We start from the raw sequence: 56,359 nt of genomic DNA, 5'->3' as shown, positions 1-56,359 counted from the left end.
GATATTTCTTGATCGCCTTGGTGGCGTCCTGGCCGAACTCCTCGAGCTGACGCGGGTCGATGTCGAATTCGCGCACCTCGCCCTTGGCGTCGCGCTTGAGGCTCTGGTGGAAGGCGAGGTCCCAGCGGTTGCCGAGGCGAAGCACTTTCAGCACGCCACCCTCGGACAGGTCGCCGCAGATCTGCTGGGCCATGCGGATGCGGACATGCTCGACGATCTGCTCGGTGCGGCGCACATGCGGCGCGATCTCGGCGATCGCCTCGATGATCAGGTGCAGATTGCGGATCGAGACGCGCTCGGCCAGCAGCAGCTTCAACACCGCCTGCAGGCCGGGATAGGAGATGTGCGTGGTGCAGATCTCGTCGGCGAGCTTGCGGTATTCCTGGTCCTGGCGTTCGAGCAGCGCCTTCATGTCCTTGTAGGATAGAAGCTGCGGCAGGTTGTTGCGGATGACCTCGGAGAGGTGGGTGAGCAGCACCGACATGTTGTCGGCGAAGGTGTAGTTCTCGCGCTTCAAATCCTCGGCGAAGGCTTCGACGACGGAATAGGCGCGCATGCCGAAGGCCGGCTCGCGGATTTCCTCGCCTGGTATCTCGGGTATGTCGCGGTTGCCGAGCAGCACCATGATCTCGCCGACGCGCATCTGGTACTCGGCCACCACGGTGCCGTGCACCTTGATCTGGTAGCTCTTCGGCGGGATGGCGAAATCGTCGGCGACGCGCACTTCCGGCACGACGAAGCCGTACTGGGTGGCGAATTTCTTGCGCATCTTGCCCATGCGGAAAACCAGTTCCTGATGCGACGTCAGCAGCCTTGTCGACAGCTGCTTGCCGATCAAAAGCTCGATCTCGGCGGTGGCGAGCGAAGCCTTGACCGAGTTCTTCTCCTCTTCGACCTTGGTCGCCTTTTCCTGATCCTTGATCGCCTCGGCTTCGGCGACGGCGCGGTTGGCGCGCATCGGGATGACGTAGCCGAGACCGGCCATGCCGGCGGCCAGCGCAAAGAACGGGAACAGCGGCAGGCCGGGCATCAGGCCGAGCAGGACCAGCAGCGATGCCGCGACATAGAGGGCGCGCGGGTGGGCACCGAGCTGGCCGAACACCGCCTGGTTGGTCGAGCCGCGGGTGCCGCCCTTGGAGACGAGCAGGCCGGCGGCGAGCGACACGATCAGTGCCGGGATCTGGGTGACGAGGCCGTCGCCGACCGACAGCTTGATGAACACGTCGGCGGCTTCGCCCATGCCCATACCGTGCCTGATGTAGCCGATGGCAATGCCGCCGACGATGTTGATGGCGGTGATGATGAGGCCGGCGATGGCGTCGCCGCGCACGAACTTCGAGGCGCCGTCCATCGAGCCGAAGAAAGAAGATTCTTCTTCCAGTTCGCGGCGGCGCAGCTGCGCGGTCTTGTCGTCGATCATGCCGGCCGACAGGTCGGCGTCGATCGACATCTGCTTGCCGGGGATGGCGTCGAGGGTGAAGCGCGCGCCGACTTCGGCGATACGCGTGGCGCCCTTGGTGATGACGATGAAGTTCACCACGATCAGGATCATGAAGACGATCAGGCCGATGACGAAGTCGCTGGCCATCACCAACTTGGAGAAGCCGGCGATGACATAGCCGGCGGCATGCGTGCCCTCATTGCCGTGCGACAGGATCATGCGCGTGGTGGCGATGTTGAGCGACAGCCTGAGCATGGTGGCGATGAGCAGCACGGTCGGGAAGGACGAGAAATCGAGCGGGCGCTGGATCCACAGCGCCACCATCAGGATCAGCACCGAAAGCGCGATCGAGAAGGCGAGGCCGACGTCGATGAGAAAGGCCGGAATCGGCAGAAACAGCACGGCCAGGATGATGACGATGCCGATGGCGAAGAAGACGTCGCGGCCGTTCTTGGCCACCGCGCCGGGCTGAATGCTTTCGCTGATCGCCATACCGTCCTCAAACCCCATAGACTGCCGAGCGCGCGACAGCCCTGTGAGGGTAGCCCGCCAAGCTTGCGCGAGGGTGGGAGACTGGCTAGTTCCAACGATCATGCGCAGGTCGCCGTGTCGGCCGGCCTCCTGAAGAAGGCAAACCCCATGCTTCTGATCATCGGCACCATCCGCTTGCCGCCAAACAAATTTGAGGAAGCTAAGCCCGCTATGGAACGCATGGTTTCCGGCAGCCGCGCCGAGCCCGGCTGTCTCGAATATTCCTATGCGCAGGATGTTTTCGATGCCGGGCTCATCCGGGTCATGGAAGTCTGGAGCGACAGGACGGCGCTCGAGGCGCATTTCCGCTCGCCGCACATTGCGGACTGACGTGCGAGCTGGCCGGCGCTAGGCATAGGCGAGCGCAACCTCGTGCTCTATGAAGCCGGCGAGCCCATGCCGACCTGAACGGTCCGTCAGCCGATCGATATCGCGCCCGCTGTCGCCAATGTGGTGTCTGTCGGCATTGTGGTTGCCATGCCGTGCCGCCGGGCGTATCAGGCTGGCTTTCCACTGCCTTTTGATATCGGCGAGCCGCCCCGGTGCTTTCCAGAAACCACAGCGAAGTCTACGCCCGCCGGCTGCGCGCGGTGCTGATCAGGTCGTTGCCTCTGCTCGAGGCACGCGGCATCGTGGTGGTCATCCTCGCAAGTGACGTAGGCGTGATGGCGGGCATATTGGTCACGGCGATGAGCCAGATCGTGCAGGACCTGCACGGGCTGCTGTTCGGCGTTCAGCCAGGCGGCCGGCTTTCCGGCATGTTCTCGCTCGCCAATCCGATGCAGGCGCTGATACCGGCGATCGGCGGTATGCTGCTGGGGCTGACGGTGGTCTGGCTCAGGATACGGAAATTCCGCACGCCGATCGACCCGATCGAAGCCAATGCGCTCTATGGCGGGCGCATGTCGCTGACCGACACCTTCATCATCGCCGGCCAGACGATGATCTCCAGCGGTTTTGGCGCCTCGGTCGGGCTGGAAGCCGGCTATACGCAGGTTGGCTCCGGGCTGGCATCGCGGCTGGCGGGCATCTTCAGGCTGCGCCGCAACGATGTCCGCATCCTGGTCGGCTGTGGTGCGGCCGGCGCCATCGCCGCCGCCTTCGATGCACCGCTGACCGGCGCCTTCTACGGCTTCGAACTGGTCATCGGCATCTACTCGGTTGCCAATGTCGCGCCAGTCTTGACAGCCGCGATCTGCGCCTCGCTGACGGCCGAGATGTTCGGCGGCGTGCCGTTTCCGCTCGAGCTTTCGGGTCTGCCGGCGCTCACCGCCAGCCAGTATGTGCCGTTCCTGCTGCTCGGCCTGCTCGGCGGTGCCGCCTCGATCGCCATCATGCATCTGGTGACGCTGATCGAGCGCGGTTTCGCCAGGCTGTCGATCGATGCGGCGCTGCGCCCCGTCATCGGCGGCGTCATCGTTGGCTTGTTGGGGCTGATCACGCCGCAGGTCCTGTCCAGCGGCCATGGCGCGCTGCATCGCGAATTCTCGATGAATTACGGGCTGGCCGTGGTGGCCAGCGTCTTCGTGCTCAAGCTGGCGGCGTCGGCGGTCTCGCTGGGGTCGGGTTTTCGCGGCGGATTGTTCTTCGCCTCGCTGTTCCTCGGCGCGCTGCTCGGCAAGGCGTTCGCGGATGTGATGATTGTCGTCTCGCCGGCAACCGGCATCGACCCTGCCGTCGCCGCCGTCGTCGGCATGACGTCGCTCGCAGTCGGTGTCGTCGGCGGTCCGCTGACGATGACCTTCCTGGCGCTGGAATCGACCCGCGACCTGACGCTGACCGGCGTTGTGCTGGCCGCCTCGATCATGTCGGCGATCCTGGTGCGCGAGACCTTCGGCTACTCGTTCTCGACATGGCGCTTCCATCTGCGCGGCGAGACCATCCGCAGCGCCCACGATGTTGGCTGGATGCGCAGCCTCACAGTCGGCTCGATGATGCGCAAGGACATCAAGACCATCTATGCCTCGACGACGCTGGCAGCCTTCCGCAAGCAAGTGCCGCTCGGCTCTGCCCAGCGGGTCATCGCCGTCGACGCGGGCGACCACTATGTCGGCGTGCTGATCGTGGCCGAACTGCACAGCGATCCTTCCGATGGCGAGGTGCCGGTGCGCGATCTTGCCAAATACAAGGACGCGGTGCTGGTGCCGAGCATGAACGTGCAGGCCGCCGCGGAAACATTCCAGCGGGCGGGCGCCGAAGAACTCGCTGTCGTCGAGGATTTCACCGACCACATCGTCTTGGGGCTTTTGACCGAAGGCCATCTGATGCGGCGCTATGCCGAGGAACTCGACAAGGCGCGCCGGGACCTGTCGGGCGAGGGGTGACGGGAGGGCCAAGCGGGGTGCCTGCGGCAGGGGCGCGATTGCGGAGCCCTAATGCTCGATAGGTCCCTTGGCCATCACAAGCGCCGTGCCGGCGGTGGTCGGGCGTTCGATCATGCGCCGCACGCGTGGCGGTTCGTCGCCGCTGTGCAGCGCCCGCACGCGTTCGCCGATGACGGCGTCGGCATGGGTTATGCGTCCATTGTGCCTGATATATTCGATCCAGGTCGGCGTGTGATAATGCTCGATCCATACGGTGGGATTCTCGAGATCGCGCGCCAGCGTCCAGTTGCGGGCGCCGTCACGACGGCGGATGCGGCCGCGTTCGGCCATGATGGCGAGGAACTCCGGTTCATCCTCGTGCCGGATCACATACTCGATCATGATGGCGATGGGACCACTGCGCGGCTTCAGGTCAAGCGCCAAATGCGGTTCCTTGAAGCGATTGAGCGGATCGAGGTTGAGCAGCTGCTGTTGCGGCAGCGGGAGCAAAAGACCGATGGCGCCGCCGGCCAGCATGGCGACGCTGGCTGCGATCAGCGCGGCTTCGGCGCCGTGCGCATCGGCGACGACACCCCAGATCCAGCTGCCGAGCGCGATGCCGCCGAAGGTCGCGGTCTGGTAGACCGACAGCACCCGGCCGACCACCCAGCGCGGCGTCGCCATCTGCACCGTGACGTTGAAATGCGAAAGCGCGATCACCCAGCAGGCGCCGCCGACAAGCAGGCCGAGCGACGTCTGCCAGGCATGCTGGCTGACGGCGGCATTGAATGCGCAGACAGCGAAGCCGGCAAAAGCACAGCGCACCATCGTCTCGCTGGACAGCAACTGCCGCAGCCTGACGCTGATCAAGGCGCCGCCGACCGCGCCGATGCCGAAGGCGCCGAGCATGATGCCATAGGTCAGCGCATCGCCCTTGACGACATCGCGCGCCACCAGAGGCAGCAACGCAAGCACAGCGCCTGCACTGAAGCCGAACGCAGCCCCCCTGACCAGCACCTTGCCGATGTTGGGCGACATGGCGACATAGCGCAGGCCGGCGCCCATGGCGGCCCCCAGCGACTCGCGCGGCAAGGTCGATACCGGCACGTCCGGCTTCCAGCGCGCCAGCACGACGATCAGGCCGATATAGCTCACCGCGTTCGCCGCGAAGGCGGCCGCGGCACCGGCCGCGGCGACGATGATGCCGCCGATCGCCGGACCGACGCTGCGTGTCAGGTTAAAGCCCATCGAATTGAGGGCGACGGCCGCCGGCACCTTGTTGCGGGGGACGATGTCGCCGACGGAGGCTTGCCATGACGGGCTGTTGAGCGCGGTGCCGCTGTCGATCAGGAAGGTGAAGGCGAGCAGCGTCCACGGCGTGATCAGGCCTGAATAGGTGAACAGGGTCAGAAGCACCGACACCACCAGCATGAAGGTCTGGGCGACAAGCATCACCTTGCGCCGGTCGAAACTGTCGGCGATGGCGCCGGCTACGAGTGCAAACAGCATGATCGGCAAGGTGGTCGAAGCCTGGACCAGGGCCACCTGATAGGGCGAGGTGGCGATCGTGGTCATCATCCAGGCGGCGCCGACACCCTGGATCAAGCCACCGAAATTCGAGACGAGGCTTGCGCCCCACACGGCGCGGAAAATGCCATGCCGGAAGGGCGCCAGCGCCGAGACGCTCTCGCTGTCCGGCTTTTCGTCAATCATTTGGGGTTCCTGCCATGTCGTGCCTGCTCGTCAGACAATCCGTTTGCGCAGACCGTTTGCCGAAAGTAGGGCATGGCGCCGCAAAGGGCAAAAAAGCGCATGGTCCAACAATGGGATAGAGGCGGTCCAGGCCTTGTCCGCCGTGGGTCCGGAGGTGCCGCGGGGATCGGCGGCGTCTGTCCTCAGACAATTGCGAACGGCATGCCACGGCACACCATCCTGGAACAGGCTCAGAAGCCGTTCTGGATGCGCTCGAAGATGACGTTGGTGAAGGCCGATATCTGGCTGCCGATGAAGGGGCCGGTCAACGCCACCACCAGCATGATCGCGACGATCTTCGGCACGAAGGTCAAGGTGATCTCCTGTACCTGCGTCAGCGCCTGGATGAGGGCGATGCCGATGCCGACCGCCATGGCGACCAGCACCACCGGAGCGGACGCGACGAGCACCGTCCACACCGCGTACTGGACGATGTCGAGAGCGTCGGCCTCATTCATGGGACTGGCTCTCTGTCGAAAGCGTCAGCTTGCTGCCTTGACCGAGACTCCCGGACCGACGGCGACTTCGGTGCCGTTCTGCAGCACGGCGATGAGACCGTTGCTGGCGAGGCGCACCGAAGCCACGGTGCCCGTGGTCAGGCCGTCGGCGGAGGTGATCGAGCGCCCGATCAGTGCGTCGGCCTGCGACAGCGCCGAGGACTGCATGATCTGATTGAGCTTGGTGTTGGTCTGCACCGACTGCTCGACCTGAGAGAAGGTGGCGAGCTGGGCGACATATTGCGTCGAATCCATCGGCTTGGTCGGATCCTGGTTCTTCATCTCGGCGATCAGAAGCTTCAGGAAGGACTGGTAGTCGACCGCTGTCTTCGAGGTCGAGGCCGTGGCCTGATTGGCGCCGGTCGGAATCGTCGTCGTCATGTCCACGTTCATCAGTATCGTGCTCCCACGGCCAGCGGGCGCTCGGCACCCGAAACATCGTCATTGCCACCCAGCGCGCGGCGTTCGAGCGGATAAAGCGCGCGGATCGCCTTCAGCGCCTCGTAGATATGATCCTCGCCGACCATGCGGTCGATCTGTTTCAGCGCGCTGCAGATCTGGGTGTCCTCGAAGCTTGCCAGAAGCAGCGGCAGCGAACGGCGGAACATGTCGCGCGCGGCGGCGGCGCCGGCCGGGTTCATCAGCATGACCTGCAGGATGAAATAAAGCTGCTTGAGCGGCGTCGAGGCATCGTCGGCCTGGATCACGTGGCTTTCGAGCAGGAACTGGACGTCGTTCATCAATTCGACAGTGACCTTGCGGTCGACCCGGATGACGGCGCCGTTGATGTAGATCTTTTCGTTCGGCTTCAGCGATATCTTCAGCGTGTTGGTCATTGAATGCCGTCCCTGATGATCTGGGACACCTCGATCAACCCTTCGAAATTGTTGGTGCGGCCCTGACGGATGTCCTCCGCCTCGCGCAGCAGCCACAGGCCGATGGAAATGAGGTTGGCGCGCAGTTCCTTGGGCAGGGCGTTGTCGCTGGAGCCAAGATCCTCGACGAAGGCGGTCCAGACGCGGTTGGTGAAGTGAAGCGCCTCGATCGCTTCCATGGAATCGTGGCCGGCCGCTGCTGCCGCCGCCAGCATGTCGATCGAGCGGGTCAGAAGCTCCCGCTCGCGGTCCTTCGCGTCGGCAACGGAGTTGCTCTGGATGTCGGCGTAGGAGAATTGGTACATCGTTGGGGCTCTACCGTTCCGTTAAGCGTTGTCAGGTCAGGTAATTCAACAGGCTGAGCTGCTGCAGGCGTGCGGTCAACGCGAAAGACGTTTCGATGTGCTGTGTCAGGTCCGCGACCCGTGTTGCGGCTGCCGCCGGATCGACGGCTTCCAGATCGAGAATGTGCCGTTCGAAAAGGTCGACCTGCGTTTTCATCCGATCGTTGGCATCGGAAACCCGCTTCTGGACGATGCCGGTCTCGGATTGAAGCTGGCCAATGCCGCTCAGCGCTTCGCCAACCAGTGTGGTGGAGCGGCTGACAACCGTATTCTTCGCCGCCTGGCTGATGTTGCTGGACATCAGGCTGCTGACCATGGCTGCGGCCATGGCGAGTTTCTGAATGCCATCGCTGTTGGCGCTGGTCGAAGTCGGTGTGGTTTCGTTGAGTGCGATGCGGCTGACGATCTGCTGGTCGGTGGCGTTCGACCAGTCGCCCTGCCAACCCGCGCCCGTGAACAGCGGCGCGACATCGTTGGTGATGAAATCGTCCATCTGGGCGGCCGTGATGTTGGCCGCTGCCGGGTCGTCCTGGGTGAAACCGAAATTGGTGAGGAAAGCGGTATCGAATGCAGCCTTGGCGGGAGAGCCGGCAGCCGTGAAATCGTTGATCGGCTTGACGTCGGTGTTGGTGCCGGCAAACAGATATTCACCATTGACGCTGGTGTTGAGGATCGAGGTCAGCTGCTGGATGGTCGCCTTGCCGGAGTCCCGGGTGAGGCTGTTGGACGAGTCGCTTGAGGAAGCGGTGGTCAGGGCGGACAGGAAGGTCTGAGCGGCGCCGGAGAGCTGGCCAAGCGAGGTCTGTGTCGAAGAAAGCCTGGCGCCGACCAGGCCGTTGGAATCGATAATGACGTTGAGCCGGTCGAGATCGCGCGAGAAGGTGACGGACTGGGCGGTGCGCCCTCCGAGAGCCAGCCCGACATCGGCGACCCTGCCGGTCGACGCTTCCTTCGTGGCTTTGACGAGTTCGGCCTGCATGCGCATCTGCTGGGAGCGCATGGCATTGGAGATTGCGGCCGAGGAGACTGAAGTCATGGAATTATCCCACCGCGTTAAGCAAGGCCGTCAGCATGTCGTCGACGGTTTTCATCATCCGGGCCGATGCCTGGTAGGTGTGTTCGAGGTCGAGCAGCAACGACATTTCCTGGTCGACATTGACCCCGGTCGCGTTGGACAGCGCCTCTGCGCTGCGCGATGCCAGTGCTTCCTTGGCATCGGAGGCGGTCGAAGCCTGCTGGCGCACGCCCTCGAACCAGCCGATCGAACTGGCGGCGTAGTCGGATACGCTGGAGGTTGCCGAAACGCCGGCGGCGGGGTCGAAAGTCATCGGCTGGTCGAGCCGGTCGCCATAGGCGACCAGAAGGGTGGAATAGGACGCGCCGCCGCCCGTGTTGGCGACATAGGCCGCACCATTGGCGCCGCCGTCGCGCAGCAGCGTCGGGTTGCCGCCGGTGCTCGGGTCCATCGCTGCATTGACGCTGATGGACGCGGCAAGGCCGGTGACCAGCGTGCCGGCGGCCGGCACGGCCGGCGCTCCCGACCAGGTGAACAGGCCGGCGGCATTGGCCATCGAGGGTGCGGTCTCGGCAAAAGCGGTGATCAGGCCACGCGCGGTCTCGTCGAGCTGGCTCTGCATGGTCGAGGCGACGCCGTCGCGCAATTGCAGCAGGCCGGCAAGCGTGCCGCTGGCGCTGGTGTTGCCGCCGGCTCCCGCCGAGATCGGCACGTTGTCGATGTAAACGGCATTGCCGGCGGCACCCGCGGTATAGCCTGCCGACGCCGCGAAGGTGACCGTGCGCGGTATCGTCTCGAACAAAGTCGTGCCGTCGCCGGTGGTGATGACCATGTCATTGTCGCCTCGTGTGAAGGTCGACACTGGGACATAGTTCGAAATCTTCTTCAAAAGCGCGTCGCGCTGGTCGAGCGCATCGGAAACGTCGGTGCCGGAACGGGTTCCGGACATGACCGCCGTGTTGGCATCCTGGAACTGGCTGAGCAGCGAGTTCAGGTCATCGACGGCGGTGGCGATCTGGCCGTCGGTCTGGGTGCGGAAATCCTGGACTGCCTTGGAGCCCTCGTTGAGCGAGCGCACGACCTGTTTGGCGGCGTCGATGACCGAGGCGCCGAGGTTCTGGTTCGACGGCGAGGTGGCGTAGAGCTGCAGCGCCTGCTGCAGGTTGGCGATCGCGGTCGAGGGCGAGGACGCATTGTCGACGCCATTGACCGCGACGCCCAGCTGATCCATGCCGCTGTAGAGCGCGTTCTGCCCGCTCCAAGCCGATAGCGCGCCGAGATTCTGGCGAAACAAAAGCTCGTTGGCTGCGCGCTGGATATCGACCGAACGCGCGCCCGGCGCCGTGCTGGTGACGACGGCCTGGCGCCGCGAATAGTCCGGGTTGGAGGCGTCGGCGACGTTGCGCGAGACAACGCTTGTCTGTCGCGCGGTGTTCATAAGCGCCGACTGGGCGATACTCAATGCGGTAGACAGTGACATGCGGGTCTTTCGCGGGCGACGCCCGTCTTATCTCTTCAGGTTGACAAGGACGTCCATCAGATCGGAACCGGTCTGGAAGACTTTCGAATTGGCGGTGTAGCTGCGCTGCGCCGCGATCATGTTGGTCAGTTCTTCGGCGATGTCGACGTTGGAATTCTCGAGCGCGCCGGAGATGATGGAGCCGAGTTTGCCTTCATTGGCAAAGCCGACACGAACCGCGCCGGACTCGGTGCCCTGCGAATAGACGTTGCCGGGCAGCGCGGTGAGCTGGTCCGGGCTCTGCACGTCGGCCAGCGGAATCTTGTAGAGCGGCTTGGTCGAACCGTCCTTGTACTGTGCGTAGATGGTGCCGTCCTTGCTGATCTGGACCTTGTCGATGGTGCTCGGCGCGTTGCCGTTGACCTGGGCATCGGAAACCGTGAAGCCGGCGCCAAGCTGGGTCAGCGCAGACAGATCGAGATTGAGGGTGGCGCCGTTCGGCACGGTAAATGAAACGCCGGTGGGCGTGCCGGTGAGCTTGCCGGTGGTGGTGTCGAAGGTCAGGTTGGCCGAGCCCAGCAAGCCGCCAGCGGTGTAGGGGAACGATGTTCCAGCGGTGGCCTTCGACTGATCGAAGACCGCCACCTGCCAGGTGCCGGCGCCGGTGTTGGTGAAATAGACGTCGAGCAGCTTTTTGTTGCCGAGATTGTCGTAGGCGACCATCGAGGATTTCGACGTGTATTGCGCGGTCGCAGCGTTGGCGGCGGGCAGGTTGGCGGTCGCGACCGGTGTCGCGCCGGCCGGCAGGTTGCCGGCATAGCTGCCCTCGGTGCTCGGCGTTGCGGTCATTCCCTGGTCGGAGATGACAACCGGGACCAACCCCTCGAAGCCATTGACCGTCGCTGCCGGTACGCCGTTGTCGTAGCTGTACGCCATCAGCTGGAAGCCGGCCGAGTTGACAAGTCTGCCTTGACCGTCGGGAACGAAAGCGCCGGCCCGGGTCAGGTAGGGGGTGCCGCTCGGATCCTGGACGACAAAGAAGCCATCGCCGCTGACGGCAAGGTCGGAAACCGAGGTCGTGTACTGAAGCACACCCGGATCGCTGACCGCCTGGCGGATCGTCGTGGTGACGCCGCCGGAATTGTAGGCACCGCCGGTCGACGGCATGACCAGCGTCGAGAATTCGGCGGAGGAGCGCTTGTAGCCGGTGGTGTCGGAATTGGCGATGTTGTCGGCGACCGTCGATAGGCGGTTTGCCTGGGCGTTCATGCCGGAAACGCCGGTCCGCATCATTCCGTAGAGGCTCATCGAAACGTCTCCGCTGTGTCCATGCTGCTGGCTACGAGGCTACGCATGTTTTCTTGCGCGAGGCTGGCGCGGCGCTGCATCAGAAGACGAGCCGGTAGCCGAGGAAACGCTTGGAATCGATCGGGTCGGTGCCCAGCTTCTCGCGCAGCTTCTTGCGCAGTTTGCTGATGTGGCTTTCCACCACGTTCTCCTCGACCTCTTCGTCGAAGATGCCGTAGATGGCGTTGAAAACCTGGGTCTTGGTGACACGGCGCCCGCGATTGCTCGCCAGATATTCGAGGATGCGGCGTTCACGGCGCGGCAGGGGGAGGGGCTGACCGTCGATCTCTGGGTCGCGGCCATCCATGAAGATGCGCATGGCGCCGATCTCGGTGTAGGCGACGTCTTCCTGGGCGCGGCGGCGGATGGCGGTGATGCGGGCCAGGATCTCGCGGATATGGACGGGCTTGCGAATGACGTCGTCGACGCCGCTCTCGAACAACCGGAGCGTGTTCTCCAGCGAATGCTGTTCGCTAAGCGCAATCACCGGGGCGCCGGTGCGGTCGCGGATCTGGCGCGGAGAGATGGAACCCTCGCGGCAGTCGCCGATGAGGAAGGCCCTGACCGAGCGCAGATCGGTGTCTGCGGCAGAGTTCACCCACTCACCGAATTCGCCGGACGCAAAGCCTGCACAGGCGATGCCCTCACGATCGAAAAGTGAATTGTATCCCTCTGTTACGAGCTCGCGCTCGTCAACGATCACAATCATCGGCCCCGCCTTCCGAATCAAATCATTTGCCCCGTGAAGAGAGGCGTATCCGCTGGCGGGAATCCTGAACAACCGTCATTTCTTGTAGCTAGTTTCTTGGGAGTCTGGAATCGTTTCGGTTGCATTAGCGGGCGGCCAGATGTGCTTTCGGCGGCAAGTTCTGACCAAGTCAAACCAACAATTCGGGTTGTACGGTTTGTCTATTAGTAACGGGAAATGCGCTTACGGGTTGCAGAAGCCGCGGGCGTTCGCGGTCCATTTTCCAAAGCCGGTGGCGACCATGTTGGCAATGACGCGGCAGACATAGATCTTCTGCGCCGGGTCGTTGTCGGGACCGGCATGATAGCGGGCCACGGCCATGGACCAGGTCTCGTGACGGGCATGAAGGCTGGCCAGGAAGCGCGCCGCATAGTCGACGTTCTGGCGTGGGTCGAGCATGTCCTCGACGCTGCGAAAATGCGATGCGTGGTAGTGGTGATTGATCTGCATGCAGCCCAGATCGATCAGGGTCTTGCCCTCGCGCCGGGCATTGGCGAAGGCGGCAAGGGCCTCGGTCCGGCTCCTCGGAAAGACTGCTTTTCCTTCTATATTCAAGGCATTGGGTTGAAGGCTGCCCTTGTTTCCGGTCTCCGTCAGGCCAACGGCATAGAGGATGCCGGCGGGTACGCCATAACGATCGGCGGCGCGCAGGATTTCCGGCTCGCAGGGGTTGGCCGCGGCTGCGGCGGCGTTTGCTGCGCTAGATAAAGATATCGCCGCCAGCGCGCTCGCGAGCAGGCGAAGTGCCGCGGCCGTAGTCTTGCGCGTCATCGTTGCGTTTCCCTGAGGATTGCTGGCCCGGTTGCTGGCCGCCGGCTCCACCATTGCCGCTGCCCGAATTCCCCGGTTGAAAGGATGCTGGATCGCGGCCTGTCGCCGCCGCCATAGGAGCGGTTGCATCCGTCCGGGTTGTAGCGGGAACTGCTACCGAAGGTTGCAGTATCGTGACCTTGTCAACCTCGAAGCCGAGCCCCCGCAGCGACTTGACGATGGCCTCGCTGTCGGCCGACAGCCGACGATAAGCGTCGTGTGTTTCAGGCTTCAGCTCAATCGAAAGTTGTTCCCCGGAGAGGCGAAGATTGGCCGTCACCATGCCGAGTTCGGCGGGGTGGAGTTCGATCTTCAACACATGTGTCGGAACGGCAACAGAGCTGGGCAGATGGGTGGATGTGGGTGAGGCTGAAAGCGCCTTTTGCGGCCCGGCGTCGGCGGCTATGGCGTTGATCACATTGAGGGCTGCCTGGCTGATGGGACTCTGCGGCGGTGCGGGGAAGCTCCGTTCCGACACCACGTCGATGCGCGCAGTGGGCAGGGACTGTTTTCCCGCTTCTGGACGCATCGAGGACTGGACATCCTCGATGCTCTTCATCGCATTCGCGGTGTGCTTCGACCGCACGCCGGGCACATCGGCAGCCGGCGCGTCCGGCAGCTTCTGGGCCGCCGCCGCGGCGTCACGTTTTGGCGCGCTGGAGGCAGCGCTCAGTGACTGACCGTCAAGCGCCGTCAAAGGTCCGTCGACGATCGACGCCTGCTCCGGCTTCGACATGGTTTCGAGTGCTTCGCGTCCGCCCGCGGATTTTGGCCGGTAGGTCTTTGGCAGTGAAGCCTGCCCGTCGAGCGCCGGGTCCGACGGATTCTCGCCGGTGGTCGTATTGCCTCCGGCTGCCTTGGCCGTTGTCGAGAAATGCCGCAGGTCATGAAACGCGATCAGCAGCGGCAGGTCGTGCTGAAGCGGCTCGGCGTCCGGCGCCGTCTCTTCAGCGTCGGCCTTCGCGTTTGCTTCCAAATCGTCCTTGCCGGTTTTCACGTTTGCCACTTTGGCCGAGATGGTCCTTGCGGGCTCGGCCGATGCTGGTTCGGCCTTGGCGTCATGCCCGGCAAGGCCGGCCGCGAGCTTGCTCCAGCGCTGGTCGCGCGATCCCGCCTCTGTCGACGGCTGCCGTTCCGGGCGGGCAGCACCGGCATCGTCGCGCAGCATCTTGCCGAAGCCGGCGTCATCGTTCCTGCCGTTCGCGGCCGGCTGCTCCGACGTCGCGCGCGTGGAGGCAAATCCTGGCAAGGCCGAGCCGAGGCTGGTGGTCATTTGGGGGCGGCTCCAAGCATCTGGTCGATCAGGTCGAGCTGTCGACGTGTTCTGGTCATGGCGGCGTCGGTCGGATCGGCGGGCTCTGGACCGGCTGCGGGTGACGGTGCCGACGCCGGCATGACAGTCGCAGGGTCGGGGGATGCCGCTGCTGCCGTGTCCGGCGCATTGGCGGCTGGTCCGCCGGAGGCCGCGGTGACGGCGGGTTGCTCCGAGATGGCGCCTTCGACCGGTGGCAGGCCACTGTCATCGGCGCCTTGCGCCGTGGCGATCTCGGGCACCGGCTGCGCGGCGGCGGCAGGAACTGGGGCAGGCTTTTCCGCCGGAAGGGCGGTGGGCGGCGCGACGACCTCGCCGGCAATGGCCTGCGCGGCGTCGAGCAAAGCGCGGTCGCCCTCCGACAGCCGGCTGCGGTCGATCTTGCCGAGCTTGGCACGAACGTCCTCGATTGTCCCCGAGGTGACGGTGGAAAGGCTGGCATAGAGCAGGGCGCGTGGATCGTCCTGATTGGTGTTGCCGTCGCGGCCCTGTTCCGCCCGCGCCGAAGCGAAGGCCGACAAGTCGTTCAGGCCGTCTATCGCGGCCCGGCGGGCGATGCGCAGATAGATCACCTTCTCGCGCTCGGGATCCATCATCGAGGTGATGTCGCCCAGCTTGTCCTGGCTGATCGACATGTGCAGCGCGATGACGCCGGAGACGAAGGAGTCGGCGAACTGGCTGGCATAGGGCGAATAGAGGTAGCGCTCGACATATTGGGTGGAAGCAAGGGCGAAGCGTGCCGCGTCGCCTTGCGCGACTGCAAGGCCGACCGAACGGCGAAGTGCCGCTTCCTCGACCAGCGTGCCGGGGCTGAGCAATCTTGCCTCGTCGAGCAGACGGAGTGCGGTCGCCGGCTGATCACCGGCAAGCAGTGAGCCTTTGACCAAAGCGAGGAAGGCGCCGAGATCCGGAGGCAGCGCCATGGGATCGATCGGCCTCAAGGCTTCGATAGCCTCGCCGGGCCGGCCGTTGAGGTAATCAATCACGCCTTTGGCGATGGCAAGGCTTTGCGGATCCGTCGTAGCGCGCGACGTGGCCGCTTCGACGGTCACCGGGTTGCCGCCGCTCATGCCGTAGACAAGCAGGGCTCGAAAGTTCTTGGGATCCTTGTAGTCCTCGGCATTCGCCGCCCGCAGGCGCGCATCCGCCATCTCCAGCAGCTTGGCTTGCATCGGCAAGGCGGCATGATCGCCGGCGGCTATGCGGTCCTGGATGAGTTGCAGCGAGCGCACCAGCTGATACGGCTGCAGCGCGTCCTGGGCGAAACCGGCCGACGGGTGTCCGCCGGCCAGCAGCAACAAACCAATCAACCGGCGGGTGACGGCCGCTCGCTTCATCCGCCGGTCGCCATCAGGATCTCGATGCGACGGTTCGCGGCCGCCAATGGATCGGCTGCTACCTTCGGCTGGCGGTCGGCGAAGCCGGCGACCTCGGTGATGCGGCGTTCGTCGACGCCGCCGCGCACGAGCATGTAGTAGGCGGAATGCGCGCGCGCCGTCGACAGCCGCCAATTGTCGTAGCTGTCGCCGCGGAACGGCCGGGCATCGGTGTGGCCGTTGATGCTGATGGTGCCCTTCTGGCTGTTGATGATGCGGCCGATCTTCTCCATCGCCAGCACCAGTTCGCGTCTCGGCAATGCCGAGCCGACCTCGAACATGCCGAAGTCGAGCTGATCGGTGATCGAGATGACGATCCCCTTGTCGGTGGCTTCGACCGAGACGCCGTCGTGCAGCTTGTCGCCGGGCTTGAAGGCATCGGCCAGCTGCCGCTTGACGTCGGCAGCTGCCTTGACGGCAGCCGCGGTTGGCGCCTTCTCGCCGATGTCGGGCTTGGCGGCCTTTTGCGCCTCAGGCTCTGCCTTGGCTGCGTCGGCGACCGTGGTGCCGTCCGGTTTGGTCTCGCCGGCCATTGCCGTGGCAGGGTTCGCGGCCTGCTTGCCGGTCGCGTCCTTGGCCAGCGGCTCAAGCGGTGCGGCCGCGACAGGCGGCACGGCTTTGACTTTGAGCACTTTCGTTTCGGCGGTCTTGTCGCCGGGCTTGGCCGGATCGCCCTCGATCTTCGTGCGCTCGGCGCTGGCTTCGGCGCCGGGCGCCGCTACCTGCTGCGACCAGAAATCCGGCTCGAAGGGATCGCGGTAGGAGGCGCCACCGGAGGCGCCGGTAGCCGGGCCGGCAGCCTGCACGCCGCCGTCGCCTTTCTGGCTGACATTCTGCATGACGCCGGTATCCGCGGCGATTTCCGAAAGCACCGCGTAGGGGTCGGCGAAGAGATGGTCGTCGGAGCGTTCCGCCTGCTGCGGCTCCTGCTTGTCCTGCTTGCGGTCCGACGCGCCCGCGCCGGCATTGCCGTTCTGTCCGGCTTTGCTGGTCGCCTCTTGCGGATCGTCTGCCGTCAGCCCCATGGCGCGCGGTCCGTCGCCGAGATCCTCCAGGCCCTTGCGGCTCGAATTGCGGTCGACCAGCTTGACCGGGTTGAAGTAGCTGGCGACGGCTGCCTTGGTCTGCTCGTTGGCGGCGTTGATCAGCCACATGACCAGGAAGAAGCACATCATGGCCGTCATGAAGTCGGCGAAGGCGATCTTCCAGACGCCGCCATGGTGGGCCTCGTCATGGTCGTCATGGCTGCGCCGCACGATGATGATCTCGTGGCGGCCGTGGTCGGCGTCTGCGACGCTCATGCCAGGACCTCCGAGAGGACCGTCGACCATTCGGCCATGCGCGTCTCGAACACCGCCTCGTCGATGGCGACGGTCAGGTCGAAGCCTGGCGCCTCGACAAAATCGAGATTGGCGGCGCGGGGTCCGAGCGACGCCTTCAGTGTTTCGAACATCGAGAGCGGGCCGCGCACGACGATGCGCACCGCTTCGGCATCGCCGACCGCTTCGCGGATGGCGCCGGCCAATGCCTCGATCGAACGTTTCTGCAGATCGTCGCTGACGATGCCGCCGATGATGCGGGCGACCGTGGCGGCGACAAGTCCGGTGACGCGCGCCTCCATGGCATCGATGCGCAACGAGACCGCCTTGCCGACATCGTCGCCGAGGCTTTCGAGAAATATCCTTGCTTCCTCGGCATTGGCCTGGCGTTCGGCTTCGAGCGCGGCGTCATGCGCAGCCGACAGGCGGACCTCCAGCGCTGCCTCCGCCTGGGCAACCGCCTCGGCGATCAGCGTGCCGATATCGGCCTGCGGCGCCGGCGTCTCGGGCTTGTGTTCGGGATCGATTGCTGCCCGGGACTGGCCGGCACGTTGCGCGCGCGTCCCGAAATCAGGCAAAAGGTCGAAGAGGGCTACGGAAGGCATGGTTTACACCGCCACTTCCTGGGCAGCCCATTTGCGCAGGATCTGCGCGGTGCGCTCCTCGTTGAGGTCGACCATCCTTGCAAGCCTGTCCTGCGGCGCCGGCCGGATCTTCTGGCGAAGATCGTCGAGCGGCGTGGGGCCTGGGCGTGTGCCTGGCAAGGTCCCAATCGCGGCACTGTCGGTAGCCGCCATTGCCTCCGGCGTCGGCAGCGAGCGCTGGACGTCGTCGAAGCTGGGACCTGCCAGGGCCGGAGTAGCCTTTGCCGTCAGCGCCGCGGCCATCGGCCTCAGGCCGAAGAAGGCGACCAGGAACACCACGACGATGAAGGCACCGGCATTGATCATCGTGCCGGCATGCTGGCCGATCGAATCGAGCATTCCCGCCTGCGGGATCGCCTCGCCATCCAGGCCGTCGATGAACTCGACCGCCGAGACGTCGATGATGTCGCCGCGCTTTTCGTCAAGGCCGGTAGCGGACGTGACCATCTTCTGGATCTCGGCGACGCGCTTGGCGATCTGCTCCGGCGTGGCGTCCTTGCCGAGGATGGCCGTCAGCCGTTGCTGATTGACGACCACGGCAATCGACATCTTGGTGACGGTGTAGCCGTTTGAGACCGTGGCGATCTTCTTGGAATTGATCTCGTAGTTGGTGATCTCTTCCCTGCGGTCGTTCTGCGAGGAGGATTGCGGACCATCGGTGGCGGTTGCCTGGGTCTCGGGCAGGTTCTGCTCGACGCTGGCCGGAGTGGAAGCCTGCTTCTGGTTGTTGTTCTCGTTGGCCCGCACCGACTGCACCGAGCGTTCGACGCGGGAATTCGGATCGAAGATGGTCTCTTCCGTCTGGCGGGTGTCGGTGTTGACCTCGGCCTTGACGCTGGCGCGGAAATTGTCGGGGCCGAGATAGGCCGTCAGCGCACGGCGGATGTTGTCTCCGATCTGCGCCTCGACGGTCTGCTCGACGCCGAGCGTGCGGGCGGCGCTGGTGTTGGAAGGATCGTCGCCCGCGGCCAGCAGATTGCCGCTGGAATCGAGAACAGTCACCTTGTCTGCCGACAGGCCGGGAACGGCGGCGGCGACGAGATGGCGGATCGACATGGCGCTCTTCTCGGCGTCGATGCCGGCGTAGCGGATGACCACGGAGGCCGAGGGCTGCTGCTCGTCGCGGCGGAAATTGGCCCGTTCGGACATGACGATGTGGACCCGCGCAGCCTTGATGCCCGATATGGACTGGATGGTGCGGGCGATCTCGCCTTCCAGCGCCCGCACGCGGGTGATCTGCTGCATGAAGGAGGTGAGGCCGAGCGAGCCGACATTGTCGAACAATTCGTAGCCGGCATTGGCGCTGGTCGGCAGGCCCTTTTCGGCAAGCAGCATGCGGGCCTGAGCGGTGGTGCCGGCCGGCACCAGAACCGAGGTTCCATCGGCGCCGACATCGAAGCCGATGCCGGCTTCGCCCAGCACCAGGCCGATCTGGTTCACGTCGGCGCGGTCGAGTCCCACATAGAGCGTGTCATAGGCGGGGCGGTTGAGATAGACCGAGGCGATGCCGATGACGCCCATCACCAGAACGGCGATGCCCGCCAGCATGGCGAGGCGCTTCACGCCAAACCCGCGGAGATTCGAGATGATGCTCTGGATCTGTTCCGGCACGGTTCAACGACTCCCAGCATGATTGTCCGCCGGAACTCTAGTCTTCGAAGCTTGTGCGAAAATGAAATCGGGCCGCGCTGGCGGCGCGGCCCGATTATCTGATGGAAAGGACGGCGCCGGTGGCGCCCGTGATCAGCTCTTGAACAGAGACAGGATCGACTGCGAGGCGCTGTTGGCGATCGACAGCGCTTGAACGCCGAGCTGCTGCTGAACCTGCAGTGCCTGGAGCCGGGTCGATTCCTTGTTCATGTCGGCATCGACAAGCTGGCCGACGCCGCGGTCGATGGAGTCCATCAAACTCTGGGTGAAGGTCTTCTGCAGGTCGATGCTGCTCTTGGCGGAACCGAGGATGGTGGCGGAGTCGGTCAGCTGGGCCATGACGTTATCGATCCTGTTCACCATCTGCGTGATGATGTCGTCGGTAATGCCTGGTGCCGTGATATCGAGGTTGTAGGCGGAGATATTGTCGACCTTGGCGACCGCTCCCGCCGCCGTCTGGCCGGCGGTGTTCGCGGCGATGTCCGTTCCTCCGCCCGCGATCACGCCCGCATAGGCGTTGTCGTACAGGGTCTGGGCGGCGCCCGTGGAATAGATGGACGTCTGGCGATCGAGGGTTCCGTAATTCTTGACCTCGGCGGCGAGGCCGTAGTCGAAAAGCTTGGTGCTCTCGACATCGATATCGATCGTCCCGATCGAGATGGCGCCGGATGAGGAACGATTGAATGAGGACACGATCTGGGAGTCGGGCTGGACGCCGTCATTGGCGGCCGCAACCTGCTTTGAGGTCACCGCTAGGAAGTTCGAGCCTGAAAAGGTGGCCGCATCGGCGAACGACTTCATCTGCGCCTGAAGCGCTTTGATCTCGGTCTGCGTCTTTGCCTTGGCTGCGTCCGTCTGGCCGACGGTCGAAAGCAGCTTGGTCTTGATCTGGCCGATCGTTGTCAGCACATTGTTCATGCCGGTGTAGGCGGTGTCGACTTTCGAGGCGCCGAGGCCGAGTGCATCCTGCACCGTCGACAGGGCCTGGTTGTCGGAGCGCATCGTGGTGGCGATCGACCAGTAGGCCGCGTTGTCCGAAGCTTGCGAGACACGGTAGCCCGTCGATATGCGGGCCTGTGTCTGCTCGAGTGACTTGTTGGTGGCGCTGAGGCTTTGAAGCGCGGTTAACGCCGCGGCGTTGGTCATGATACTCGCCAAGAAAGTCGCTCCTTCTCAAAGGCCGGCATGCTCAGACATGCCGGATAGGCCTGCTTCAACCGTGGTATCGTGCCAGTAGGGCCGATTCGCCAACCGTTGTAAGCTATTGGTTAACCATAATTAGCGGGACATGGTTAACAGCCTGTTAAACGCGGCCTTTCGAGAGTTAACGACAGAGCGTTGCGCGCGGTCCGAGCAAACGAAATCGGGCCGCGCTTTTGGCGCGGCCCGATTTTAGTGCAAGTTGGCGGATGCGATTAGCCGCGGAAGAGCGACAGGATCGACTGCGACGAACCGTTGGCGATCGACAGCGCCTGGATGCCGAGCTGCTGCTGGACCTGCAGGGCCTGGAGGCGGGTCGATTCCTTGTTCATGTCGGCATCGACGAGCTGGCCGACACCGCGATCGATGGAGTCCATCAGGTTCGAGGTGAAGGTCTTCTGCAGGTCGATACTGCTCTTGGCGGCGCCGAGCGTGGTGGCGGCGTTGGTCATGGCCTTGAGCGCGGCATCGACGACGTTCATCTGCTGCGCGATCTGGCTATCGCTGGCGGCCGTGCCACCCGAGAAGATAGTCAGCGAGGCAACCGAATAGGTGTCGGTAACCGCTGCGGCAGCGCCCAACGTCGGTGCCGAGGCCGTGGCAACAGCAGCGCCCGTGGTGCCGAGGCGGGCCGTGTCGAGAATACCCTTGGCGGTTGGTGCCGCGCCGGCATCGTACAGCTTGATGCTTTCCACATTGACATCGATCGTCGAGATCGAAGCCGCGCCGGTCGCGTCGCGGTTGAAGGCCGAAACAATCTTCACGTCGGCCGCGGTGCCTGTCGCAGTGGACACCGAAAGCATGTTGGTGCCGGAGAAGGTGGCGCCATCGGCGTAGGCCTTCAACTGGTTCTGAAGGGCGGCGATTTCGACCTGGGTCTTTTCTTTGGAGGCGTCCGTCTGGCCGTAGGACGCGACCAGCTTGGTCTTGATCTGGTTGATCGTATCGATCGCGCTACTCATGCCGGTATAGGCTGTGTCGACCTTAGAGGCGCCGAGGCCGAGAGCGTCCGAAACGGTGGACATTGCCTGGTTGTCGGAGCGCATCGTGGTGGCGATCGACCAGTAAGCGGCGTTGTCCGAAGCCTGCGAGACCTTGTAGCCGGTCGAGATGCGGGCCTGGGTGTCGGTGAGGGATTTGCTGGTGGCGTTGAGGCTCTGCAGGGCCGTCAATGCGGCGCTGTTCGTCATGATGCTGGACATGGTACTCGGACCTTGATTTTACAGGTATTTTTTACATACCGGCTCTACCGGTATGACGGTGCGGCATCATGCCCATGATCTCTCAAAATCGATCACCCGCCATCTGCGAGCGAATATGCGGGCAAGTCCCTACCAAAGGGCTAAACCGGACGGTTAATCGAAAATATATTGCTGGGATTTCGAGCCGGCGCCGCAGGGTCAGTTGAAGGAGCGCACCAGGCTGCCGACAAGCAGGTTCCAGCCGTCGATCAGGACGAAGAACAGGATCTTGAACGGCAGCGACACCACTGTCGGCGGCAGCATCATCATGCCCATCGCCATGGTGATGGTGGCCACGATCAGGTCAATGACGAGGAATGGCAGCACGATCAGGAAGCCGATCTCGAAACCGCGCCGGATCTCCGAGATCATGAAGGCCGGCACCAGGATGCGCAGGTCGACGGTGTCACGCGAAACGGTCTGTCCGCGCTCGCGGGCAAGGTCGGCGAAGAGGTCGAAATCCTTGTCACGCACATTGTGCAGCATGAAGGTGCGGAACGGGTCCGAAATCTTGTCGAAGGCTTCGGTCTGCGTGATCTGGTTATCCATCAGCGGCTTGACGCCGGTGTTCCAGGCCTGATCGAAGGTCGGCGCCATGACGTAGAACGTCATGAACAGCGATAGCGAAATCAGGATGAGGTTCGCCGGTGTCGACTGCAGGCCGATGCCGGCGCGCAGGATCGAGAAGGCGATGACGAAACGGGTGAAGCTGGTCACCATGATCAGCAGGCCTGGCGCCACCGACAGAACGGTCAGCAGGCCGAACATCTGGATGATGTAGCCTACGGTGGTGCCGTCAGCCTTGCCGATGCCGCCGAGATCGAGCTGCTGGGCCGTCGCGATGGAGGTGGCGGCCGCGATCATGGCCGTGGCGAGAAGGAACTTTCTCATTCGAGCAGCAATGTCCTGATGAGTACCTGTTTGGCGTGACCCTGGCTGCGGATCGCGGCGCGTTCTTCGAGGTCGGCCTTCAGGTGCTGGTAGCCGCTGGCCCCCTCGATCTGATGCATCTTCAGCGTGCGCACCAGGGCCAGAAGGTCCTGGTGGATGTCATCAGACATTGCCTGTGGCTGCGGCGCGTCATAGACGACGGACACCTCCATCCTGATCCATGTGCCGGCAGGCGAGGCGATGTTGGTGGTGATCGGCGCCAGCACGACAAGCATCGGGCCCAGGCCTGGCTGCTCGGCCGCGGTGGGCTGCATGATCTTGCCTTCGTTCTCAGGCGCGACCGGTACCGACGCCGGTGCGCCGACGCCTTTGAGACAACCGCCGGACATCCAGCCCATGCCAATGGCGGCCGCCGTCACAAGCAGCAGCAGGCCGGCCTGGATGGCAGGGGAGGGACCCTTGCGTGGCTGAACCTGTTCGATATTTGCCACGGCGCCCTGCTCCGATCCTAGAACGGAAGAACCTGGTCGAGAATCTGCTGGCCGTAGGCAGGCTGCTGGACCTCGGTGATGCGACCGCGTCCGCCGTAGGAGATGCGGGCCTCGGCGATACGTTCGTAGGGGATGGTGTTTTCGGCGCCGATATCGGCCGGCCGCACGATGCCGGCGAGCGTCAGCACCCTGAGCTCGGCGTTGACGCGCACTTCCTGCGATCCGGTGATCATCAGATTGCCGTTGGGAAGCACATCGGTGACGATCGCCGCGACATTGAGCTCAAGCGTCTCCGAGCGCTTGATCTCGCCGTCGGCAGTCGTGTCCGTGGTGGAGCTGAGAGCCCCAGCGCCCTTGCCGGCGGTGCTCCACTTGTCCCACTGCGCGCTGAGGTCGTAACCGAGCTTGCGACTGGCGGTGCGGCTCCTGTCGTTCTGGTTCTTGAAGTTGGCCCGATCGTTGATCTTGATCTTGACCGTCAGGATGTCGCCCTGGGACAGCGCCCGCGGGTCGGTGAACAGCCGGCTCTGGCGGTCGTCCCACAACGAGAATTTCTTGACTGGCGCGGGCGGCGTTTGCGGGTAGCGATAGAGGGAGCCGGTGCTGCCGCCATCGATGCCGGAGCCGACCGGGGACAGAGCCGGCTCCCTGCCGACCTCCTTGAGGTTGGTTCCGCAACCCGAGAGCATGGTGACCGCGCACAGGACAAGCATTTTCCGGATCATGACGGATCTACCCTTCGGGCTGCGCTGGCCATAATGCCGGTGAGCGTCGCCGCCGCCTTCTGGTCCATTTCGTTGAGGATGACGCTCGCCTTGCGTGTATCGAGCTTCATCAATATGGCCGCAGCCAGATCGGCGTTGACGATGGCCAGCCGCTCGGCGGCGGCGTCGGGCTTCATGCCGGCGTAGATCTGGACGACGCCGTCTTCTGCCCGGGCCAGGAAAACCTCGCGCCGCTTCAGCCAGGTCTCGTATTCAGCTTTCTTTGCATCGAGAGCTTTCATGCGCTCGTCAATGCCGGCCTGGAGCTGCTTCAGTTCCTCCGCCTGCAGGACATAGCGGCGGTCGCGGGCGGCGTCGGCGATGTTTGAGCAGAAGCGCTCGATCTCGCTTTGGTCCGGCGCCTTTTCCCGCGTCAATTGCTGCGGCGCCGCTGCCACCGGTGCCCCCGGCAGGACCTGGCGGACCGTCTCCTCGCCGCGCGCAGTGTCGCCGGCAAAGGGCAGCGTCGCGAGAATAGCGGTCGCGAGCAGGATCGCGGCTTTGCGGTGTCTGCCGTCATGGCGTGGGAAGGAGCGCGTCATCGGCATCGCCTATTGCAGAACCAGGTCGGCCTGCAGAGCCCCGGCCGACTTGATGCCCTGCAGGATGGCGATGATGCCATCCGGCTTGACGCCGAGGCGGTTGAGGCCGGAAACGAGGGTCTGGAGATCGGGTCCGTCAAGCACGGCAACGCGGGCGTCGGGCCGGCTGGCGTCGATGGCGGTGAACGGTTCGACGGCGGTCTCGCCCTTGGAGAAGGGCTCGGGCTGGACGATGCGCGGCGCTTCGGTGATGCGCACGGTGAGCGTGCCGTGGCTGATGGCGACACGTGAGATCTTGACGTCATTGCCGATGACGATGGTGCCGGTGCGCTCGTCGATCACGACACGGGCCGGCGTGTCGGATTCGACCACCAGATTCTCGATTTCGGCATAGAAGCGCGCCGCCGAGACACCCTTCGGCCTTCTGATCTGCACGGTGCGAGAATCGCGCTCTGCCGCCACTCGCATGCCGAAGCGCTGGCCGGTGTAGTCGTTGATGGCGTCCGCGATGCGGATAGCGGTCGAGAAATCGGGATTGCGCAGTTGCAGCGTCAGGACCGCCTGATCGTCGAACTCGGCCTGGACAGCACGCTCGACGATGGCGCCGTTCGGCACGCGGCCGGAGGTCGGCACGCCTTGCGTCAGCTGCTCGGCCTGTCCCTGGGCGGTAAAGCCGGACACGATGACCGAGCCCTGGCCGACGGCATAGATCTCGCCGTCCGCCGCCTTCAGCGGGGTCATGATCAGCGTGCCGCCGGAAAGCGAGGTCGCGTCGCCCATCGAGGAGACGTCGATGTCGATGCGGGCGCCCGATTGCACGTAGGGCGGCATGTTGGCGGTGACGATGACGGCGGCGACATTCTTGGCGCGCGCACTGCCGCCTTCGGTGGCGATGCCGAGATTTTCGAGCATCGCGCGGATCGACTGTTCGGTGAATGGCGAGTTGCGCAGGCTGTCGCCCGATCCGGCAAGGCCGATGACCAGGCCGTAGCCGACGAGCTGATTGTCGCGCGAACTCTGCAACTGGGCGATGTCCTTGATGCGCGCGGCCACCTGGCCCGGCGGCAGCGAACTCGGCCCGGTCGAAACCCGGAACATGCGGCTGGTGGTGGCCGGATCATATTCGGGATCGTTGTAGACGCCGCCATTCTTGGCGGCGAGCTCGCGCTTGGCCTTCGACGTCAGGCCGTCGGCCAGCGCCGGCTGCAGGCCAAGCACGGCTGCCAGCATCAGGGTAAGCCCGCGCATCATGACGCGCTGACCTGGATGGTTCCGTCCGCCATCACCGTGCCGGACAGGATTTTGCCGCTGTCGATGTTGCGAACCTTGACGAGGTCGCCCGCGGCTCCCGGCTGCAGCGTCACGGCGGTGGCCGAGATCGTCAGCCCGCCGGCGATGAAGAAGATCTGCACGGAAGCACCCTGTTCGACCAGCCAGGCCTCGCGGATCGCGGTGGAGGGAATGTAGCGGCCGGGCAGCAGCGTGCGCTTGGCGACCTTGCCATCCAGTTCTTCGGCCCGCGTGGCGACCGCCTCCGGCTTGTGCTTGCCGACGATAAGGGTGACCTGTTTCAGGGCAGCCAGGTTGATGGTCTCGCCGGGATAGATAACCCGGCTCGGAATAAGCACCACCTCGCCGCCAGCTTGATTGCTGGCGATCCGGGTGGCCGATTGGTTGGCCGACTCCTGGGCAAAAGCCGGCATCGTGCCGGTCACCAGCGCAAGGATGAGCGCGGTGCGGCGGAATGCGGACAGGAGGCCGGGCGTCGACATCATGCGTTACCTGATGTTCTTGGAGACCACGGAGGCCATGTCGTCGGCGGCCTGAATGACCTTGGAGTTCATCTCATAAGCGCGCTGCGCCGAGATCAGTTCGGTGATTTCCTTGACCGGGTCGACGTTGGAGGCTTCGAGATAGCCCTGCTGGATGGTGGCAAAGCCGGGATCGCCCGGCACGCCGACATTCGCCGGCCCCGAAGCCGTGGTTTCCTGGAACAGATTGTCGCCGAGCGGCGCCAGGCCCGCCTCGTTGGCGAAGTTGGCGATCTGAAGCTGACCGAGGTTCTGCAGGTCGGTCTGGCCGTCGATGCGGGCGAAGACCTGCCCGGTCTTGTTGACGATGACCTCGACGGCATCCACGGGAACATTGATTGCCGGAATGACGGCAGCGCCGTCGACCGTCACGAGTTGGCCGGTGGCGTTGGTGTTGAGAGCTCCGGCGCGGCTGTAGAGCGTGCCGCCGTCGGCACCCTCGATCTGAAACCAGCCCCTACCGGTCAGCGCCAGGTCGAAACTGTTGCCGGTGCTGGTCAGTTCGCCCTGGGTGTGCACGTTGCGCACGGCCGTCGTCTTGACGCCGAGGCCGATCGAGACGCCCTCCGGCACCAGCGAGGCGTTGGAGCGGTTGGGCACGCCCTGCGTGCGGTCGACCTGATAGAGCAGGTCGGAGAATTCGGCACGGGCGCGCTTGTAGCCGGTGGTGTTGATGTTGGCGATGTTGTTGGCGATGACTTCCAGATTTGTCTGCTGGGCATTCATGCCGGTGGCGGCGATGGCGAGTGCTTTCATGGCGGAATTCCTCAGATGCCCATTCGACTGACTTCGAGATAGGCGGAAACCACCTTGTCGCGGATGGCGACGGCGGTCTGAAGCGCCTGCTGCGCGCTCATCACGGCGTCGACCACCTGACGGGTGTCGGCGTCGCCCTTGAGCGCCTGCAACGATACCTGCTCGGCATTCTGCAGCGTGTTCACGGTCTTGGAGGCTGCCTGGCTCAGCGCCTCGGCGAAGGAGGTGCCGATGGTGCCGCCGGCCGAGGGTGTCGCGCCGCCCTGGAGCAGGCTTGTGGCCGCGTCGTCGCCGCCGATCGACGGCTTGAACTGAAGCGCTCCGATACCGCTGATCATTACTGGTTCCTCATCAGGTCGATGGTCATGGAAATCAGGTCGCGGGCCTGCTTGACCACCTGAAGGTTGGCCTCGTAGGAGCGATTGGCCTCAGTCATGTCGGCCATTTCGATCAGCACGTTGACGTTGGGCATCTTGACGTAGCCCTTCTCGTCGGCGGCCTCGTTGCCGGGCTGGAACTCGACTGGAAAGTCACTGGGATCTCGATCGATCGAGTTCACTGCAACCGTTGAACTGCCGGAGGCCCGGTCAAGCTCAGAGACGAAGCTGATGGTCTTGCGGCGATAAGGATCGGAGCCGGGCGCGGTGCCGGTCGACTGGGCGTTGGCGAGGTTTTCGGAAACCACGCGCAGGCGCTCCGACTGGGCGCCGAGGCCTGATGCTGCGACTTTGAGGGCTGCGGTCAGTGCGTCCATGGTCAGCTCTTCACCGCCATCATCATCATCGTATGAAACGCCTTGACGATCGCTGTGTTGAGCTCGAAGGAGCGGCGCACCTCGCCGGCTTTCAGCAACTGGTCTTCCAGAACGACCGAGTTCTTGGACGGCATGACGACGCCGTCATTCTCCTGCGGCTTGATGGTGAAGCCGGCATTGGTCGCTGCATTGCCGAGATGGCCGGCCTGGGTCGCCTGCAGCGATACGGCAGCGCGGTCGAGCACCTTTTCGAATGGCTCGACATCGTTTGCCGTATAACCCGGCGTGTTGGCATTGGCGATGTTGCCGGCGACTGCCGACTGGCGCACGGCCAGCCATTGCGCTTGCTTGGCGGCGAGGTCGAAAAGGGAAACGGGCTCCATGGGAATCTCCGAGCAGGTACCCAGAGACTAGGCCACCAGTCTTGCGCGGGCCTTGCGGATGGCGGGAGCCGGAGATCGTTTATCTGGAGAGTTCGATCACCCGGTCGGCACTGGTGACCATGACCCATTTGCCGTTGCGCTGCTCGATGGAGGACACCTGACTGGAGTCAGGCAGTATCGAGCCGCGCTGGACGATCCAGAGGCCAGCGTCGTCCTGGATCATGGCACGGCCGTTAGCGACATGAACCATGCGGAATTTCGCCGCGTCGGCTGGAAACGGTTGCTCGTCGGGTGCGGCTGCGGGATTGGCATCGTCCCGCACCGTCCCCGTGGCAAGAAGATCGAGATTGGCCGCGGGAATATCCTTTGCCGTCAGCGGCGCGCTGCGTTGCGCGACCACGCCGCCGCCCGCTCGCCCGGAATTGGAGCCGGTGCCGCCGAACTTCATCGCCTGGACGCCAAACTGGTCCTGGTTGAAGAAGATGTACCAGGGGAACAGGGCGCAGATCAGGCCGAGCGTGATGCCGAGCGCGGCTATGACGAAATCGCTGCGTCGGTCGGACTTCTTCTTCAGTCGGGGAAACGGTGCCTTTGGCGGCTGCGGCCATTCGGTGCGCGGGAACAGCCCGTCGATCAGCGAGTCGCGGCTGGCCTGCGTCATCTCGGCAGCCACCGCCTGGGGAGCCCGGGGCAGAGCGGGTTCGACGGGCCTGGCCAGATCAGGATCGGCTTTGCCAGCCCGTGGCAGGATTGGCTTGACGGCTCTGGCCAGAACGGCCTCGGCTTTGGCTGCGATGGCACGGGCCGCCTTTGCCTTGGCGGTTCTCGTTTCGTCAGCCTCGGCTTGCTCCACGGCGTTGGCCTCGGCGATCATGTCGCGCAGGATGCGCTCGGTATATTCGCGTTCAGTCTCCGGCATCGGCGTTCAGCTTGCTCTTGAGGTGGCGGGCGAGATCGGAGAACGGGTCGGTCGACGGGCGATCCTTCGGCGCTTGCGTCAGCGCCTCATAGATCAGCGGCACCTGGCGCACGGCGATGTCCAGTTCGGCATCGGCGCCCCCCTGATAGGCCCCGAGCAACCGGATATCGCGCGTGTCCTCGAAGCGCGAGATCATCGACTTCAGCCTTGTCACCAGCGCGCGCTGTTCGACGCTCCAGGCCTTTCCGGCCAACCGCGATATGGACGACAGCGGGTTGACGGGGGGATAGCGACCCTGTTCGGCGATCGTGCGATCGAGCACGACATGGCCGTCGAGGATGCCGCGCACGGAATCGGCGACCGGATCGTTGTGATCGTCGCCGTCGACCAGCACGGAAATAATGGCGGTGATGGATCCTTTGCCTTCCCCGCCCGGCCCGGCGCGTTCGAGCAGCTTGGGCAGTTCGGTGAACACCGAGGCCGGATAACCGCGCGCGACCGGCGGCTCGCCGGTACCCGTCGCCACCTCACGCAGGGCGTGGGCGAAGCGGGTGATCGAATCCAGCACCAGCAAAACGCGATGCCCCTGGTCGCGAAAATGCTCGGCGACGCGCATGGCGGTGTCCGGCGCACGCCGGCGCATCATGGCGCTTTCGTCGCTGGTGGCGACGACGGCGACGGTCTTGGCCATGCTGTCGCCGATAGTATCCTCGAGGAATTCACGGACTTCTCGGCCGCGTTCGCCGATGAGCGCCACCACGACGGTATCGAATGCGTCGGCGCCGGCGAGCATGGCGAGCAGCGTCGACTTGCCGACGCCGGAGCCGGCAAAGATGCCGAGGCGCTGGCCGAAACAGAGCGGCGTGAAGATGTCGATGACCTTGACGCCGGTCATGAAGGCAGTGCCGACGCGTTGCCGCGCCATGGCTCCCGGCGTCGTCTGGGCGCCGCGCGATGTGTCGTCTCCCCGGGCGAGCGGCGGGCCGCCATCGATCGTCCTGGTGAGTGCGTCGATGGTGCGGCCGCGCCACGAGGCATGCGGCGCCACCACGAGCGGACCTCGGCGGAAAACGGCATCACCGATGCCGGAATCGGCGCTGCGTTCGAAGGGTGCCACGACGGCCTCGTCGCGGCCGATCTTGACGATCTCGCCGCGCCGCGCACCAGCATCGCCGCGCTGCTCGACGATGTCGCCCAGCCTGGCGAAGCCGGAAAGGCCGTGCACCTTGTAGTGCGTGGGCGTGACTTCGATGACGCGGCCGCCGCGCTTGAGCAGCGCCTCGGCGTCGGCGAAACGCCGCCAGACCCGTTCCAGCGCGGCAAGCCGGTCTTCCGGCGCCGGCTGGAGTTGTCTTTCGAGTGCGCGCAGGGATGGCTGGTCGAGCGACATGGATTACTTCGAGCCGAGCGTCTTGATCGCCTCGTCGGTGGAGGAGTCGGTCTGCCGCATCAGGGCGGCGGTGTTCTCGAAGGCGCGCTGGACCATGATCAGCCTGGTGATCTCCAGCACCGGATTGACATTGGACTCTTCGAGAAAACCCTGGGCGACGCCGATATCCGCGCGATCGGTGACAGGCTCCGGGGTGCGTGCCGGAACGATGCCGGAATTGCCGTAGCGGACGAAGTTCGGGCCTGGGTCGAAATTGTAGAGACCGATCGAGCCGACAAGCTGATCGTTCTGGCGCAACGAACCATCGGCCCCGGCCTTGGGTGGGCCGTTGCGGGGATCAAGCTGGATCGGCGAGCCGCCGGCATCGAGCACCGGGTGGCCCTCGATCGACATCAGCTCGCCGTTCTCGTTCATCGAAAAGCGGCCGTCGCGGGTCATGACGGTGCCGACCGGCGTCTCTATGGCAAACCAGGCATCGCCCTGGACGGCGAAATCGAAGGGATTTCCGGTCTCGCTCAAGCCACCATGGGCGCCGGAAAGGTAGGTCTTGCCCGGGGAGGCGAAGGATACCGATTTCTGCCCGGTGCCGGAGACGACGTCATCGAACTTCACGCCGGTGGCGCGAAAGCCGATCGTCGAGGCATTGGCGACGTTGTCGGCGATGGTGTCGAGGCGCCGCTCGAGCGCGATCTGCGACGAAAGGGCGACGTACAGGCTATCCCGCATGATGGTCTCAGAACCTCAGTTTCTGCATGGCCATCATCAGGTCGGTGGAGATGCCGACTGTGAGTGGCTGGGCAAACAGCACGCTGACCGAGGTGACGGCCGATGAAGTCGGGTGGTTGATCTCGTACATGCTGGTGAAGCGGGTCAGGAACTTGCCGAGTTTCTCGGGGTCGGAGAAATCCGAGATGTCGAGTTTTTGCTCGAACAGCTGCGCCTGCTTGTCGACGTCGGCGGTGGCGAAGGAATCGGGCAGGCCGAGCACGGTGCGCACGACACTGGCAAGCGCGGTGTCGGCCAGCACGTCATACCAGCTGGTGATGGTTGGGGCCTTGCGATCGAAGTAAAGCGCCAGCCGCACACCCTGGTTAGCCTGACCGGCATCCTCTTCGAGGGTCTGGCGCATGTATTTGTCGACGGTCGGCTGCTGCGCCGGATTGATGGTGGTGGTGTTTTCGCCATAGGCCTCGAAGTTGAAGGCGGAGGCAAGCGCGGCATAGGTCTTGTCCGTCATCTTGTTGGCGACGCTGTCGGGATCGCGGACGCCGCCCTGCAGAACCCGCTTGATGAGATCCTTGTCCTCCGTCGCGGAATCGAGACCGAATGACGCCAGCGCGTATGTGTAGAGCCGGTTGTTCGACATCAGATCGTCGATCGACTTCACCTTGGTGATGTTGGCGAGATAGTATGTCGTCTCGCCCTTCACATAGGCCGAATTGGGATCGAGGCCGGCGATCTGGGCCTGGATGGCATAGTTCTTGGTCACCAACTGCTGTGTCTTGTTGTAGATGGTCGCATCGGCGCCGTTGGCGGCGAAGTTGAAGGCGCTGACGAATTCGGCGTAACGCTTGTCGGTCAGCTTGTTGGCGAAGCTGTCGGGATCGGAGACGCCTTCCTTGAGTGCCTTGACCATGAAGGCCTTGGCGTAGTCCATGTCCTCCAGCCCGTAGGCCTTCATGGCATACTTGAACAAACGGTCGTTTTTGACGAAATCGTCGATCGATTTCACCTTGGTGATATTCGCGAGATAATATTTGGTGTCGCGATCAACCACGGGCTGCTGCTCGATCCTGTCGATCGATTTTGAAATGTCCTTGGTGATGAGCTGGTAGCTGATAAAGGTATTGAGCAAAGACGTGCCTCCGGCCGAAGCTATGCCGGCACAATACCCCTACTTCCTTGCGCGAAACTGAATCGCTTCCACGCCCTCGATTCAAGCCTCACACAAGGCACGGGGACTATCCCTAGCTCCTGATGTGAAATGCGGAAGGACCTGTCGTGGGCATTCTGATTGGACTGGTGGTAACGCTCGGCTGCGTCCTCGGCGGCTTCATGGCCATGGGCGGCCATCTTCACGTGCTGATCCAGCCATGGGAGGCCGTGATCATCTGTGGCGCGGCTTTTGGCACCTTCCTCGTTGCCAATCCGATGAAGACGGTCAAGGACACCGGCAAGGCCATTCTCGAAGCCTTCAAGCAGGCGGTGCCGAAGGAACAGGACTATCTCGAGACGCTCGGCGTGCTGCACTCGCTGATGCGCGAGCTGCGCTCGAAATCCCGCAGCGAGGTCGAGGCGCATATCGACAATCCGGAAGAGTCGGCGATTTTCCAGGCGTTCCCAACCGTGCTGCACAATCATGACCTGACGCATTTCATCTGCGACTACTGCCGCATCATCATCATCGGCAATGCCCGCTCGCACGAGATCGAGGCGCTGATGGACGAAGAGATCCAGACCATCAGGTCCGACAAGATGAAGGCCTATCACGCGATGGTGGCGGTGGGCGATGGCCTGCCGGCGCTCGGCATCGTCGCCGCCGTGCTCGGCGTGGTCAAGGCGATGGGCGCGCTCGACCAGTCGCCGGAAATCCTCGGCGGTCTGATCGGTGCCGCACTTGTCGGAACGTTCCTCGGCATCTTCCTGTCCTATTCGGTGGTCGGGCCGGTCGCCACCAAGATCAAGACGGTGCGTGAGAAGAAGAACCGCCTCTATATCATCGTCAAGCAGACGCTGCTGGCCTACATGAACGGCGCGCTGCCGCAGGTGGCGATCGAGTTCGGCCGTAAGACCATCTCGTCCTATGAACGGCCGACGATCGATGCCGTCGAGCAGAGCACGATGAATACCGGCACCGTCGAAAAGAAGGCCGCCTGAACGATGCGCGATAGATCGGTCCCAGCACTGTCATGACCAGTCCGGGCAGCCCAGCGGAAGCGCGTTCGCTGATCATCGAGCGTCTGGTCGGCGACAGCGGCGAGGCCGCGCAGGTCATCGACGCAGGCCGCGCCATGGCCGAACGCGCCGTACCGCTGTTGCAGAAAAGCCTGACCAGCGAGCTTGGCGTTCCGGTCGTCGTCGACCTCAAAGCGATCGAGGTCAGCCGCGTTCCCGAGGCGCGTTCGCGTGCCGGCGACACGTTTGCCATGACCGTGATCGGCTCGTCGGCGTCCTCTGATGCGATGACCCTGGTGATCGATGCTCCGGCGATCGCGATCATGGTCTGCACGCTGTTCGGCGGCGACCCGGATCTGCCGGCATCGCCGATCGAACGCGATCTGTCGCAGATCGAAATCGATGTTTCGACCATGGTGTTCCAGCAGGTCGCGCAGGCCCTCAACGGATCGGGAAAGCGCTCGCTCGACCTGCGCCTGCCCGCGCCGCGAGCAATGTCCGGCACCGAGGCGAAGCGGTATGTGCTGCGCGATGGCGCGGCAATCCGTATCGTGCTTGGCATCTCGACGCCGGCCGACAGTGGCACCGTCACGGTGACGATGCCGCAGCGCGTCGTGCTGGCCAGCCGCGACGGAGCCGTGCCTGTCAGCGACGACGATCACGGCCCCAGCTGGCGCGCCCGCTTTTCGGAAGAGGTGATGCGCTCCACCGTGGCGCTCGAGGCCACTATGCCGCTGGCGCGGCTGACGCTCGGCGACCTCGCCGGTTTCGAAATCGGCGACGTCATCGAATTCGAGGAAACGGCCCAGTCCCAGGCGCGTCTCAGCGCACGGGGCAAGACGCTGTTCGTATGCGAGTTCGGCAAACTGGGACAGAATTACACCGTCCGGATCAGGCATCCTTACGACGCCGGGCAGGACTTTATCGACGGGCTGATGCCGGCTGCCGCCGGACGCGCCTGAGCATTTGGAGACGATCATGGCCAAAACCAAGGCGGAAGCCGACCTCGACCAGCCGGACGAGCAACTCGATCGCGCCATCGAAGAGTTGCGCGGTGTCCTGCATGAAGAGGAGCAACGCCCCGATGCGGCCTTCAGCGCGGCCTCATCAGCCAATTCGAGCGTGATCATGAACATCCCCGTCGATGTCCAGATCATCCTCGGCAGCACCGAGATGCCGGTCTCCGACCTGATGGCGTTGCAGAAAGGGTCGACCGTGGCGCTCAATCGCCGCATCGGCGAACCTGTCGACGTCGTGGTCAACGGCCGCAAGATCGCGCGCGGCGAGATCACCGTGCTGGAAAGCGATCCGTCGCGGTTCGGCATCAGGCTGACCGAAATCATCGCCGGCACGAAGGGCGCCTAGACATGGTTTGCGGGGCTTGCCGGTGGCAGCGGAGGCGAGTGGCATGACGACGCCGGTGACCTTGACCCGCGCGCAGAAGGCGGCCGCCATACTTGTGGCGATGGGCAAGCCGTCGGCCAGCCGCCTGCTGAAATTCTTCAAGCAGGAAGAACTGAAGGCCCTGATCGAGGGCGCCCGCCTGCTGCGGACGATTCCGCAAAGCGATCTTGAGCGCATCGTCGCCGAGTTCGAGGCCGAGTTCACGGAAGGAGCGGGATTGCTTGATTCCGCCGACAGGATGGACACCATCCTCAACGAATCGCTCTCGCCCGAAGAGATGAGCGCGATCATGGGCGACAAGAAATTCGAGGTCGCACCGGAAGGCCCGCCGCCGATCTGGCCCGAACTCGAAAAGCTCGAACCGGCGCGGCTTGGTGCCTTCCTGGCCGGTGAGCATCCGCAGACGGCGGCCATGGTGTTGTCGAAGCTGGCGCCGCAGGTGGCGGCCAACGTGCTGCTGACACTGACCAAGCCGATGCGTGGAGAAATCATCAAGCGCATGGTGACGATGGCCAATGTTCCCGACGCTGCCGCCAGGATCGTCGAAAACCGGCTGCGCACCAGCGTGCTGGCGGAAACCTCGACCAAGGACACCTCGGCCGGGCAGGCGCGTGTCGCCAGCGTTCTCAACGAACTCGACAAGCCGCTGCTCGAGGAGGTCATGCAGGATCTGGAAGCAGCCGGCACGCCTGATCTCGACGGTGTGAGGGCCCGCCTGTTTGCTTTCGACGACTTGCCGTTGCTCACCCAGAAAGCCCGGGTGCTGCTGTTCGACGGGCTGTCGACGGAGTTGGTCACGCTGGCCCTGCGCGGCACTTCGGCCGCACTCGCAGAATCGGTGCTGTCGGCCATCGGCGCCCGCTCGCGGCGCATGATCGAAGCCGAACTCGGACAGGGCTCGGACGGGGTCCCTCTCGCCGACATCACGGCGGCCCGCAAGACGATCGTTACGACGACGATCCGCCTGTCGCGCGAAGGCGCCTTCGAACTGCCCTCGACCCAAGACGCCGCCTAAGGCCGCGCCATGGCTGACGCGGTCGACAAGGATTCGAAAACCGAAGAGGCGACGGAAAAGAAGATCCGCGACACCATCGAACAGGGCAAACTGCCCCATTCGCGGGAGACAGCGCTCCTTGCCTCGTTCGTTGCCATCCTGGTGTTCACCGTCTTCTACGCCAAGGATGCGATCATCGATCTCGGCATGTTCCTGTCGATGTTCCTGGAGAAGCCGGAAGCCTGGCCGATGGACACCGAGACCGACGTCATCGCGCTCTACAAGATCGTCCTCCTCGAGGTTGGCCGCGCCGTCCTGAGCCTGATGGTGCTGCTGACCGTCGCCGGCGTCGGCGCCTCGGTGTTCCAGAACATGCCGCAATTCGTAGGCGAGCGGGTCCGGCCGCAACTCTCGCGCATTTCGATCGCCAAGGGGTGGAACAGGCTGTTCGGCATCCAGGGTTGGGTCGAGTTCCTGAAGTCACTCGGCAAGGTCGGGTTTGCCATCGTCGTGCTGAGCTTCACGCTGTCGGAAGACCACCGAAAGCTGCTCGCCGGGATGATCACCAATCCGGTCGCCTTCGGTCTCGTCATCCGCGGCATCGCCGTCGACATCCTGGTGGCGATCGTCTTCGTCATGGGGCTGATCGCGGCAATCGACATCGTCTGGTCGCGCTTCCACTGGAAGCAGGATCTGCGCATGAGCAAGCAGGAGGTCAAGGACGAGTTCAAACAGTCCGAGGGCGACCCGATCGTCAAGTCGCGGCTGCGCTCGCTGGCGCGCGACCGGGTGCGCAAGCGGATGATGACGGCGGTGCCGCGCGCGACGCTGATCATCGCCAACCCAACGCACTTCTCGATCGCGCTGAAATATGTGCGCGACGAGGACTCGGCACCCATGGTGCTGGCCAAGGGGCAGGATCTGGTGGCGCTGAAAATCCGCGAGATCGCGCGGGAACACAACATCCCGGTCTTCGAGGACGTGGCGCTCGCCCGCTCCATGTACAAGCAAGTTTCGGTCGATAGTGTGATCCCGTCACAATTCTACCAGGCCGTCGCCGAACTGGTGCGGATCGTCTACTCGAAAAAGGCTGAGCGCAGACAGATTTCATGAACCGGCAACCGCACGCAAAATCTCGCGAGATCATCGTCGCCAGCGCCATCGAGCAGGTGGTGGGGGAACTCAGGCTGATCGATGTCGCCGACTACATCGCCTTTATCCGGCTGGAGCATTTCGCGTGCCTGTCGGACCTGGTCGATTCAGCGGTCGAGTTGTTCTTCATGCCGGGCACTCTGCGGCTCGGCCATGGCGGCGAGGCGCATGTTGACTGGAGCGGCAGCCCGCGCATCGTGCTCGATCTGGAACTGAGGCCGCCCGGCGTCACCGTCTATTTCCAGCTGACGCTGAGCGAGCTCGGCGCTTCGGTGGCGGTCAACTACGTGTCGTTCGAGAAGCCGGGCGAAGACCCGGAGCACAATACGGCGCTGCTCGAGGCGGTGATCGAACAGGCGCGCATCCGCAGGGTCGAGCCGCTCGCCTATCGCTGACGTCGGTCGCTATCGAGCTGCCTGTCGAAAACCCCTATTCGATCAAGCCCAGCCGCAGCGCCTTGGCCACGGCCTGGTTGCGATTGACGGCGTTGAGCTTCTGGGTCGATTGGGTCAGATACTGGTTAGCGGTGTGCACCGATAGTTTCAGGAGCCGCGCGATCTCTTCGCTGGTGTTGCCGTTGGCGGTCAGCTTCAGGCATTCGAGCTCGCGCTTGGAGATTGCCCGCATGCGGCCGGTATCGCCCGGACGGATGCGGGCGACGGCGGCGAACAGCGAAAAGCAGCGGGCGTGTATTTCGTAGAGCGCATCCTGCTGCAAGGTCATCTCCGAGCCCAGGAATACGACAAGACCGCATTGGCCGCGGTCGGCGTGCACGGGAAAAGCGATGCCGCTGGTTCCGGGCACCAGCGCCGCCATCTGCTCGGTCCAGGCGAGAGTGGTAAACAGCTCCACCATGGCAAGGACGCCGTCATCCGTCCACCAGCGCGGTTCGGTCGAGAGGCGGGTGTGGCGCACGATCTCCTCGCCGTTGGCGCCTGAGATGAACTTGGTCGCCACGGCAATGCCCGGATAGTCGGAATCAAAGCATGGCACGAGCCGCGCCCGCTCGGGCGAGGGGCTTACGAAGAAGAGGCCGAAAGCCGAGGCATTCATGTCAACGGCGATCCAGCGGCAGCGGCGCACGGCATCGGGAATGGTGACCGCGTGATGGGTTTCGGAGCCAAGGGTGAAGGCCCCGAACGGGTTGCGCTGCTCGTTGAAAAGGGCTTCGGCCGTTTCCTTGATATCGGCGTGTTTCAAATGATGCCGCTCCTGATCGCCGTGGCGATGGCCATCGCGCGGTTGCTGGCCGCAAATTTCTGGATGGCGTGGGTGATGTAGCTGTTGACGGTGTTGGAGGAGACGCCAAGGATGACGGCGACCTCGTCGGTGGTCTTGCCTTCGGAAACCCAGAACAGGCATTCGCGCTCGCGATCCGACAACGGATCCTGCATGGCGGCAGCGGCAATCAGTTGCGGGATGTGCGAGAGCGCGTAGCAGCATTTCAGTTGCGCCCGCATCAACGCCGGCTGGTCGATGCTGCCGGCGGTCGCCGCAGAGAACAGGGCGAACAGGCGCTGGCGACCGACATTAAGGCGCAGCGAATAGATTTCGGCATGGCCGAGCACGTCGAGAAGGCGGGCTTCCTCTCCGGTGATCAATCCGTCTGTTTCTGGTGCCCGGGATGCCACGAGCGGATGTGGACGGATACCTGGCGCGACGGTGAGCGCGCCTTGCGCGAGCCCGGCGATCAGCCGCTTGCCGATCAGTTCGATGGCATCGAAAATCCAGTTGGAGGAGACGATGCGCGCATCGTTGCGGTCCTGGTCGTGGACAATGGCGACCAACATGTAGCTGTCGGCCCCGATCTCGGCGGTCAGTTGCATGAAAAAGCTGGTGAGATCGCCGCGCGACGTCAGGCGCGAGCCCAATGTGTCGGATTGAAGAAGTGCGGCGGGACTGCTCATTCTTGTTGCTTTTGGCCGGAATCGTTTCTGCTGTCCGGATGCTGGGAGCCAGCCGCCGAACCCGAATACGCATTACTTTGACGAAGACACACGCGTGGCGCAGGGCTGCGCCGAACCAAATCCCGAATCCATTCAGGGAACGCGAAGCCGTCCGCGTCTGGTGCCGGAAAAGCTCCGGAACAAGAGACTTTGGGTGGTCGCCGCGCCCCCCAAGGACCGGCTGATTCGGGTCTAATCTACCCGCAGTTGAATCTGACATCAAACGCGATTTGACAAAATCGAATCCGGTGGACTCACGTGCGACTCAGAGGTCGGTTTTCGCGCCTCGGACAGAAGACCGGGACGCGAAAATCTTCGCCGGCCATTTCGGCAGCCGGTCGATTTCCCCAGGCTAGGGAGTATTTGAATGGACGGGCGCGCCGGTGCTGGCGCCGAACGCTAAGGCCTTGGCCTGATCGTGGGAGCCGGGCGATGTTGCCGCCCGGTCCCGGTGGCCTTTTGCTTATGCCTGTCGTTGTCCCAAAACCGCTAGATGCTCCGGGACGACAGGCATTTACCGATCCTCGAACCCGGTCAGCACGCCGACCGCGTTGATGCCGATCTCCTCGACGGCATAGCCGCCTTCCATGACGAACAGCGTCGGCAGGCCGAGCCCGGCGATGCGGCGGCCGATCTTGGGATAGTCCGATGTCTTCAGCTTGAACTGGCTGATCGGGTCCTTCTCGAACGTATCGACACCCAGCGAGACGATGACGACATCCGGTGCATAAGCGGTGAGCCTGGCGCAGGCATCCTCGAGCGAGGCGTTCCATGCATCCCAGTCGGTGCCGAAGGGCATCGGATAGTTGATGTTGAAGCCTTCGCCGGCACCCGCGCCGCGTTCGTCGGCATGGCCGAGGAAGAACGGGTACTCGACCATCGGATCGCCATGCAGATTGAGCACCTGGACGTCTGCACGGTCGTAGAAGATCTCCTGCGTGCCGTTGCCGTGGTGATAGTCGACGTCGAGGATCGAGATGCGTCTGGCGCCCTGGTCGCGGAACCATTGCGCGGCGACGGCGGCGTTGTTGATGTAGCAATAGCCGCCCATGAAGCCAGCCCCGGCATGGTGGCCGGGCGGACGGCAGAGCGCGAAGGCGGAAGCCTCGCCATCCTTGACCAGGCAGGCGGCGGTCAGCGCCACGTCGTAGGAAGACTTGATCGCAGCCCATGTGCCTTCGACGAAGGTGGCGCCGGCATCGAAGGAATAATAGCCGAGCAGTGCGTCGATGCGCTTTGGCGGCACGTCGCCGCGCAGGCCGCGCGTCGGCCAGGTGAAGGGCATCGCCGTGCCCGTGAGGCCTGCTTGCAGCCATTGCGGCCAGACCGTCGGGAGAAAGTCGATATAGTCCGATTTGTGGATGCGCTTGGCGGCGGCGAGGTCATGTTCGTGCGGCGCGATGATGGGACCCAGTTTCTCGCTTTCGACCCGTGCCTTGATGAATTCGGCCCTCGATGGCTTTTCGAAACCCGGCACGATGGCTGATGTGACCAGTTCCATTTGGCCGGCATGGCCGGCGTGAAGGGGGGAGAAAACAGTCTTCATAAATTCCTCTCGAAGTGCGAAATCAGTCAAGATTCAAGATTGAGATAAGGGCTCACCAGAGCGAGCCACATTCTTTCCACATCGTCCTCGATGAGGTCGTATGTCTTGCGGTCTCTTTTCAGCCCGACAAGCCGGCAGGCGTGCCCGACGTCCATCATCAGCACGCCGAGCCGGCTGGCGATCTTGTTTTCAAGCGCCGGGTTCACATGCTGCAGCCATGCGGCGTAGAGCGCGATGATCTGCTCGTCATATTCGTTCTGGATCGGCCTGAGGTCGGCATTGCCTGAAATGGCCTCGATCACCGGCATCAGGCTGGCGTTTTCGAGGTAGAGTCTGGACGTGTCGATGAAGAGCTTGCGCACTTCGCGCCGAAACTCTTCACGGTTGGTGGGCGGGGCGACCTTGATACGCTTGGCGATCACCTCGGGAAAGGATGACAGCCAGCGCCGGGCGAGGTCCAGAAGAATGGCTTCCTTGTTGGGAAAGTATTGGTAGATCGAACCAACCGACAAGCCTGCGCGCTGCGCAATGGCGAGCGTCGTCGGCGTCTTGGTTCCTTGCTCCCGCGTCAAGACCAGCGCTGCGTCGAGAATCCGGTCGACCACCTTGCTGGAGCGTTGTTGCCGCGGCTGTTTGCGCGGTTCGAGCGCTATCCTGGTTTTGCGGTCGAGACTGCGCTTCACGCTTGATGTCCTCGTTCCCCGCCCGGTCTCAACATGGTGGGAGCTTGCTGTCCACAATACATTCCAGATTCGGTATGTTGACAAACGCGAATAATCAGTCGCATTCTTTATCCACGCTGCCTCTTGGGATGACAAGGGGAATTTCCAAGACAGCGCACTGGCATTCTTTTTCGTCCATGGCGTCGCTCCGGTGGGGTGGCAGGTCGTTGGACAAGAGGGTTTGTCGGTCCCAGTCAGTCGTCAAAAGCGCGGAGTTGCGATGTCTGTCACAGGTGCGGGTCACAATGCGGATCTGATCGTCATCAACGGTCTCGTGCAGACCATGGACGACGACAATCCCACCGCCGAGGCTGTCGCCGTCAAGGATGGCGCAATCATCGCCATCGGCAGCCGTGCCTCCATCGAAGAGTTCAAGGGACCGGCCACCAGGGTCATCGACGCCAAGGGCGGTTCGGTGGTCCCGGGGTTCATCGAAGCCCATATGCATCTGTTTTCGGGCGGGGCTGAACTTGCCCACCTTCAACTCACCGGTATTCATGGCTTCGAGGCGCTGCAGAAGGCGATCCGCGACTATGCGCCGACCCGGCCCGACGCGAAGATGCTGGTCGGCCAGGGCGTCGACTACACCGTGCTCGGCAGCGAGCGCGTGACGCGCCATCACCTCGACGCCATCTTGCCCGATCGCCCGTTCTGCATGGCGGCGCCCGACCATCACACCATGTGGGCCAACACCAAGGCGCTGGAAATGGCCGGCATCCTGCAGGGGCGCACGCTTGGTCCGGGCAATGAGATCGTCATGGGTGACGATGGTCTGGCCGCCGGTGAATTGCGCGAAGGCGAGGCCTTTGGCCCGGTGCTCGATCTTGCCGGCGAAGGCCGGGTGCGGCTGGGGCTGTCGACCGGCGGCGAGCCGGACCCGATGCCGACGACGGCGGAGCGGGACGCCGACCGCGACATCATGCGGCGCGGGCTCGCCTGGTGCGCCCGCCACGGCATCACCTCGATCCAGAACATGGACGGCAATCTCTATCAGCTTGAGCTGCTGGCCGAGATCGACGCCGAGGAAGGCTTGCCCTGCCGCGTCAAGATCCCGTTCCACTACAAGAATTTCATGACACTCGACATGCTCGCCAAGGCGTCTGATATGGCCGAACGCTACAACAGCGAATGGCTGTCGTCGGGCATGGTCAAGGTGTTCTACGACGGCGTTCTCGATTCCTGGACAGCTGTCATGGTCGAGCCTTATGCCGACCGGCTCGACTGGGTGGGCGAGCCGCTGTTCACGCCGCAACAGTTCATCGATCTGGCCGTCGCGGTCGACAGACGCGGGCTGCAGATCGCCGTGCATTCGATCGGCGACGGCGCGGTGCGCGCGGTGCTCGACGGTTATGAGGCGGCGCAGAAGGCGAACGGCAAGCGCGACAGCCGTCACCGCGTCGAGCACATCGAGGTCACCACCACCGCTGATGTGCCGCGTTTCGCCGAACTCGGCGTCATTGCCTCCATGCAACCGCCGCATCCGCCGGGCGCAATGGATTTTCCACTGGAGCCGACGGTATCGCGCATCGGACCGGCGCGCTGGCCGCTGAGCTATGCCTGGCGGACCTTGAAGGATGCCGGCGCGCATGTCGTCTTCGCATCCGATTGGCCGGTGTCGCCGATCGATCCGATCCTGGGCATTCAGGCGGCAGTGTTGCGCAAACCGTGGGCAGAAAGCGACCCGGACCAGAGTTTCTCACTGCATGAAGCGATCGCCGGTTACACGATCGAGGGCGCCTACGCCGAATTCGCCGAGCACCGCAAGGGCACGCTGAAATCAGGCTACATGGCCGATCTGGTGGTTTTGTCGATGGATATCGAGAACACCGCCCCGGCCGACCTGCACAAGGTGCGGCCGGTGACGACGATTTGCGGCGGCAAGGTCACCTATCAGGCCTGACTATGGCATGGGGCTTGCAGGCCTCAATGACTGATTGAACTGTGGCCCAATGCCGGGCTTGCCAACCCACCGGCCATGTGGTCACATCGAACAGGGGAAGAGCTCCGCCAGCAAGAGCGGGGTCAACAGTGAGGCGTAATCGTGCCGGACAAACCGGATCGGAATGCGATTGAAGTAGTAAACGTCAGCAAAATTTTCGGATCAGGTGAGGGGCAGGTAGCTGCCCTCGACACGGTCTCGGTATCCATCCGCGAGAACGAATTCTTCACGTTGCTGGGGCCATCCGGCTGCGGCAAGACGACGTTGCTCAGGCTGATCGCCGGCTTCGACTTTCCAACCGCCGGTGAAATCCTGCTCTACGGCCAGGACATCGCGCCGCTGCCGCCCTTCAAGCGGCCGGTCAACACTGTTTTCCAGTCTTATGCGCTGTTCCCGCACATGACGGTCGCCGACAATATCGGCTTTGGCCTGGAAATGCTGGGCAAGCCGAAGGCCGAGATCAAGGCGCGCGTCGCCGAGATGCTGAAGTTGGTCAAGATGGAGGCACTCGCCGGTCGTCGCACCAGCCAGATCTCCGGCGGCCAGCAGCAGCGCGTGGCTTTGGCCCGCGCTTTGGCGCCGCAGCCGAAGGTGCTTTTGCTCGATGAGCCGCTGTCGGCGCTTGACTACAAGCTGCGCAAGGAGATGCAGATCGAGTTGAAACGGCTGCAGCACGAGACCGGTATCACCTTCATCTTCGTCACCCACGACCAGGAAGAGGCGCTGACCATGTCAGACCGCATCGCGGTGATGTCATCGGGCAAAATCCTGCAGGTCGGTTCGCCCTGGGATATCTACGACAAGCCGGCGGAGCGCTTCGTCGCCGACTTCATCGGTGAAACCAACTTCCTCACCGCCGCCATCAGCGAGATGGCCAACGGCAAGGCGCGCGCCACGCTCAAATCCGGTGCGACCATCGAGGCGACCGTGGCCCAGGGTTTCCAGCCCAAACCCAACGCCACGGTGGTGGTTCGGCCCGAACACGCCAAGCTGACCAAGGCCAAGGGCGAACTGTCGGGGACGGTCGAAAACATCGTCTATTTCGGTACCGACACCCACATCCATGTTCATCTCGACAGTGGCGAACTCTTCACCGTACGCCAGCAGAACACGCGCAGCGCGGGCTGCGGTTTCGAGAAGGGCGACGCAGTCGGCATCCTCATCGGCAGCGATGCCGCTCAGGTTCTGAAGGACTGACGATGGCGACCGCGGAAGAAGTCGCCAAGGCAGCGGAGCGGCGCGATGTCCGTGACCGCTGGCTTTTGTCAGCGCCAGCGCTGCTGGTCATTTGCCTCGCCGCGACCGGCCCCTTGCTGATCGTGCTCGTCTACTCGTTCCTGACGCCAGGCTCCTATGGCGACGTGAAGTGGCAGTTCTCGCCGGAAGCTTGGGTATCGGTGTTTCTGGAACGCGATATCTTCGACGACACGCTTTCGATCGCCGCCGCCCACGTCACCATCTTCCTGCGCTCGATCAAGCTCTCGGTGGTGACGACGATCGCCACTTTGGTGCTTGGTTTCCCGACCGCCTATTTCATGGCGACGCGCAGCGAAAAGACCCGCGATCTCTGGCTGTTCCTGATTACCATTCCGTTCTGGACCAACCTTTTGATCCGCACCTTCGCGGTGCTGCAGATCATCCGCAACGAAGGCATCGTCAACACGATCCTGCTCAAGCTCGGCATCATCTCGGCGCCCATCCAGATACTCTACACCGACACGGCGATCCTGATCGGCATGGCCTATGTCTACCTGCCACTGATGGTGCTGCCGATCTATGCCAGCATGGAAAAGCTCGATTTCCGGTTGGTCGAGGCGGGGTACGACCTTTACGCGTCGCGCTTCCAGGTGCTGCGGCGGATCATCTTTCCGCTGGTCAAGCCGGGGGTCATCGCCGGCTCCATACTGGTCTTCATTCCAGCACTTGGCGCCTATGTGACACCGAGCGTTCTTGGCGGCGGCAAGAACATGATGTTGTCCAACCTGATCGAACTGCAGTTCGGGCAGGGCCGCAACTGGCCACTCGGCTCGGCGCTGTCGATCGCCGTCATGATCATCGTCATGGTGGCGCTGCTTGCCTATGTGCGCAATGCCGGAAGATCGGGGGTGCGTCATGGCTAAGAACTTTTTCATCAAGCACCAGCCAGGATTCACCGCGATCGCCGCGACCTGCTTTATCGTGCTGTACCTGCCGATCATCGTGCTGGTCATCTATGCCTTCAACGCGGCGAGCTCGACCTCCGAATGGGGCGGCTTTTCGCTGAAATGGTTCCAGTCGGCATGGCAGAACACGCAGGTCGTCGATGCCACGCTGCGTTCTTTCCAGATTGGCTCCATCGCGGCGGTGCTCTCCACGATCTTTGCCACCATGGCGGCGCTCGCCACCACCCGCACCGCGCCCTATCCCGGCCTCACCTTCAAATATGCGGCGATCAACCAGCCGCTGATGGTGCCCGAGATCGTCACCGGCGTGGCGCTGCTGATCTTCTTCTCGCGCATCAAGATCTTCACCGGCTATTCCGGCATCGGCTATCTGGTCGCCGCACACACGGCGTTCTGCATTCCCTTTGCCTATTTGCCGATCCGGGCGCGGCTTGAGAATATGGACCTGACGCTGGAGCGTGCCGCAGCCGACCTCTACGCGACGCCCTGGAAGGCTTTCCGGCGCATCACGCTGCCGCTTCTGTGGCCCGGCATCCTGGCCGGGCTGATGCTGGCCTTCGTCATCTCGCTCGACGATGTCGTCATCACCGAGTTCGTCAAATCGGGCGGCCAGGACACGCTGCCCACCTACATGCTCGGCCAGATCCGCCGCGGCATCACACCCGAGATCAACGCGATATCGACCGCCTTCCTGCTGCTTTCGGTCGCGATCGTCACGTTGTTTTTCTTCGTCAGCAGGAAACGAGACTGAACCGAAAAATGGGAGTTAAAACCATGAACTGGAAGACAACAGCAACCGCCATGGGGTTGGCGTTGCTCGCCTCGACGGGCCTGGCCCGCGCCGACGGCGTGCTCAACATCTACAATTGGGGCAACTACACCAGCCCCGACGTGATCAAGAAGTTTGAGGCCAAATACAACGTCAAAGTGACCATCACCGACTACGATTCCAACGACACCGCGCTGGCCAAGGTTCGCCAGGGAGGCACCGGCTTCGACATTGCGGTGCCGTCGCAGACCTACGTGCCGATCTGGATCAAGGAAGGCCTCATCCAGGAGACCGATCCTGGCAAGATGGAAAACTTCAAGAACGTGGCGCCGGAATGGGCCAATCCCGATTTCGATCCGGGACGCAAATACAGTGTTCCATGGGCGTGGGGCACGATCGGCGTGGTCGTCAATACCGATGCCTACAAGGGGCCGGCCGATAGCTGGGGCATCATCTTCAACACGCCTGACGAGCTCAAGGGCAAGGTCAATGTCGTTCCGGAGATGGGCGATGTGATGTTCGCCGCGATCAAGTATGTCGGCGGCCAGCAATGCACCGACGACAAGGCGGTGCTGAAGAAGGTGCGCGACCTGTTGGTGGCGGCCAAGCCGAACTGGATCGCGATGGAATACAACACCATCGAGAAGATGGGCGCCGGCGACTTCAAGGCGACCAGCGACTGGAACGGCTCGGCGCTGCGCCAGCGGCTGGCCAACCCGGCCATCCACTACAACTATCCGAAAGAAGGCTTCGGCCTGTGGAGCGACAACGTCGTCGTTCTTAAGGAAGCCAAGAACGTCGAGAACGCCAAGCTTTTCCAGAACTTCATCATGGACCCGGAAAACGCGGCAGGTCTCTCGGCCTTCCATCGCTACGCCAATGCCATCACCGGCTCGGACAAGTACATGCCGGCCGACATGAAGGACGCGCCCGAAGTCATCATTCCGGCCGCGGACAAGCCACGTGGCGAGCTGCAGCAGATGTGCTCGCCGGAGACCCAGGAAATTTACACCAAGATCTGGACCGAGTTGCAGAAATAAACTGGGTTCGACGGACCCGGCGGCACACGCCGCCGGGTCCGTTTTCATGTTCAAGGGACTCGGCCGTCATGGACTCCTATCGCAATTCCGATCCGCGGCCGCCGATCATGCAGGGCTCGCCGCCCGCCATGGTACCGCCGAAGCTCGACTGGGACCGGCCGCCGTGGAACCGCTGGGCGTTCCAGCACATCCGTGAAATTCTGCCGACCGCCGAAGTCTGGCGCGGCAACGGCCATCGCCACCGCTTCGAACGCGCCGAGGCCGATCTCGACGGGCTGGCGGTCGAGGACAGCGAGGGCATGCCGACGACGCTCGCCGGGTTGCTCGACGAGACCTATACGGACGGCTTTCTGGTGCTCAAGGACGGCAAGGTCGCCTATGAGCGCTATTTCAACGGCATGGATGAGCGCACGCTGCACTTGTCGCAGTCGATGGCGAAGTCCGTTACCGGTTCGGTGTTCGGCATACTGGTCGGGCGCGGCCTGATCGATCCGGCCAGACTGGTAACAGATTACCTGCCGGAACTCGGCGTTACCGGCTGGACCGGCGCCAGCGTCCAGCATGTGCTGGACATGACCAGCGGCGTCCGTTTCTCAGAGGAATATACCGACCGCTATTCCGACATCGGCCAGGTCGATGTCGCCACCGGCTGGAAGCCGGTGCCGCCGGACAGCGATCCGGCCTTTCGTTGGCCCTCGCACATGTTCGAGCTGATCCTCGGCTTGAAGGACACGATCCGCCCGCACGGGGCTCAATTCGAATACCGCTCGATCGAGACCGACGTGCTTGCCTTCATCATGGAGCGGGTGACGGGCAAACGGCTGCCGCAGGTAGTTTCGGAAGAACTCTGGCAAAAGCTCGGCGCTGATGAAAGCGCCTGCTTCACGGTCGATAGCGCCGGCTATGCGGTGGCCGACGGTGGCTTCAACGCGACGCTGCGCGACTATGGCCGCTTCGGCCAGCTGATCCTCGACAATGGTGGCGGCGTCGTGCCGGCCGGCTGGGTCGAGGCGACGCGCAACGGCAGGCATGGGCCGGACTTCAGCCCCAGCCTGCCGGAGGGCAGCTATCGCAACCAGTTCTGGATCGAGGATCCGCGCTCGCGCGCACTGATGTGCCGCGGCGTGTTCGGTCAGATGATCCATATCGACTGGAACACCGGAATGGTCGTGGTGAAGCTTTCGACCTGGCCGGATTTCGCCAATGGTGCCTATTCCATAGCGACGCTGAAGGCCGTGCACGCTATCGCCGCCACGGCACTTCGCTGAGCCCCCACAAGGAAGAAACGACCCGGAAGGAAACGCCATGACCGGCAAGACCGTGTTCGAGACCCGCTATGGCTTCCGGCGCAACCAGGTGGTGCTCGCCAACTGGCGCGAGAACCCGTTCAACCGGTGGTCGTTCCAGAATCTCGGCGAACTGGTGCCGACCGCCCGCGTGGCGGCGACGTCGGGCGTTGTCGAAACCCCCGTGTGCGATATGGGCGGGCTGCTCGGCGAGAAGGTCACGGTGGCCGGCATATCGGAGACAGTGGCTGAATTTCTCGCGCGTTCGAGCACCGACGCACTGACGGTGATGAAAGACGGCAAGATCGTCGGCGACTGGTTCGCCCCGCATATGGATTTCGGCGCCCGCCACATCATCTTTTCGATCAGCAAGTCGCTGACCGCCATCATTGCCGGCATTCTGGAAGGCGAGGGCGTATTCGACCCGGAAGCGCCGGTGACGGCCTACATCCCTGAAGCCGCCGGCTCGGCCTATGGTGATGCGAGCGTGCGGCATGTGCTCGACATGAGCGTCAGCCTCGATTTCGAGGAAGCCTATCTCGATCCGGAGAGCGCTTTCGCCCGCTATCGTCGCGCCACGCTGTGGAATCCGGGCGGCGGCACGGAGAGCCTGCGCGAATTCATTTTGACCCTGCAACGCCTTGCAGAGCCGCATGGCCAGACCTTCCGCTACCGCTCGCCGAATTCCGACCTGCTCGGCCTGCTGCTCGAGCGCGCGTCGGGCCAGCGGTTCACCGACCTGATGCGCGAGAAGCTGTGGCTGCCGCTGGGCGCTGTCAGCGAAGCTTCGATCGGCGTCGACATGGAAGGCACGGCGCGCACTGCCGGCGGCATTTCGGTGACGCCGCGCGATCTGGCGCGTGTTGGCGAGATGATGCGGCAAGGCGGGGTGGCCAATGGCCGCCGCATCGTGCCGGAAGCCTGGGTGCGCGATACGGTTGCTAGCGGCGGCAGTTCCGAGGCTTGGCAGCGCGGCGCGATGCAGCCGCTGTTCCCGAAGGGCCGCTATCGCAACAAATGGTACCAGACGGGCTTGCCGAACGGCGCCTATTGCGGCATCGGCATTCATGGCCAGTGGCTGTATGTCGATCCCAGGACCAAAGTGGTGATCGCCAAGATGTCGTCGCAGCCCGAGCCGGTCGACGATCCGCTCGATGTCGAAATCGTCGCCTTCTTCGAGGCGCTGAGCCGGATGGTCTGATCCTCGCCTGGCCGCCACATTAGCGCGCGCTTTCCTGTGGACCCGCCGGGCTCATGGAAACGCGGCGGTTGGCGGACCGGACGTCTGCGCCTATGGTCGCCGCTCTTTGGACGAGAGCAGGTACGACATGGCATCCGACATCAAGCGCATTGCAGCCATCATCGCGGCCGAGATCAGCGCGCGGCCCGAACAGGCGGCCGCGGCGATTGAACTGCTCGATGAGGGCGCGACAGTGCCGTTCGTGGCGCGCTACCGCAAGGAAGTCACCGGCGGGCTCGACGACACGCAATTGCGCGATCTTGCCGAACGCCTTGCCTATCTGCGTGAGCTCGATGCGCGCCGCGACACCATCCTTGGCTCGATCCGCGAACAGGGCAAGCTGACCGAGGAGCTTGAAGGCAAGATCGTCGCCGCCAGCACCAAGGCGGAACTTGAGGACATCTACCTGCCCTACAAGCCCAAGCGCCGGACCAAGGCCGAGATCGCCAGGGAGCGCGGGCTGGGGCCGCTGGCCGAAGCCATCTTGGCGAACCGCTCATTGGTGCCTGCCGAACTGGCACTGGCCTATGTCAGCGAAGAGGTGGCCGATACCAAGGCAGCGCTCGAAGGGGCGCGCGACATCCTGTCGGAACAATTCGCCGAGAATGCCGATCTGGTCGGCAAATTGCGCAGCTACATGAAGGAGCGCGCCTTCATGCGCGCCAGGGTGGTCGACGGCAAGCAGGAAGCCGGTGCGAAATTCTCCGACTATTTCGACCATGTCGAGCGCTGGGCAAATGTGCCGAGCCATCGCGCGCTGGCGATGCTGCGTGGCCGCAACGAGGAGGTGCTTTCGCTCGACATCGAGGCCGATGCCGATGATACGTCGCCGGTGAAGCCGCTCGAGCGGATGATCGCCAATGCCTATGCCATCGGAGGCAGCCTGCCGGGTGACCGCTGGCTGATGGAGGTGGCGGGCTGGACCTGGCGGATAAAACTGTCGCTGCACCTGACTCTCGATTTGATGCGCGATCTGCGCGAGCGGGCCGAGGAAGAGGCGATCCATGTGTTCGCCCGTAACCTCAAGGATTTGCTGCTGGCGGCGCCCGCCGGTTCGCGCGCCACTATGGGGCTCGACCCCGGCATCCGCACCGGCGTCAAGGTGGCGGTGGTCGACGGCACTGGCAAGGTGCTGACCACGACGACCGTCTACCCGTTCCCGCCCAGGAACGATGTGCGCGGCACGCAGGCGGAGCTCGCCAAGCTCATCCGGCTGCACAAGGTCGAGCTGATTTCGATCGGCAACGGCACCGGCAGCCGCGAGACGGAAAAGCTGGTCGCCGACATGCTGTCCGACATGCCGGCTGATGGTGGCCCGAAGCCGCTGAAAGTGATCGTCAGCGAGGCGGGCGCCTCGGTCTATTCGGCATCGGCGACGGCGGCGGCGGAATTCCCCGGTCTCGACGTGTCGTTGCGCGGCGCGGTGTCTATCGCCCGGCGCCTGCAGGATCCCTTGGCCGAACTGGTCAAGATCGAGCCCAAATCGATCGGCGTCGGCCAGTACCAGCATGATGTCGACCAGTACCGGCTTGGCCGCTCGCTGGAAGCGGTGGTGGAAGACGCGGTCAACGCCGTCGGCGTCGATCTCAACACCGCCTCGGCGCCGCTGCTGGCGCGCGTTTCAGGTCTCGGCGCGTCTCTGGCCGACGCGATCGTCGCCCATCGCGATGCGACCGGGCCCTTCGCCAGCCGGAAAGATCTGCTCAAGGTGCCGCGGCTCGGACCTCGGGCCTTCGAACAATCTGCCGGCTTCCTGCGCATTGCCAATGGCAGCGAGCCGCTCGATGCCTCGTCGGTGCATCCGGAGGCCTATGGCGTGGCGAAGAAGATCGTCGCCGCCTGCGGGCGCGATGTGCGGTCGTTGATGGGCGATAGTGCCGCGCTGAAGGCACTCGACCAGCGCGTCTTCGTCGACGAGCGTTTCGGCCTGCCGACGGTGCGCGACATCCTGGCGGAGCTGGAAAAGCCCGGCCGCGACCCGCGCCCAGGCTTCAAGACGGCGACCTTCGCCGATGGCGTCGATGACATCAAGGATCTGAAGCCCGGCATGCTGCTTGAAGGCACGGTCACCAATGTGGCCGCCTTCGGCGCCTTTGTCGATATCGGAGTGCATCAGGACGGGCTGGTGCATGTCTCGCAACTGGCCGACCGGTTCATCAAGGACGCGCATGAGGTCGTGAAGGCCGGCGATGTGGTCAAGGTGCGGGTCGTCGATGTCGACATCAAGCGCAAGCGCATCGCGCTCTCCATGCGCAAGGATGGCGGCGAGGGTGGCGCACCGCGTGGCGGGCCACGCGACAATGGTGGCGGCAGGCCGGCACCACGTTCGCCGGCACCGCAGCAACGTCAGCCGGAGCGACCGGCACAGCAAGGCGCATTCGGCGCTGCGCTGGCGGATGCGCTGAAGCGGAAGTAGCTACCACGCCAGAACGGCCGGCTCCTTCTCGACCCGGCCCAGCAGCCAGTCGCGAAAACTGGCGACTGGCGGATGGCCGCGCTTGTCATGCGGGACGACGAGGTAATAGGCGCTCCGGCTTTGCATGGGGTGGCCTGGCGCCGGCACCAACTGGCCGCGCTGCAATTCGCCTGCAATGAGGATCAGCGGCAGCAGCGCCACGCCGAGCCCCGCCATGCAGGCCTGGGCGGCGGTGCCGAACTGCTCGAACTGCATGCCCGGTCCGTTCGGCGCGCTCAGGCCCTGATGCTCGAACCATTCGGTCCAGGCGCCAGGACGCGTCGCCATGTGCAGCAGCGGCAGGCGGCCGATATCGGCCGGTGAGGCGATGGCGCGACCGGCGAGGAATTCGGGCGACACGACCGGCGCCACGGTTTCGCGCACCAACAGTGTCGAGTCGGCCTCAGGCCAGTCCGGCAGGCCATAGTGGATGGCGGCATCCAGCCTCTCCCTGGCAAAGTCGAAGCGGCCGACGCGAGTGACGAAATTGATGGTGATATCGGGATTGTTTTCGACGAAATCGGGGATCATCGGCATCAGCCAGCGCGTGCCGAAGGTCGGCAGAATGGCAAGGTTCAGGATGCCGCTATGCCGATTGCTCATCAATCCAAGGGCTGCGTCACGCAACTGGCCAAGTGCCGAACGCACCGCCTCGGCGTAGATTTCGCCCGATGTCGACAGCCTGACATTGCGGCTGTCGCGTTCGAACAGCCGGCGGCCGAATTGGTCCTCAAGCGATCTGATCTGCCGGCTGACTGCGCCCTGGGTCAAATCGAGCTCCTGGGCGGCAGCGGTGAAACTGCCCAGCCGGGCCACAGCCTCGAAGGCGGCAAGGGCGCTTATGTTGGGCAAAAGGCGGCGTTGGACACTCATGATCCATTCCTAGAGCTCATTGATCGGTGAATCAATTTCGTTTGATTTTTTCGAGACGCAGGCCGATAGAACGGGCCAACATTTTGCTTTTTGCTTCATGCATGTCATCGTTTTGAGCGACATGCATTGGTTTGGGAGAAACGCGATGGCCGCCGACAAGAACGCATTCGCCTGGGAAGATCCGTTCCTGATCGAGGGCCAGCTTTCGGAAGACGAGCGCATGGTGCGCGACGGCGCGGCCGCCTTCGCCGCCGACAAGCTGGCGCCGCGGATCGAGGACGCCTACCTCAACGAAACTTTCGATACCGCGATCTTCCGCGAAATGGGCGAGGCCGGCCTGCTCGGCATCAACATCCCCGAGGAATTCGGCGGGCTTGGCGCGAACTACGTCACCTATGGGCTGGTCGCGCGGGAAGTCGAACGTGTCGACTCGGGTTATCGCTCGATGATGTCAGTGCAGTCGTCGCTGGTGATGTATCCGATCTACGCCTATGGCTCGGACGAACAGCGCAAGAAGTACCTGCCCAAGCTTGCCAGCGGCGAGTGGATCGGCTGTTTTGGCCTGACCGAGCCGGATGCCGGCTCCGACCCGGGCGGCATGAAGACACGCGCCGAGAGGATAGCCAACGGCTACAAGCTGTCCGGTTCGAAGATGTGGATTTCCAACGCGCCGGTCGCCGACGTGTTCGTCGTCTGGGCGAAGCTGAAGGGCGAGAACGGCAAGGACGAGATCCGTGGCTTCGTGCTGGAAAAGGGCATGAAGGGGCTTTCGGCGCCGAAGATCGGCGGCAAGCTGTCGCTGAGGGCGTCGATCACCGGCGAGGTGGTGATGGAAGGCGTCGAGGTCGGCGAAGACGCGCTGCTGCCCAACGCAAAAGGCCTTGGCGGACCGTTCGGCTGCCTCAACCGGGCTCGCTTCGGCATTTCCTGGGGCTCGATGGGCGCCGCCGAGGATTGCTGGCACCGCGCCCGCCAATACGGTCTCGATCGCAAGCAGTTCGGCAAGCCGCTGGCCGGCACGCAGCTCTACCAGAAGAAGCTGGCGGATATGCAGACCGAGATCGCGCTTGGGCTGCAGGCATCCTTGCGCGTCGGGCGACTGCTGGATGAAGGCAAGATGGCGCCGGAAATGATCTCGATCGTCAAGCGCAACAATTGCGGCAAGGCGCTCGACATCGCCCGCCAGGCCCGCGACATGCATGGCGGCAACGGCATCCAGATCGGCTACCACGTCATGCGCCACGCGCAGAATCTGGAGACGGTCAACACCTATGAAGGCACGCATGACGTGCATGCGCTGATCCTGGGACGGGCGCAGACGGGGATACAGGCGTTTTTCTGAGCCGGCAACCGTTGCTTAAATTAGGTGCACCGCAACATCTCTGCTTGGAGAATGGTCGCCAGATGTGTCAGGGTTCAGCGAAATCGTTTGAAACGCTGAATTCCGGGGCTCCATGGCAATTCTGGCAGCTGTCTACCACCTGACCCACTACAAGTACGACCGGCCGGTGGTTCTCGGGCCCCAGATCATCAGGCTGCGGCCGGCGCCGCATTCCCGCACCAAGGTGCTGAGCCATTCGCTCAAGGTCGAGCCGGCCAACCACTTCGTCAATCTGCAGCAGGACCCCTACGGCAACTTCCTAGCCCGCTTCGTGTTTCCGGAGCCGGTGACGGAGTTGAAGATCGAGGTCGACCTCGTCGCTGACATGACGGTCTACAATCCGTTCGATTTCTTCGTCGAGCCGTCGGCCGAGGCATTTCCATTCGAGTACTCGGAAGAAATCCGCGACGATCTCGCCATCTATCGCACGCCGGAACCGGCGGGACCGCTGCTGTCGGCGCTGCTGAACACCATCGATCGCAGCGCTGCCAACACCGTCAATTTCCTGGTGGACCTCAATGCGCGGCTGCAGCGCGAGATCGCCTATATCGTGCGCATGGAAACCGGGGTGTTCTCGCCGGATGAGACGTTGGCCGCGAAAAAGGGGTCATGCCGGGATTCAAGCTGGCTGCTGGTGCAGATCCTGCGCAATCTCGGCATCGCCGCGCGCTTCGTCTCCGGATATCTGATCCAGTTGAAGCCCGATCTGATCGCGCTCGACGGTCCGCCGGGAACGGCGATAGACTTCACCGATCTGCATGCCTGGTGCGAGGTCTATCTTCCCGGCGCCGGCTGGATCGGCTTCGATCCGACCTCGGGCCTGCTCACCGGCGAAAGCCATGTGCCGCTGGCCGCCACGCCGCATTTCCGCAACGCGGCTCCCATTTCCGGCATGGCGAGCTTCGCCAATGTCGAATTCGGCTTCGAGATGCGGGTCGACCGCATCGCCGAGCATCCGCGCATCACCAAGCCATTTTCGGACGAAAGCTGGCAGGCGCTCGACGCGCTGGGCAACAAGGTCGATGCAGCGCTTGCCGCCGGCGACGTGCGGCTGACGATGGGGGGCGAGCCGACTTTCGTGTCGATCGACGATTTCGAGTCGGCCGAGTGGAACACCGCCGCCGTCGGTCCCACCAAGCGCGAAAAGGCGGACGAACTGATCCGTAAACTGCGCGAGCGCTTCGCGCCCGGCGGCTTTCTCCATTACGGCCAGGGCAAATGGTATCCGGGCGAAAGCCTGCCGCGCTGGACCTTTTCGCTCTACTGGCGTGCCGACGGCCAGCCGGTATGGAGCGATCCGTCGCTAATCGCACGCGAAAAGAGCGAGGCCGATATCGGCCCGAAGCAGGCCGAAAGCCTGCTCACCGCGATTGCCGGCGAACTCGGCATCGACAAGGCCATGGTCAGCGAAGCCTATGAGGATCCGGCCGAATGGCTGCTCAAGGAAGGCAAGCTGCCTGACAATGTCGATCCGTCCAACTCCAGGCTGGAGGATCCGGAAGAACGCAGCCGTATGGCGAAGGTGTTCGAACGCGGACTGACCAAGCCGTCCGGCTATGTGCTGCCGGTGCAGCGCTGGAATAGCCAGGCATCGGATCCGCGCTGGCGCTCGGAAAAATGGAAGACGCGGCGCGGCCGGCTGTTCCTGGTACCCGGCGATTCACCCGTCGGCTACCGCCTGCCACTCGGCACGTTGCCCTATGTGCCGCCGGAGCAATTCCCCTACATCGTGCCGGTCGATCCGTCGCTGCCACGCGGACCGCTGCCCGCGCGTGAAGCCATCCTGCCCTCGGCGGCTCCGGCTGAACTGGAAGGTGCCGACGAGATGGCGCGCCGCCAGCAAGCGACATCGTTCACCGCTGCGACCGGCCAGCAGGACCGGGTCGAACAAGAGATCACCGAGATCGGCGGGGGGGGGGGGGGGGGGGGGGGGGGGGGGGCGGGCGGGGGGGGGCGGGGGGGGGGGGGGGGGGGGGGGGGGGGGGGGGGG

General features: G+C 63.7%; 54 protein-coding genes and 1 pseudogene (1 of these 55 running past the window's edge). 18 read left to right on the top strand and 37 right to left on the bottom strand.

The genetic code is table 11. The features are described 5' to 3' along the window. Window positions 1-1,933, bottom strand: partial view of a flagellar biosynthesis protein FlhA gene (gene flhA, locus AC0L2U_RS06695; protein ID WP_473601607.1) — the 5' portion only. 155 nt of this gene lie to the left of the window's left edge; the window shows 1,933 of its 2,088 coding nt (coding positions 1-1,933); it begins with the start codon at window positions 1,931-1,933; the stop codon falls past the left edge of the window. 147 nt (window positions 1,934-2,080) lie between these two features. Here flhA and AC0L2U_RS06690 point away from each other — a divergent pair. After that, window positions 2,081-2,380 (top strand): annotated as a pseudogene (locus AC0L2U_RS06690) (putative quinol monooxygenase). Between the two features lie 134 nt (window positions 2,381-2,514). Continuing rightward, on the top strand, window positions 2,515-4,296 hold the full coding sequence (locus AC0L2U_RS06685; protein WP_473601606.1) for a chloride channel protein: 1,782 nt from the start codon (window positions 2,515-2,517) through the stop codon (window positions 4,294-4,296). A 48-nt stretch (window positions 4,297-4,344) separates the two neighbouring features. Here AC0L2U_RS06685 and AC0L2U_RS06680 read toward each other — a convergent pair whose 3' ends face one another. The 31 genes from AC0L2U_RS06680 to AC0L2U_RS06530 form a co-directional block, all read right to left on the bottom strand. Next, window positions 4,345-5,988 (bottom strand): MFS transporter, encoded by a 1,644-nt coding sequence (locus AC0L2U_RS06680; RefSeq protein WP_473601605.1) that lies wholly within the window; start codon window positions 5,986-5,988, stop codon window positions 4,345-4,347. 230 nt (window positions 5,989-6,218) lie between these two features. After that, window positions 6,219-6,485 (bottom strand): flagellar biosynthesis protein FliQ, encoded by a 267-nt coding sequence (gene fliQ / locus AC0L2U_RS06675; RefSeq protein ID WP_023810020.1) that lies wholly within the window; start codon window positions 6,483-6,485, stop codon window positions 6,219-6,221. A 24-nt stretch (window positions 6,486-6,509) separates the two neighbouring features. Then, the gene (gene flgD, locus AC0L2U_RS06670) at window positions 6,510-6,917 is read right to left on the bottom strand and encodes a flagellar hook assembly protein FlgD (RefSeq protein ID WP_013529774.1); all 408 of its coding nucleotides are present in this window, start codon (window positions 6,915-6,917) and stop codon (window positions 6,510-6,512) included. Further along, window positions 6,917-7,360 (bottom strand): flagellar biosynthesis repressor FlbT, encoded by a 444-nt coding sequence (flbT, locus tag AC0L2U_RS06665; protein ID WP_023810019.1) that lies wholly within the window; start codon window positions 7,358-7,360, stop codon window positions 6,917-6,919. The genes flgD and flbT overlap by 1 nt, the downstream gene beginning before the upstream one ends. Further along, window positions 7,357-7,704 (bottom strand): flagellar biosynthesis regulator FlaF, encoded by a 348-nt coding sequence (gene flaF, locus AC0L2U_RS06660; RefSeq protein WP_023810018.1) that lies wholly within the window; start codon window positions 7,702-7,704, stop codon window positions 7,357-7,359. The genes flbT and flaF overlap by 4 nt, the downstream gene beginning before the upstream one ends. 31 nt (window positions 7,705-7,735) lie before the next feature. Then, window positions 7,736-8,779: a flagellar hook-associated family protein gene (locus AC0L2U_RS06655; RefSeq protein ID WP_127269451.1), complete on the bottom strand. Its 1,044-nt coding sequence runs from the start codon at window positions 8,777-8,779 to the stop codon at window positions 7,736-7,738. Window positions 8,780-8,783: 4 nt separating this feature from the next. Then, the gene (flgK, locus tag AC0L2U_RS06650; RefSeq protein ID WP_127271695.1) at window positions 8,784-10,238 is read right to left on the bottom strand and encodes a flagellar hook-associated protein FlgK; all 1,455 of its coding nucleotides are present in this window, start codon (window positions 10,236-10,238) and stop codon (window positions 8,784-8,786) included. Window positions 10,239-10,265: 27 nt separating this feature from the next. Continuing rightward, window positions 10,266-11,525, bottom strand: coding sequence for a flagellar hook protein FlgE (locus AC0L2U_RS06645; protein WP_127322241.1), 1,260 nt, complete (start codon window positions 11,523-11,525; stop codon window positions 10,266-10,268). A gap of 79 nt (window positions 11,526-11,604) precedes the next feature. Next, a complete protein-coding gene (locus tag AC0L2U_RS06640; protein WP_013529780.1) occupies window positions 11,605-12,273 on the bottom strand; it encodes a response regulator transcription factor in 669 nt (222 codons plus the stop codon). A 222-nt stretch (window positions 12,274-12,495) separates the two neighbouring features. After that, window positions 12,496-13,083, bottom strand: coding sequence for a transglycosylase SLT domain-containing protein (locus AC0L2U_RS06635; protein ID WP_292682085.1), 588 nt, complete (start codon window positions 13,081-13,083; stop codon window positions 12,496-12,498). Next, window positions 13,013-14,395, bottom strand: coding sequence for a flagellar hook-length control protein FliK (gene fliK / locus AC0L2U_RS06630; RefSeq protein ID WP_473601604.1), 1,383 nt, complete (start codon window positions 14,393-14,395; stop codon window positions 13,013-13,015). The genes AC0L2U_RS06635 and fliK overlap by 71 nt, the downstream gene beginning before the upstream one ends. Further along, window positions 14,392-15,771: a chemotaxis protein MotC gene (locus AC0L2U_RS06625; RefSeq protein WP_473601603.1), complete on the bottom strand. Its 1,380-nt coding sequence runs from the start codon at window positions 15,769-15,771 to the stop codon at window positions 14,392-14,394. The genes fliK and AC0L2U_RS06625 overlap by 4 nt, the downstream gene beginning before the upstream one ends. Next, the gene (locus tag AC0L2U_RS06620) at window positions 15,768-17,111 is read right to left on the bottom strand and encodes a MotB family protein (RefSeq protein ID WP_473601602.1); all 1,344 of its coding nucleotides are present in this window, start codon (window positions 17,109-17,111) and stop codon (window positions 15,768-15,770) included. The genes AC0L2U_RS06625 and AC0L2U_RS06620 overlap by 4 nt, the downstream gene beginning before the upstream one ends. Continuing rightward, window positions 17,108-17,734 carry a hypothetical protein gene (locus tag AC0L2U_RS06615; RefSeq protein ID WP_127270048.1) on the bottom strand — a complete coding sequence of 209 codons (627 nt, stop codon included), beginning with the start codon at window positions 17,732-17,734 and terminating at the stop codon, window positions 17,108-17,110. The genes AC0L2U_RS06620 and AC0L2U_RS06615 overlap by 4 nt, the downstream gene beginning before the upstream one ends. Before the next feature lie 3 nt (window positions 17,735-17,737). After that, window positions 17,738-19,384 (bottom strand): flagellar basal-body MS-ring/collar protein FliF, encoded by a 1,647-nt coding sequence (fliF, locus tag AC0L2U_RS06610; protein ID WP_023810010.1) that lies wholly within the window; start codon window positions 19,382-19,384, stop codon window positions 17,738-17,740. 132 nt (window positions 19,385-19,516) lie between these two features. Then, window positions 19,517-20,581: a flagellin N-terminal helical domain-containing protein gene (locus AC0L2U_RS06605; RefSeq protein WP_127270046.1), complete on the bottom strand. Its 1,065-nt coding sequence runs from the start codon at window positions 20,579-20,581 to the stop codon at window positions 19,517-19,519. A gap of 257 nt (window positions 20,582-20,838) precedes the next feature. After that, window positions 20,839-21,825 carry a flagellin N-terminal helical domain-containing protein gene (locus tag AC0L2U_RS06600; protein ID WP_127271439.1) on the bottom strand — a complete coding sequence of 329 codons (987 nt, stop codon included), beginning with the start codon at window positions 21,823-21,825 and terminating at the stop codon, window positions 20,839-20,841. A 198-nt stretch (window positions 21,826-22,023) separates the two neighbouring features. After that, window positions 22,024-22,755 carry a flagellar type III secretion system pore protein FliP gene (gene fliP, locus AC0L2U_RS06595; protein WP_127290412.1) on the bottom strand — a complete coding sequence of 244 codons (732 nt, stop codon included), beginning with the start codon at window positions 22,753-22,755 and terminating at the stop codon, window positions 22,024-22,026. After that, window positions 22,752-23,246 (bottom strand): flagellar basal body-associated FliL family protein, encoded by a 495-nt coding sequence (locus AC0L2U_RS06590; protein WP_473601601.1) that lies wholly within the window; start codon window positions 23,244-23,246, stop codon window positions 22,752-22,754. The genes fliP and AC0L2U_RS06590 overlap by 4 nt, the downstream gene beginning before the upstream one ends. A gap of 17 nt (window positions 23,247-23,263) precedes the next feature. After that, the gene (gene flgH, locus AC0L2U_RS06585; protein WP_128307490.1) at window positions 23,264-23,971 is read right to left on the bottom strand and encodes a flagellar basal body L-ring protein FlgH; all 708 of its coding nucleotides are present in this window, start codon (window positions 23,969-23,971) and stop codon (window positions 23,264-23,266) included. After that, a complete protein-coding gene (locus AC0L2U_RS06580; protein ID WP_127326675.1) occupies window positions 23,968-24,552 on the bottom strand; it encodes a MotE family protein in 585 nt (194 codons plus the stop codon). The genes flgH and AC0L2U_RS06580 overlap by 4 nt, the downstream gene beginning before the upstream one ends. 9 nt (window positions 24,553-24,561) lie before the next feature. Further along, window positions 24,562-25,803, bottom strand: a complete 1,242-nt coding sequence (locus AC0L2U_RS06575; protein WP_128363173.1) for a flagellar basal body P-ring protein FlgI — start codon at window positions 25,801-25,803, stop codon at window positions 24,562-24,564. Continuing rightward, window positions 25,800-26,327, bottom strand: coding sequence for a flagellar basal body P-ring formation chaperone FlgA (gene flgA, locus AC0L2U_RS06570; RefSeq protein ID WP_127397192.1), 528 nt, complete (start codon window positions 26,325-26,327; stop codon window positions 25,800-25,802). Before flgA ends, AC0L2U_RS06575 begins: the two co-directional genes overlap by 4 nt. A 3-nt stretch (window positions 26,328-26,330) precedes the next feature. Next, entirely contained in the window at window positions 26,331-27,119 is a 789-nt protein-coding gene (flgG, locus tag AC0L2U_RS06565) for a flagellar basal-body rod protein FlgG (RefSeq protein WP_013529795.1), read from the bottom strand. Window positions 27,120-27,130: 11 nt separating this feature from the next. Beyond that, the gene (fliE, locus tag AC0L2U_RS06560) at window positions 27,131-27,457 is read right to left on the bottom strand and encodes a flagellar hook-basal body complex protein FliE (protein WP_127397190.1); all 327 of its coding nucleotides are present in this window, start codon (window positions 27,455-27,457) and stop codon (window positions 27,131-27,133) included. Continuing rightward, window positions 27,457-27,873 carry a flagellar basal body rod protein FlgC gene (gene flgC, locus AC0L2U_RS06555; protein ID WP_013529797.1) on the bottom strand — a complete coding sequence of 139 codons (417 nt, stop codon included), beginning with the start codon at window positions 27,871-27,873 and terminating at the stop codon, window positions 27,457-27,459. Before flgC ends, fliE begins: the two co-directional genes overlap by 1 nt. Window positions 27,874-27,875: 2 nt before the next feature. After that, window positions 27,876-28,256 carry a flagellar basal body rod protein FlgB gene (flgB, locus tag AC0L2U_RS06550; RefSeq protein WP_027038255.1) on the bottom strand — a complete coding sequence of 127 codons (381 nt, stop codon included), beginning with the start codon at window positions 28,254-28,256 and terminating at the stop codon, window positions 27,876-27,878. Window positions 28,257-28,335: 79 nt separating this feature from the next. Beyond that, the gene (locus tag AC0L2U_RS06545; protein ID WP_127809425.1) at window positions 28,336-29,175 is read right to left on the bottom strand and encodes a hypothetical protein; all 840 of its coding nucleotides are present in this window, start codon (window positions 29,173-29,175) and stop codon (window positions 28,336-28,338) included. Further along, window positions 29,162-30,565, bottom strand: coding sequence for a flagellar protein export ATPase FliI (gene fliI / locus AC0L2U_RS06540; RefSeq protein WP_127326680.1), 1,404 nt, complete (start codon window positions 30,563-30,565; stop codon window positions 29,162-29,164). The genes AC0L2U_RS06545 and fliI overlap by 14 nt, the downstream gene beginning before the upstream one ends. A 3-nt stretch (window positions 30,566-30,568) precedes the next feature. Then, window positions 30,569-31,291, bottom strand: coding sequence for a flagellar basal-body rod protein FlgF (gene flgF, locus AC0L2U_RS06535; protein WP_473601600.1), 723 nt, complete (start codon window positions 31,289-31,291; stop codon window positions 30,569-30,571). Window positions 31,292-31,298: 7 nt separating this feature from the next. Beyond that, window positions 31,299-32,420, bottom strand: coding sequence for a DUF1217 domain-containing protein (locus tag AC0L2U_RS06530; RefSeq protein ID WP_473601599.1), 1,122 nt, complete (start codon window positions 32,418-32,420; stop codon window positions 31,299-31,301). A gap of 146 nt (window positions 32,421-32,566) precedes the next feature. Here AC0L2U_RS06530 and motA point away from each other — a divergent pair, with 146 nt between their 5' ends. The 6 genes from motA to AC0L2U_RS06500 are packed head-to-tail and all read left to right on the top strand — an operon-like array spanning window position 32,567 to window position 37,405. Further along, window positions 32,567-33,442 (top strand): flagellar motor stator protein MotA, encoded by an 876-nt coding sequence (motA, locus tag AC0L2U_RS06525; RefSeq protein ID WP_127290388.1) that lies wholly within the window; start codon window positions 32,567-32,569, stop codon window positions 33,440-33,442. Between the two features lie 32 nt (window positions 33,443-33,474). Further along, on the top strand, window positions 33,475-34,422 hold the full coding sequence (locus AC0L2U_RS06520; RefSeq protein ID WP_127269588.1) for a FliM/FliN family flagellar motor switch protein: 948 nt from the start codon (window positions 33,475-33,477) through the stop codon (window positions 34,420-34,422). A 16-nt stretch (window positions 34,423-34,438) separates the two neighbouring features. Then, window positions 34,439-34,825, top strand: a complete 387-nt coding sequence (gene fliN, locus AC0L2U_RS06515; protein ID WP_473601598.1) for a flagellar motor switch protein FliN — start codon at window positions 34,439-34,441, stop codon at window positions 34,823-34,825. A gap of 43 nt (window positions 34,826-34,868) precedes the next feature. Next, window positions 34,869-35,879: a flagellar motor switch protein FliG gene (locus AC0L2U_RS06510; protein ID WP_027038262.1), complete on the top strand. Its 1,011-nt coding sequence runs from the start codon at window positions 34,869-34,871 to the stop codon at window positions 35,877-35,879. Between the two features lie 9 nt (window positions 35,880-35,888). Next, window positions 35,889-36,971, top strand: a complete 1,083-nt coding sequence (flhB, locus tag AC0L2U_RS06505) for a flagellar biosynthesis protein FlhB (RefSeq protein WP_473601597.1) — start codon at window positions 35,889-35,891, stop codon at window positions 36,969-36,971. Beyond that, window positions 36,968-37,405, top strand: coding sequence for a hypothetical protein (locus AC0L2U_RS06500; RefSeq protein ID WP_127380740.1), 438 nt, complete (start codon window positions 36,968-36,970; stop codon window positions 37,403-37,405). Before flhB ends, AC0L2U_RS06500 begins: the two co-directional genes overlap by 4 nt. Before the next feature lie 34 nt (window positions 37,406-37,439). Here AC0L2U_RS06500 and AC0L2U_RS06495 read toward each other — a convergent pair whose 3' ends face one another. From AC0L2U_RS06495 to AC0L2U_RS06480, 4 genes are all read right to left on the bottom strand, one after another. Beyond that, complete coding sequence (locus AC0L2U_RS06495; RefSeq protein WP_127271428.1) at window positions 37,440-38,210, bottom strand: response regulator transcription factor; 771 nt, start codon at window positions 38,208-38,210, stop codon at window positions 37,440-37,442. Then, complete coding sequence (locus tag AC0L2U_RS06490) at window positions 38,207-38,917, bottom strand: helix-turn-helix transcriptional regulator (protein WP_127268993.1); 711 nt, start codon at window positions 38,915-38,917, stop codon at window positions 38,207-38,209. Before AC0L2U_RS06490 ends, AC0L2U_RS06495 begins: the two co-directional genes overlap by 4 nt. A 553-nt stretch (window positions 38,918-39,470) precedes the next feature. Then, complete coding sequence (locus AC0L2U_RS06485) at window positions 39,471-40,502, bottom strand: histone deacetylase family protein (RefSeq protein WP_127809427.1); 1,032 nt, start codon at window positions 40,500-40,502, stop codon at window positions 39,471-39,473. A gap of 26 nt (window positions 40,503-40,528) precedes the next feature. Further along, window positions 40,529-41,185 (bottom strand): TetR/AcrR family transcriptional regulator, encoded by a 657-nt coding sequence (locus tag AC0L2U_RS06480; protein ID WP_127326863.1) that lies wholly within the window; start codon window positions 41,183-41,185, stop codon window positions 40,529-40,531. A gap of 259 nt (window positions 41,186-41,444) precedes the next feature. Here AC0L2U_RS06480 and AC0L2U_RS06475 point away from each other — a divergent pair, with 259 nt between their 5' ends. From AC0L2U_RS06475 to AC0L2U_RS06440, 8 genes are all read left to right on the top strand, one after another. Continuing rightward, window positions 41,445-43,124 (top strand): amidohydrolase, encoded by a 1,680-nt coding sequence (locus tag AC0L2U_RS06475; RefSeq protein WP_473563562.1) that lies wholly within the window; start codon window positions 41,445-41,447, stop codon window positions 43,122-43,124. Window positions 43,125-43,265: 141 nt separating this feature from the next. Beyond that, a complete protein-coding gene (locus tag AC0L2U_RS06470; RefSeq protein WP_127380735.1) occupies window positions 43,266-44,360 on the top strand; it encodes an ABC transporter ATP-binding protein in 1,095 nt (364 codons plus the stop codon). Between the two features lie 2 nt (window positions 44,361-44,362). Beyond that, window positions 44,363-45,283, top strand: coding sequence for an ABC transporter permease (locus tag AC0L2U_RS06465; protein WP_292694202.1), 921 nt, complete (start codon window positions 44,363-44,365; stop codon window positions 45,281-45,283). After that, window positions 45,276-46,076, top strand: a complete 801-nt coding sequence (locus AC0L2U_RS06460; protein WP_473601596.1) for an ABC transporter permease — start codon at window positions 45,276-45,278, stop codon at window positions 46,074-46,076. Before AC0L2U_RS06465 ends, AC0L2U_RS06460 begins: the two co-directional genes overlap by 8 nt. 23 nt (window positions 46,077-46,099) lie before the next feature. Next, window positions 46,100-47,134 (top strand): ABC transporter substrate-binding protein, encoded by a 1,035-nt coding sequence (locus AC0L2U_RS06455; protein ID WP_023809982.1) that lies wholly within the window; start codon window positions 46,100-46,102, stop codon window positions 47,132-47,134. A 68-nt stretch (window positions 47,135-47,202) separates the two neighbouring features. Further along, a complete protein-coding gene (locus tag AC0L2U_RS06450; RefSeq protein WP_127809429.1) occupies window positions 47,203-48,402 on the top strand; it encodes a serine hydrolase domain-containing protein in 1,200 nt (399 codons plus the stop codon). Between the two features lie 37 nt (window positions 48,403-48,439). Further along, a complete protein-coding gene (locus AC0L2U_RS06445; RefSeq protein ID WP_292682286.1) occupies window positions 48,440-49,621 on the top strand; it encodes a serine hydrolase domain-containing protein in 1,182 nt (393 codons plus the stop codon). Between the two features lie 127 nt (window positions 49,622-49,748). Then, on the top strand, window positions 49,749-52,076 hold the full coding sequence (locus AC0L2U_RS06440; RefSeq protein WP_473601595.1) for a Tex family protein: 2,328 nt from the start codon (window positions 49,749-49,751) through the stop codon (window positions 52,074-52,076). Here AC0L2U_RS06440 and AC0L2U_RS06435 read toward each other — a convergent pair whose 3' ends face one another. Continuing rightward, window positions 52,077-52,988 (bottom strand): LysR family transcriptional regulator, encoded by a 912-nt coding sequence (locus AC0L2U_RS06435; protein WP_292133796.1) that lies wholly within the window; start codon window positions 52,986-52,988, stop codon window positions 52,077-52,079. A 145-nt stretch (window positions 52,989-53,133) separates the two neighbouring features. Between AC0L2U_RS06435 and AC0L2U_RS06430 the strand changes: the two genes are divergently transcribed. After that, window positions 53,134-54,330 (top strand): acyl-CoA dehydrogenase, encoded by a 1,197-nt coding sequence (locus AC0L2U_RS06430; protein ID WP_473601594.1) that lies wholly within the window; start codon window positions 53,134-53,136, stop codon window positions 54,328-54,330. Between the two features lie 112 nt (window positions 54,331-54,442). Beyond that, window positions 54,443-56,359 (top strand): transglutaminase family protein (locus AC0L2U_RS06425; RefSeq protein ID WP_473601593.1); only part of this gene is annotated, 1,917 nt, incomplete at its 3' end.

It is taken from the genome of Mesorhizobium sp. WSM4808 (genome assembly GCF_055811675.1).
This window is presented reverse-complemented; position numbering and strand designations above follow the sequence as displayed.

What these genes read in the sequence shown, in the direction of transcription:
- AC0L2U_RS06680 (WP_473601605.1), bottom strand. Translation starts at nt 5,988, where the DNA reads ATGATTGACGAAAAGCCGGACAGCGAGAGCGTCTCGGCGCTGGCGCCC.
- fliQ (WP_023810020.1), bottom strand. Translation starts at nt 6,485, where the DNA reads ATGAATGAGGCCGACGCTCTCGACATCGTCCAGTACGCGGTGTGGACG.
- flgD (WP_013529774.1), bottom strand. Translation starts at nt 6,917, where the DNA reads ATGAACGTGGACATGACGACGACGATTCCGACCGGCGCCAATCAGGCC.
- flbT (WP_023810019.1), bottom strand. Translation starts at nt 7,360, where the DNA reads ATGACCAACACGCTGAAGATATCGCTGAAGCCGAACGAAAAGATCTAC.
- flaF (WP_023810018.1), bottom strand. Translation starts at nt 7,704, where the DNA reads ATGTACCAATTCTCCTACGCCGACATCCAGAGCAACTCCGTTGCCGAC.
- AC0L2U_RS06655 (WP_127269451.1), bottom strand. Translation starts at nt 8,779, where the DNA reads ATGACTTCAGTCTCCTCGGCCGCAATCTCCAATGCCATGCGCTCCCAG.
- flgK (WP_127271695.1), bottom strand. Translation starts at nt 10,238, where the DNA reads ATGTCACTGTCTACCGCATTGAGTATCGCCCAGTCGGCGCTTATGAAC.
- AC0L2U_RS06645 (WP_127322241.1), bottom strand. Translation starts at nt 11,525, where the DNA reads ATGAGCCTCTACGGAATGATGCGGACCGGCGTTTCCGGCATGAACGCC.
- AC0L2U_RS06640 (WP_013529780.1), bottom strand. Translation starts at nt 12,273, where the DNA reads ATGATTGTGATCGTTGACGAGCGCGAGCTCGTAACAGAGGGATACAAT.
- AC0L2U_RS06635 (WP_292682085.1), bottom strand. Translation starts at nt 13,083, where the DNA reads ATGACGCGCAAGACTACGGCCGCGGCACTTCGCCTGCTCGCGAGCGCG.
- fliK (WP_473601604.1), bottom strand. Translation starts at nt 14,395, where the DNA reads ATGACCACCAGCCTCGGCTCGGCCTTGCCAGGATTTGCCTCCACGCGC.
- AC0L2U_RS06625 (WP_473601603.1), bottom strand. Translation starts at nt 15,771, where the DNA reads ATGAAGCGAGCGGCCGTCACCCGCCGGTTGATTGGTTTGTTGCTGCTG.
- AC0L2U_RS06620 (WP_473601602.1), bottom strand. Translation starts at nt 17,111, where the DNA reads ATGAGCGTCGCAGACGCCGACCACGGCCGCCACGAGATCATCATCGTG.
- AC0L2U_RS06615 (WP_127270048.1), bottom strand. Translation starts at nt 17,734, where the DNA reads ATGCCTTCCGTAGCCCTCTTCGACCTTTTGCCTGATTTCGGGACGCGC.
- AC0L2U_RS06600 (WP_127271439.1), bottom strand. Translation starts at nt 21,825, where the DNA reads ATGTCCAGCATCATGACGAACAGCGCCGCATTGACGGCCCTGCAGAGC.
- fliP (WP_127290412.1), bottom strand. Translation starts at nt 22,755, where the DNA reads ATGAGAAAGTTCCTTCTCGCCACGGCCATGATCGCGGCCGCCACCTCC.
- flgH (WP_128307490.1), bottom strand. Translation starts at nt 23,971, where the DNA reads ATGATCCGGAAAATGCTTGTCCTGTGCGCGGTCACCATGCTCTCGGGT.
- AC0L2U_RS06580 (WP_127326675.1), bottom strand. Translation starts at nt 24,552, where the DNA reads ATGACGCGCTCCTTCCCACGCCATGACGGCAGACACCGCAAAGCCGCG.
- AC0L2U_RS06575 (WP_128363173.1), bottom strand. Translation starts at nt 25,803, where the DNA reads ATGATGCGCGGGCTTACCCTGATGCTGGCAGCCGTGCTTGGCCTGCAG.
- flgA (WP_127397192.1), bottom strand. Translation starts at nt 26,327, where the DNA reads ATGATGTCGACGCCCGGCCTCCTGTCCGCATTCCGCCGCACCGCGCTC.
- flgG (WP_013529795.1), bottom strand. Translation starts at nt 27,119, where the DNA reads ATGAAAGCACTCGCCATCGCCGCCACCGGCATGAATGCCCAGCAGACA.
- fliE (WP_127397190.1), bottom strand. Translation starts at nt 27,457, where the DNA reads ATGATCAGCGGTATCGGAGCGCTTCAGTTCAAGCCGTCGATCGGCGGC.
- flgC (WP_013529797.1), bottom strand. Translation starts at nt 27,873, where the DNA reads ATGGACGCACTGACCGCAGCCCTCAAAGTCGCAGCATCAGGCCTCGGC.
- flgB (WP_027038255.1), bottom strand. Translation starts at nt 28,256, where the DNA reads ATGGAGCCCGTTTCCCTTTTCGACCTCGCCGCCAAGCAAGCGCAATGG.
- AC0L2U_RS06545 (WP_127809425.1), bottom strand. Translation starts at nt 29,175, where the DNA reads ATGCCGGAGACTGAACGCGAATATACCGAGCGCATCCTGCGCGACATG.
- fliI (WP_127326680.1), bottom strand. Translation starts at nt 30,565, where the DNA reads ATGTCGCTCGACCAGCCATCCCTGCGCGCACTCGAAAGACAACTCCAG.
- flgF (WP_473601600.1), bottom strand. Translation starts at nt 31,291, where the DNA reads ATGCGGGATAGCCTGTACGTCGCCCTTTCGTCGCAGATCGCGCTCGAG.
- AC0L2U_RS06520 (WP_127269588.1), top strand. Translation starts at nt 33,475, where the DNA reads ATGACCAGTCCGGGCAGCCCAGCGGAAGCGCGTTCGCTGATCATCGAG.
- fliN (WP_473601598.1), top strand. Translation starts at nt 34,439, where the DNA reads ATGGCCAAAACCAAGGCGGAAGCCGACCTCGACCAGCCGGACGAGCAA.
- AC0L2U_RS06510 (WP_027038262.1), top strand. Translation starts at nt 34,869, where the DNA reads ATGACGACGCCGGTGACCTTGACCCGCGCGCAGAAGGCGGCCGCCATA.
- flhB (WP_473601597.1), top strand. Translation starts at nt 35,889, where the DNA reads ATGGCTGACGCGGTCGACAAGGATTCGAAAACCGAAGAGGCGACGGAA.
- AC0L2U_RS06500 (WP_127380740.1), top strand. Translation starts at nt 36,968, where the DNA reads ATGAACCGGCAACCGCACGCAAAATCTCGCGAGATCATCGTCGCCAGC.
- AC0L2U_RS06490 (WP_127268993.1), bottom strand. Translation starts at nt 38,917, where the DNA reads ATGAGCAGTCCCGCCGCACTTCTTCAATCCGACACATTGGGCTCGCGC.
- AC0L2U_RS06485 (WP_127809427.1), bottom strand. Translation starts at nt 40,502, where the DNA reads ATGAAGACTGTTTTCTCCCCCCTTCACGCCGGCCATGCCGGCCAAATG.
- AC0L2U_RS06475 (WP_473563562.1), top strand. Translation starts at nt 41,445, where the DNA reads ATGTCTGTCACAGGTGCGGGTCACAATGCGGATCTGATCGTCATCAAC.
- AC0L2U_RS06465 (WP_292694202.1), top strand. Translation starts at nt 44,363, where the DNA reads ATGGCGACCGCGGAAGAAGTCGCCAAGGCAGCGGAGCGGCGCGATGTC.
- AC0L2U_RS06460 (WP_473601596.1), top strand. Translation starts at nt 45,276, where the DNA reads ATGGCTAAGAACTTTTTCATCAAGCACCAGCCAGGATTCACCGCGATC.
- AC0L2U_RS06455 (WP_023809982.1), top strand. Translation starts at nt 46,100, where the DNA reads ATGAACTGGAAGACAACAGCAACCGCCATGGGGTTGGCGTTGCTCGCC.
- AC0L2U_RS06450 (WP_127809429.1), top strand. Translation starts at nt 47,203, where the DNA reads ATGGACTCCTATCGCAATTCCGATCCGCGGCCGCCGATCATGCAGGGC.
- AC0L2U_RS06445 (WP_292682286.1), top strand. Translation starts at nt 48,440, where the DNA reads ATGACCGGCAAGACCGTGTTCGAGACCCGCTATGGCTTCCGGCGCAAC.
- AC0L2U_RS06440 (WP_473601595.1), top strand. Translation starts at nt 49,749, where the DNA reads ATGGCATCCGACATCAAGCGCATTGCAGCCATCATCGCGGCCGAGATC.
- AC0L2U_RS06435 (WP_292133796.1), bottom strand. Translation starts at nt 52,988, where the DNA reads ATGAGTGTCCAACGCCGCCTTTTGCCCAACATAAGCGCCCTTGCCGCC.
- AC0L2U_RS06430 (WP_473601594.1), top strand. Translation starts at nt 53,134, where the DNA reads ATGGCCGCCGACAAGAACGCATTCGCCTGGGAAGATCCGTTCCTGATC.